The organism is Thalassospira sp. (assembly GCF_002709775.1).
Classification (GTDB): Bacteria; Pseudomonadota; Alphaproteobacteria; order Rhodospirillales; family Thalassospiraceae; genus Thalassospira.
The window spans coordinates 1-57,671 of sequence record NZ_PAQR01000003.1 but is presented as its reverse complement, the minus strand read 5'-3'; the positions used below and the strand labels follow the sequence as shown (position 1 = coordinate 57,671).

Genomic DNA, 57,671 nt, shown 5'->3' with positions numbered 1-57,671 from the left:
TTGACCTGGCCCTTGAACCAGCCAAACGGCTGTGCTGGCATCGGGAAGCCAAGAAGACCAACAACGTCAAGGCCCATCACGTCCTGGGTCAGTTCGCGATAGAACTCTTCACCACCGCCGGCATAGAACCAGCTCAGCATGGTGGTTGCAGAACCACCAAAGACCGGACCGGTACCAAACAGCGATGCAGCCTTGTTCTTGCCGTACCAGTAAACCGGCACGGAATGGGCAATATCGATCAGACCATCATTGATAGCATCCAGAACCTGGAATGCCGCAACAACCGCACCTGCCGGCAGAAGGTCGATCTTCAGACGACCACCGGACATCGCTTCAACGCGATCAACATACTGCTGGGCAAAGGTCATCCAGATGTCGGACGACGACCAGGAAGTCTGCATTTTCAGCACCATCGGTGCCGGTTGAGCATGAACTGCCGGTGCCGCAAAAACGCCTGCTGCCGCCGCACCGCCAGCAACCACGCCAGTCGCCCCTTTGGTCAGGAACGAACGACGGGATACTTCCTTGGACTTCACGTCTTCAGATTTGGTTTTCATTTCCATTTTTCCTCCCAGATATACCGTCGCTTGCCGCCAACCATTGGCGGGAAACAAGCGGTAACTGTCAGCCTTCAAAAGCCCCTGATCTTGATATCCAAGACCATTTTTGATGCGCTTGCCCCGTTCCGGGACCCTAAAAAAACGGCACGCATTTTGTTATTGTTAAAGACTTGAACGAACTGAATTCCGGCGGTTTTCCCGCCTTTTATGCCACCCGGTCGCCCGGTTCTTTTCCCTGAAAATAAGCATCAAGATTATCAAGTGCGCGAAAGCCCATCGCATCGCGCGTTTCTTCGGTCGCAGAGCCTATATGTGGTAACAGAAAGACGTTATTCAACGCGCTAATGCGTTGATTTCCACCGGGTTCATTGCAAAACACATCAAGCCCGGCTGCAAACAGCTTGCCGCTTTCAAGGGCTGCCACCAGCGCATCCTCATCCACCAGATTACCGCGCGCCGTATTCACAAGGATCGCCCGATCGGGCAGCATCGCGATGGTCTTGCTATTGATGATCCCCTTGGTTTCCGGGGTCGACGGACAATGCAACGACAACACGTCTGAATGCGCAAACAGGTCTTCAATGGTGTCGTGGAAAACAGCACCCTTGGCCAGATGATCCGGCAAGGGTTTGCGGTTGTGGTAATGGATTTCCATGCCAAAACCGCGCGCGCGTTCTGCGGCAACCTGACCAACCCTGCCCATGCCCAGCACACCAAACCGTTTGCCACTTACCTGCCGACCAACCATGAAGGCCGGTGACCAGAAATCCCACTTGCCGGCACGCACCATCGCATCACCCTCGGCCCCGCGACGTGCAGCACCCAGCATGCACAGCATGGCGATCTCGGCCGTGGCATCGGACAGCACATCGGGCGTGTTGGTCACGACAATCCCGGCATCCTTTGCGGCAGCCAGATCGACGTGATCGACACCAACCGAATGGTTGGCAATAATCTTGAGACTTTTGGGCAGTTTCGCAATGACATCGGCCGAGAAATGCTCGGAATGGCACGGCAGGACAGCATCGACCTGCTGGCATTTCTCGATCAGTTCCTCGCGCGTGAAAACGCGGTCCTCGGCGTTGGTCAGAACCTGATAGTCCCGCGCGGCGCGTGCCTGAACGGCATCACGCAATCGTCGCGTTATCAGAAGCTTTGGCTTCTCGGGCATGCGGACGCTCCCGGTGAATTCCCTGAAAGTAGTGTTATTTTTTATGATCCTAGGAAACACCTATACGGAAAATCCATCAATAGGCGATCAACCAAGCCGCAAGTCTTTTTCACTTCGTGGAAAACCATAGGATGAAATGTGATCTCTATCACCCGCGCTCCCGGATGGATGAATATCAGGTGTTTTCACCGTAACCATGTGAAAACGCCGTCAAAAATCAGGTCGCCCGATCAAACCATCTTCCCCAAATCCGGGTTCTGTGCGCAAATATCGAACGTTCGGTCTGCATCAGGGGGATGTCCATGCAGAAAACTGTCCAAAACGCCTGTTTCCGCCTGTTTCACAAGACTTCTTTCCTGATTGTGCTACTTGCGCTGGCCGGATGTCAGACGACTGATCTCGCTGGTATCGGCTCTGACCTGTTTTCCGGATCAAGCAGTTCCCAGACGTCGACACAAAAAAGCACAAGCACAGCTACACAGACCTCGCAGCCGAAACTTGCCAAATCCAAAGTCCCGTGGGGCGTGCTTTCATTCACGGTCGATCCGAACGGGCCGACTCCCGATTACTGGAACATCTATGTGACCGGGTCGACGGACAGTCCGAACTTCAAACCCTATAGCGGCACGATGCTGATGCCAGGTCACCGTCATGTTGCCCAGTTGTGGCCGGGCACCTATCAGGTCCGGATCGAGCATGGTGGCGCAATCTTGTTTGAAGGCCCGGTTACCGTCGACGCAGGTTCGCTGGCCTTGCTGGATGCAAAATACGGTTACTTCAAAAACACCGTCGAACAGGCCAGCCAGACCCTTTTTGTCGAGATGCTGCCGCCAGCCAACAAAACCGTTCGAATCGATATGCTCTATGCCCCGATCGTTATTCAGCGCGGAAATGGCTGGCAGCTTGAATATCGCGGTCAGCAGTCTCGTGGTGAAATTCGCACAGATGGTAAGGGCATCGTCGGCATTCGCAAAAATGGCGAGGAAATCGTCAAGATTACCAAGGCTGAAATCACCCCGACCGAGATATCAGGCACCTTCATTCTAAACGATGGCGGCGAAACCCCTGGCGCGATTGACCGCGAAACCATGGATTTCAAACCCGAAGACATCACCAGATGGATTACCGGCAAAACCTTTGAAGGCACCTATGAGGCGGGTGTGCCACTGTCGGGAACACTGAAATTTGCAGACGGCACGCAATGGGAAGGCTGGATGAAGGGAGGCGATCCGGATCGCAGCGGCCGCCTGACCGAAAAGGATGGCAGCTGGCTTGAAGTTGAAAACTACAATGAACTGTCTGACCTGACCGGCATGATCCCGTGCGGCACGGCACCCAACGACGCCAAAGAATGCGCCTATTTCCATGGCAAGGAAATCGCATCCAAGGCCGAGCTTGAGGGTCTGCTTGCCGAGGAAAAACGCCTCGCCGAAATCGAACGCCAGCGTCTTGAGAAAAAACGCCTTGAAGAACTGGCAGCCGCCCAGGCACTTGCCGAGGCACGCGAACTTGCCGCTGCCCAGCAAGCCGCAAACGACGCCGCAGCAGCCGCGCAAAAGCGTGACGACTGCACCACCGCAACCGGCACCTTTACGGCTGACAACGGTTTGACGTCCTACAACATGAATGGATCAGGCAGCGGCAGTGGTCATTTCCGCCAGCGCACCTATGGCAGCGAATATCAGTTCGACATTGATTTTCGTTTCACGACCTCGGCCAATCGCATCAGCTTTGACTACGGCGAAGGTGTCTATTCCGATGCCGGGTCGGGTGCTGTCCTGCAGCGCACAGCCATCCCGAATGGCAGTGCTAATTGCAGTTTCAATGGCCGGGTCCTGACCATCGACGGCAAGGAATTCGTCAAACGCTGATCGCAAAAGTGCCGCCCCATCAAGGAGCGGCTCTTTTCGATTAATACCGTTCGAGACGTATCAGGATTTCACCGATGTGAGGGATCCTCACATTTTAACCCAAACCGCGCCATCCTGACCGGATCGCACGACGGCCTCGACGAATTTCATACCATCAAGCCCCTCTTTTACGCCGGGCACAAGGCAGCTGGCCGGGTCGATTTTTGCCCCGCTTATGTGCGCCGTCAATTGATCAGCGAAGTCTGTATACAGGCTGGCGAAGCCTTCAAGATAGCCTTCCGGGTGACCAGACGGGACACGGATATTGCGCTGGCCATTGGCACCATTGCCCGGTCCGCCGCGCGTGATCAGTTCCGGGCGTGCGTCGAGCTTGCGGAACAACAGCTGGTTGGGATGTTCCTGTCCCCATTCGATGCTGCCCTTATCGCCATAAATCCGCAGACGAAGCCCGTTTTCATGACCAACCGCGACCTGGCTGGCCCACAGCATCCCGCGCGCACCATTGGCATAGCGCAGCAGGATCTGGACATTGTCATCAAGCTTGCGGCCCGGAACGATGGCATCGACATCGGCACAAAGCTCGCTGATCTCAAGCCCCGACACAAAGTTGGCGAGGTTATGCGCGTGGGTGCCGATATCGCCCAGTGCGCCGCCCATGCCGGCCTTTGCCGGATCAGCGCGCCAGGTGGCCTGTTTGTTATCGGTATCCTCGACCCGGGTGGCCATCCAGCCTTGGGCATATTCCACCTGAACAAGGCGAATATTGCCAAGCTCGCCGTCGGCCACCATCTGGCGTGCTTCGCGCACCATGGGATAGGCCGTGTAGTTATGCGTCAACGCAAACAGAAGGCCCGCCTCGGCAATTTTGGCTTCGATCTGTTCGGCCTCTTGCACGGTCAGGCACAGAGGCTTGTCGCAAATTACGTGAATGCCGGCATCAAGCATCGCCATCACCGCGGGGAAATGCAGGTGATTGGGGGTGACAATCGCACAGACATCAATGCCGTCTTCGCGCGCAGCTTCCTGCCTGGCCATGTCTTCGAAACTGTCATAGCTGCGGTCCGGCGCGATGAACAGCTCGGCGGCTGATGCGGCGGCAACATCGGGCTTTGAGGACAGCGCGCCAGCCACCAGTTCATATCGGTCATCAAGCCGGGCGGCAATCCGGTGCACAGCGCCGATAAAGGCCCCCTGCCCACCGCCAACCATACCCAGACGAAGGCGGCGGCCGAGGGATGTTTGCGTATTCATGTCTGTCTCCAAAGTCCTGATCTGGTCTGACGGCGCGCTAGGCACGCTGCTTAATAATATGCGACCTAGTCGATACCAAGAATGCGGCGATTTGCCGACAGGTCCGTGCCGCCATCGGCAAAATCGTCAAATGCCTTTTCCGTCACGCGAATGATGTGGTTTCTAATGAATTCCGCACCTTCGCGTGCGCCGTCTTCGGGATGCTTCAGCGCGCATTCCCATTCCAGCACGGCCCAGCCATCAAAATCAATCGCCGCCAGCTTCGAGAAAATCGCACCAAAATCGACCTGCCCGTCGCCAAGCGACCTGAACCGACCGGCGCGATCCATCCAGCTTTGATAACCGGAATAGACGCCCTGACGACCGGTCGGATTAAATTCCGCATCCTTGACGTGGAACATGCGGATACGATCGGCATAGATATCGATGAAATCAAGGTAATCAAGCTGCTGGAGAACAAAGTGGCTCGGATCATAAAGGATGTTGGCGCGTGCGTGATTGTTTACGCGCTCCAGAAACATCTCGAAGGTCGCGCCGTCAAACAGGTCTTCGCCCGGATGAATTTCAAAGCAGACATCAACGCCAACGTCTTCGGCCGCGTTCAGGATCGGGGTCCAGCGTTTGGCAAGTTCATCAAACGCCGTTTCAATCAGCCCGGCCGGGCGTTGCGGCCACGGATAGACATAGGGCCAGGCCAGCGCACCAGAAAACGTGCCATGGACATCAATGCCCAGATTGCGCGATGCCTTGATCCCTGCCTTGACCTGGCTAACCGCCCATTCCTGGCGTGCCTTGGGGTTACCGCGCACCTCGGGGGCGGCAAAGCCATCAAACATTTCGTCATATGCCGGATGGACGGCAACCAGTTGCCCCTGCAGATGGGTCGAAAGTTCGGTCACCTCAATGCCATGGGCTGCAAGGGTGCCTTTGACCTCGTCACAGTAATCCTTGCTGTCAGCAGCCTTTTGCAAATCAAACAGGCGTTCGTCCCAAGTGGGGATCTGAACCCCTTTATAGCCCAGTGATGCCGCCCATTTTCCGATGGAATCAAGGCTGTTGAACGGTTCTTCGTCACCTGCAAACTGGGCAAGGAAAAGTGCCGGTCCCTTAAGCGTTTTCATCACGGGCCTCTTTGAGTTTGTTCTTGTGGGTATTGGTATGCGTATAGGTGGCAGTCTGGCACCGGGCGGTAATCCACCCGGTGCCATCATCGGTCTGTCGGATCAGAACGGGCTGTCCGGGAAATAGAAGTTCTCGGCATTTTCCGGGGTGACCTTGGTCGCGCCCAGAATGTAACGGCCTTCGACCGGTGCGTTTGAGGTGAACTTCATCGCGGTGATGTCCATCGCGGTTGCGATCATTGCCGGCGGATACAGCACGTCAATCGGGGTCAGTTCATCACCATCCATCACGCGTTTGATGATGTCCTTCATGCCGCCGCCGCCAACGATGAACATTTCATCGGTGCGTTCGGCCTGCTTGACGGCCTCGATCACGCCAAGGGCGATGTCGTCATCCTGTGCCCAGACCGCATTGATTTCCGGGAAGCGCGACAGGAAGTCCTGCATCACTTCATAGCCGTCATCACGGTTCCAGTTGGCATGTTTCATATCGAGGATCTCGATATCCGACCCTTCAAGGGTTTCAACAAACGCGTCCACGCGTTCGGTATCAACCGTGGTCGGAATGCCACGCAGGACAACGATCTTGCCCGCGTCATTCAGACGTTCACGCATGTATTCACCGGCAACACGGCCCAGTTCCGGGTTGTTACCCGCAACATAGACATCCTCAATGCCCGGGATCGAAAGACCACGATCAACGACGGTAACGAACTTGCCAGCTTCCTTGACCTGCTGGACCGGAACGGTCAGCGGATCAGATTCAAACGGCAGAACCACCAGCGCATCGATGTTCTGAACCGACAACAAATCTTCAAGGTCGTTGGCCTGTTCGGATGCGCCATTCGCAGTCACGACGATGACATCAATATTGGAATAGGTGGCCTCAAGGCGTTTTTCGGCCTGTTCGGCATGCCAGTTCAGACCACCGGCCCAGCCATGGGTCGCGGCCGGGATCGAAACCCCAATTTTGATCTTTTCCTGCGCAATCGCACCGCTGGCAGCAACGCCAAGCCCGAAGGCACAGGCGATCCCCAGAAACTTTGTAAACGTTTTCATTCAACGCTCCTCCTGATCAAAAAATGATGCATTTTCCACATTCTTCCGGTCGTTGATCGCCGGTTATTTGCTTTTTTTGCGTTGCCAGTCCCCGCGTTGCAGGAACACGGCAACGATGATGATCAGCCCCTGAACAGCCCCGTTCAGATAGTTACTGATCGCATCCGTCAAATTCAGAATATTGCCAATGGTGGTCAGCATGATCGCACCGACGACCGTGCCCCAGATCCGGCCATAGCCGCCCTTTAGCATGGTGCCACCAATGATCACTGCGGCAATGGCTTCAAGTTCCCACAGCACGCCGGTCGAACTTGATGCCGAACCAAGACGCGGCACATAGATGATGGTGGCAAGCGACACACACAGCCCCTGGATCACATAGGTCAGGGTCTTGATGCGGTCGACATTGATTGCGGAATATTGCGCAACCTGCTCGTTCGAACCGATGGCAAAGCATTTGCGGCCAAACGGCGTCATGTTCAAAAGGATGTAGCCGGCAACTGCCACGCCAAAGAACACAATCACCGGCATCGGAATGCCAAGGATATCGCCGTAATAGACCGGGCGATAAAAGCCGCGCACATCGAAATCAAGCGACAGCGTCCCGCCATCGGCCATATAGGTCACAAGCGACCGGTAAATCCCCATCGTGCCAAGGGTCACGATAAAGGCTTCGATCTTGCCCTTTGTGCTGACCAGACCGTTGATTGCGCCTGCCCCGACACCCAAAACGATGCTGAGCAAGATCCCCAGCAATACTGTCTCGATCCCGGCCCCCAATGTGGCAACCAGTCCGTTCATCACGACAATCATCGCGCCTGAAATGAACGCCGCCATCGAGCCGACCGAAAGATCAATCCCGCCTGCGGTAATCACAAAGGTCGCCCCGACCGCGATGATCCCGATAAAGGCCGCGCGGGTGAAGATGTTTGAAAGGTTGCCACCACTCAAAAAGGCTTCGTTGATCGCCGTCCCCAGAATGAACAGGCCAACCAACGCCAGAAACGGCCCAAGCGCCTTGAAGTCGATGCTAAAACCGCCAGATGATGCGGTTTTGGTGCGCTCTGCGCTACTCATGAACAGACACTCCCTGCTTGCCTGAAATTCCTGTCGCGTGCCGCATGATTTCATGTTCATTGCGGTCGTTTCCTTCGAGGATGCCGGTAATGTGGCCGGCTGCCATCACCGCGATACGGTCTGACAGGCCAAGCATTTCGGGCATTTCCGACGACAGGAGGATGACGGATTTTCCGCGATTGGTAAGATCGCCGATGAAATGGTAAATCTGGCTTTTGGTGCCGATATCAATGCCACGTGTCGGCTCGTCGATGATCACAATATCCGGGTCGGTTTCCATGACCTTGGCCAGCAAAAGCTTCTGCTGGTTACCGCCGGAAAAATCCCCGACCTTGGTCTTGGGATCGGCTGCGCGGATATCAAATGCCTCGATGGCCTTTTCAAGGGCGGCTTCCTCGGCCTTGCGGTCAATCAGAATACGGCCAAACTTTTCAAGCGCGAGCAAAGTCAGGTTGGGCCTCATATCCATATTGAGCAACAACCCGCTGCCCTTGCGATCCTTGGTCAGATAGGCAATGCCGCACTTCTTCGCATCCTGCAGACTTCGGATACTGACCGGCGCGCCATTGCGCGCGATCTCGCCACTTTCACGATCACGCAATCCGATGATGGCTTCCATCAATGCAGTGCGCCCGGCACCAACAATGCCGGCAAAGCCCAGAACTTCTCCACGCCGAAGGTCAAAACTGGCATCGCGCACAGCACCCGTAACCGAAAGTCCGCGCACCGACAGCACAACATCAGCATGATCAGGCACCGCACGTTCGGGGAACATCTGGCGGATATCGCGGCCCACCATCAAACGCGCCATGTCATCCTTTTCAAGATCGGCGACGGGTTGGGTGACGATGTGCCGGCCATCGCGCAGGACGGTCACACGGTCGGCCAGCGTTTTGATCTCATCAAGCTTGTGGGAAATATAAAGGATCGCGACACCCTGTTCGCGCAGACGTCTGATCTGATCAAACAGGATATCAACCTCGCGCCCGGTCAGGACTGCGGTCGGTTCATCAAGGATCAGGATATCGGCCTTTTTGGAAAGCGCCTTGGCGATTTCGACCATCTGACGATCAGAAACCGGAAGATCGCGAATGCGCGTGCGCGGATCAATGTCACATTGCAACTGATCCATCAGCCTGGCTGTTTCAGCCCGCATTGCCGCTTTATCGAGGAACCAGCCACGTTTGATCTCACGACCCAGAAAGATGTTTTCTTCAACGGTCAGCTGTTCGGCAAGGTTAAGCTCCTGATGGATCAGGATGACCCCGTGCTTTTCGCCCGCTTCGCTATCGGCAAAAGAGACTGATGCATTATCAAGGACTAATTCGCCGCCGGTCGGCTGATGATAGCCCGACAGGATTTTCACCAGTGTCGATTTACCGGCACCGTTTTCACCCAAAAGGGCATGGACCTCGCCCGCGTGCAGATCGATGGACACATCAAAAAGCACCTGTGCCGGTCCGAATGACTTGCTGATTTGCCGACCGGACAGACGTACGGGTCTGTCGGGACCGGGATTAACGGCATGAACGGCCGCATCCGTCATTGATAGTTCCTCCCTGGCGCCGCATTTTTTGCGATCAACTCATTCGTTGAGTCCTCTGTAAACGTTTTCATTTACAATGTAAACCTTTACATTTTCATTCAAGTGACCAAAATCACCCCTAACGAGCACATAATGAATGCCGCTGGACAGGTTGGGACCAGCGAAGTAGGAAGAAGCATGAGTGAAAAAATCGCGACGATTGAAGATGTTGCCCGCCATGCAGGGGTGTCTATCGCCACTGTCAGCCGGGCACTGCACAAACCTGACGTGGTGTCGGAAAACACCCGTGAGAAAGTGCAATCTGCGATCGCTGCGACCGGCTATACCGCCAATGTCATGGCACGGAACCTGCGCCTGAACCGTTCGGGCATGATCCTTTTGCTCGTCCCTGACATCGGAAACCCTTTCTTTTCGGCGATTCTGTCGGGCATTGAAAAAGGTGCCAGCCAGGCGGGCTATAACGTTCTGATCGGTGATACGCAAAATGATCCCGAGCGCGAGGCAACCTATGCTGCCTACCTGCGCAGCAATCAGGCCGACGCCATGATCCTGCTGAATGGCCGCCTGCCCGTTGCCCTTGCCAATGCGCCGGCCAATGCTACCCCGCCGGTGGTAATTGCCTGCGAACGTATACCGGGCTGCGCACTCCCGACTGTGATCATTGATAATGACGAGGCGGCCTTTGTCGCAACAAGGCACCTGACCGATCTTGGCCACCACCGGATTGCCCATGTTGCCGGTCCAGCCAAAAACATCCTGACCATTGATCGCATTGCCGGATATCGCCGCGCGCTAGAAACCGCCGGGATCACAGTTGATCCCGATCTGATTTACACAGGCGACTTTTCAATTGATTCCGGCATTACCGCCGGGCGGGCCTTGCTAGCCGATCCGAAAACCCGACCGACGGCTGTTTTCTGCTCAAGTGACGGCATGGCGATTGGCGTGATTGTCGCGGCCAAGGAACAGGGCCTTCGCATTCCCGAAGACCTGTCTGTCGTCGGCTTTGACGATATTCCACATGCCGCGGCCTATGACCCGCCAATAACCACCGTACGCCAGCCGCGCCGTCGTCTGGGTGAACAGGCGATTGCGCTTTTGCTGGAACGCCTGGGTTCCAAGCTGCCGCTTGCAGCAGATGATAGCGGCCCAAGCATCATTCCGACGGAACTGATTATCCGCCAAAGCAGCGGCCCCTGCCCCAAATAGGGGCAAGGCTTCCACCCACCCCGTCAGGCACTGGAAACGCCTTGCCACTCGCCAATGACGGCCCGGGCATTGCCCTCGTGATCGTCGTTTGATCGGGCCTGTTCGGATGCAAAGATTTCAAACCGGATACCGTTGGGATCACGCACGAAAAGCCGCCGGGATTTGCCATCATCCTCGTTATGGTAAACGACCTTGTGCTGGAACAGATGGTTTTGCCAGGCGATCACATCGCGCGGGGCGGCACAGCGCAAGCCAATATGAAACACATCATCGGGCATTTCCGGATCATCCGGGTACGGCCCGGTATCGGCCGGCCAGTCAAAGAATGACAGGCGCGTGCCATCGGGTAGCGCATAGGTAATCAACAAATAATCGCTTTTCCAGGACGGCCTGTAACCACTTTCCGCGTGAACCAGTGTTGCCCCCACCACCTTGGAATAAAAGTGGTCGGTAGCTTCAAGGTCGCGGGTCGGAAAAGCAAGATGATCGACACTTACAGGTGCAGGTGACATGGGGCTCCTCCGTCAGGTTTGATCCTTAACATCCTATCGCCGGATCCATATCTGCACTGATTGGCACCTTCGCAACCGGGCCCCAAAAAGCGCACGATCCGGGTCTCGTTTTCGGGCAGGGCATCAACGTGTTGCACGCTGCCCGTGATAAACAGATGGGTAAATCGCGCGGGAAAATCAATGCGATTGCCCCTTGATCAAAGCGTCATGAAACCACAACATGCAGAGATATCGAAAATCGCCTAATAAAGGCGACATTGCAGTATTGACCGTCCCCACCCGCACTGCTATTGGGACGCGGCAAACATGCAAGATCACGCGCACGCCACACATGATGGCCTGCGCCATTGGCAACAACCCGAAGGATGGAGGCATCTGATGAATGAATACAGTTTATCTGTCTCCGTCTACTGGATGACGCACCGCCAGGCTGACCACTAGAAGCCGCTTGCCTTCCACCTTGATGGTGATTTTGCCCAAACCCGGAACGAAAGACGCCTGATCGCGCATTCCGAGTTCATCCGCATTCCCCTGACATAGTTGTAGAGAGCCGCCCATGCCCGCAACGCCCTATTACCTGATCGACAAGTCCAAGCTGCTGCGCAACATGGAAAAGATCGCATATGTGCGCCAACATTCTGGTGCAAAAGCACTTTTGGCGCTGAAATGCTTTGCGACCTGGTCGGTGTTTGACTTCATGTCGGACTATATGGATGGCACGACGTCATCCTCGCTCCATGAGGTCAAGCTGGGCCGTCAGAAATTCGGCAAGGAAACGCATGCCTATAGTGTCGCCTATTCCGATGACGAGATTTCCGAGGTCATTGAGAATGCCGACAAGATCATCTTCAACTCGATCAGCCAGCTGACCCGCTTTGCCGATCAGGCATCAGGCATTGTGCGCGGTTTGCGCCTGAACCCGCAGGTCTCAACTTCAAGCTTTGATCTTGCTGATCCGGCCCGCCCGTTCTCGCGTCTCGGTGAATGGGACGTCACCAAGGTCGAAGCAGTAATGGACCGTATTTCGGGCTTCATGATCCACAATAACTGCGAAAATGCCGACTTTGATCTGTTTGATCAGATGCTGGGCAATATCGAGGAAAAATTTGGATCGCTGCTATCGCGTGTGGAATGGGTCAGCCTCGGCGGCGGTATCCATTTCACCGGCGATGACTACCCGCTTGATAAGTTCTGTGCGCGGCTCAAGGCGTTTTCCGAGAAATTCGGCGTACAGGTTTATCTTGAGCCCGGCGAAGCATCGATCACGAAAAGCACCACCCTTGAGGTCACCGTGCTCGATACCCTGTTTAACGGCAAGAACCTTGCCATCGTTGATAGCTCGATCGAAGCACACATGCTTGATCTTCTGATCTATCGCGAAAATGCCAAGGTGCTGCCGAACAAGGGCGATCATCACTATATGATCTGTGGCAAGTCCTGCCTTGCGGGTGATGTCTTTGGCGAATTCGATTTCGAAAACGAGATCAAGGTGGGCGACCGTATCTCCATCGACGATGCGGCCGGTTACACCATGGTCAAAAAGAACTGGTTTAACGGGGTCGGCATGCCGTCCATCGTAATCCGGGAACTCGACGGAACAGAGCGCGTTGTGCGTGAGTTCACCTTTGACGACTACGTTTCGAGCCTTTCGTAAGGATACGAAAAGGCACTTTTCATAGCGAACCGGAGCACGATGTGCTCCACCTCTCAAAACAGGGGAGTTTTTGGCCCGACATGAAAAAGAATGTTCTGATTATCGGCGCAGGTGGCGTCGCCCAGGTCGTTGCACATAAATGCGCACAACATAACGACGTGCTTGGCGATATTCATATCGCATCACGTACGGCATCGAAGTGCCAGGCAATCATCGACAGCATCCATGAAAAGAAAAACCTCAAGAACTCCGGCGTTCTTGAAGGCCATGCACTGGATGCCACCGATGTGGATGCAACTGCGGCCCTGATCGAAAAAACCGGCGTCGAGATCGTCATCAATGTCGGATCTGCCTTCATCAACATGCCGGTCATGTCGGCCTGCATCAAAACCGGTGTCGCCTATCTTGATACCGCCATCCATGAAGAGCAGGACAAAATCTGCGAGAACCCGCCATGGTATGCCAACTATGAATGGAAACGCCGTGCGGAATGCGAAGCCGCTGGCACGACCGCGATTCTGGGTGTCGGCTTTGACCCGGGTGTGGTGAACGCCTATGCCAAGCTGGCCGTCGAGGACTATTTCGACAAGATTGAGTCGATCGACATCATCGACATTAATGCCGGCAGCCACGGCAAATACTTCGCCACCAACTTTGACCCGGAAATCAACTTCCGCGAATTCACCGGCACGGTTTATTCCTGGCAGGACAGCAAGTGGCAGTCGAACAAAATGTTCGAGATCAAAAAGATCTGGGACATGCCGGTTGTCGGCGAAAGCCAGACCTTCATGACCGGCCATGACGAAGTGCATTCGCTTTCCCAGAACCTTGATGTTCCCAATGTCCGCTTCTGGATGGGCTTTGGCGATCACTACGTCAATGTCTTCACAGTTCTGAAAAACATCGGCCTTCTGTCTGAAAAACCGGTCACCACCGCCGAGGGTCTTGAAGTCGTGCCGCTCAAGGTTGTTAAGGCCTGCCTGCCCGATCCGAGCTCGCTCGCACCGGATTATACCGGCAAGACCTGCATCGGTGATCTGGTCAAGGGCACCAAGAACGGCAAGGAAACCGAAGTCCTGATCTATAACGTGGCGGACCATAAGGATGCCTACAATGAGGTCGGCAGCCAGGGCATTTCCTATACCGCGGGCGTGCCGCCAGTTGCGGCGGCCATGCTGATTGCGACCGGCGAATGGGATGTGAAGAAGATGGCAAACGTCGAAGACCTGCCAGCCAAACCGTTCCTGAACCTGCTGAACGGTATGGGCCTTCCGACCCGCATCAAGGACGCCGATGGCGACCGGGCACTCGACTTCTCCTAAGTCGGCTCGAAGCTCAGACACGCATTACAAAAAATGGCGGGCAATTTGCCCGCCATTTTCATTTCAGCGATCCCAAAACCGCCAGACTTTCATAACGCCGGATATGCGGGGCGTGAAACACCCTCTCAACCAAAGCGCTATATTCTTCCATATCGGCGACCTGGACACGCAAAATAAAATCATGCGCGCCCGTCACGTGATGGCATTGCAGAACTTCCGGCATCCCGGCGAATTCTTCGCGCATCAAAACATATCGGTCAGGACGGTCACGCTCGACCGTCAACAAGACCATGACCGTCATGCGCTTACCAAATACCTTCGGCGACACGACAGCGATGTCACGTTCGATCACACCCGTTTCACGCAGTCTTTGTACGCGTCTCAGGCATGCTGCAGGTGACAATCCTACCTTATCCGCCAACTCATTCCCCGTTTGGCGGCTGTTTACCTGCAATAATTCAAGCAGGCGTAAATCAAAATTATCCATTCTCAGGAAAGGCCCCAGTTCCCCGCTATAGTCCCTTATTGTTCCCGCAACAATGAACTATTTGCACGATAAGAGAAATTGAATTTCCCTCGATAATTGCGAAAATCACGCAAAAACTACGTAAAAACGCGTACAACCCGCAATTTAAAACCGCTAGTGTTTCATCAGGTCAGCGATACCCCCTGACCTATAGGGATGAAACGAAAAAACGGGCTAGCAAAATGCCAGCATTAATCACGAGCAAACTCTCCATTGCCAACGCCAATCACGCACCCTCTGCCGGCGCGATTATCTGGCGCTGGCTCGTCCAAGTGCGGAGAAACTGGGCAAAGCAACGTAAGATTCAGCGCGATGCACAGTTTCTGCACAATGCACCTCAGTCGATCCTCGATGACATCGGGATTGACCGCCAGGATATCGAACTCGTTTGTCGGGGAGGACGCCTAGGCTAATCCCTTACAAACGTTGATATCTCTCCTTTACGTACACCTGATATACCTTAAGGCCATTCAGCTAACCCCGCTGTCTGGCCTTCTTTTTTTGTTTCTCGTGGGCTGTGGGCGACTGCATACATCAGTAAAACCACGTATGCAAATTAAAAAACCACAGGTTATGTTCTGTTCAAATCGCCGCAACTCCACCCACCCGGAGTAACAAGCCAACGCACAGCGGAACAAACAGCAGGGTACGGTGCCGCATAAACAGATCGACAAACCTCATACAAAAAAAGGGCAGCCCATACGCTGCCCTTTTTCATTGGTCTGACTTATGGCCGAATAAGCTTTGCGGCCGGGTGTTCAAACGTTACCCGCCCGTCTTTCATGCCCCAGATCGGGCGGCTGATTTCGGATACCACCTGTGCCCGGCTGTGGGCTGGCAGGACGATGAAGCTTGCGGCTTCACCGACCGCGATCTTGTTTGATCGGCCAAGAAGTTTTGCCGGGGCGTCAGACACCATGGCAAAGCAGTTATCAAGCTCTGCCTCGGTCGCGAGCTGACTGACATTGGCATACAGGTTTGCCATGCGTGACAGTGAACAATCGCCATAGGGCGTAAACGGGTTCAGCACATTATTGGTCGCAATCGTGCAGCAGACACCGTGTGCGGCCAACTTGTGGGCAGGCGCCACACCACATGGTACGGAATGAACATGATCGCGCCCGGTCAGGAAAAGATCGGTTGCCGGTAGAACGGTCAAGCCGATCCCGGCATCACGCATGATGGAAATCGTGTCCTCAAGATCGGATTTCGGCAGGACCGACAGCTTGGTCACATGGCCGATCATCACCCGCCCCTGCCAACCAAAGGCGATGGACTGTTTGGCAACTTCATCAAGATGGCGCCAGCTGGCATCAAGGTCGAAATCCAGATGGAAATCCAGATCGACATCATAGTCGCGCGCCATTTCAAACAGACGCAGGATCTGCCCATTCGGATCGGTATCCATATAAGGACAACCGCCCAGCAAATCGGCACCGCTATCAAGCGCCTCGCGCAGGAGTTCCTCGGTTCCGGGATAGTTAAACAGCCCTTCCTGCGGGAACACGCAAATCTCGATATCCATCGCCCAGGCATAATCAGCCTTGAGCCGCTTGATGGCATTAAAGCCGGCCAAACCGATGCCCGGATCAATTTCGACATGGGTGCGCACCGCATTGGTGCCCTCGGTAATTGCTTTTTCAATGACGCGGGCACCACGGGCGTAGATGTCATCCTCGGTAAAGCCGCTTTTGGCATTGGCGACCGCACTGATCGCGCCCTGCAGCGTGCCGGTCTCATTCTTGGCGCGATCAAGGATGCAGGCCTTATCAAGATGGATGTGGCTTTCGACAAAACCGCAGCTGATCAGTTGGCCGTTCGCATCAAAGCTTGGTCCATCACCCGCAATTGACTGGGCAATTTCAACAATTTTTCCATCCGCCACGGCAAGATCGACAAGCGTATTCTCACCGGGTAGGCAGGCGTTCCTCACCAGATAATCAAGCATTCTCATGTGCTCCCTGTTCCGGGTTTTTGTCTTTTGGGGTTTTGTCACCCTGTTCGGCACCGCCGAGATAGGCCGCAATCAGGCGTTCATCCTGACGAAGGTCAGATGCCTTGCCTTCGGCAACTACCTGCCCCTGCTCAAGGACATAGGCGTAGTCGGCCACTGAAAGCGCCATGGTTGCCATCTGATCGACCAGAAGGATGGTGACACCTTCATCGCGCAATTCGCCCAGAATGGCATAAAGCTCCTCGACCATGGCAGGCGCCAGACCAAGGGACGGCTCATCAAGCAACAGCGCCTTGGGTTTCGCCACCAGACCACGGGCAATCGCCATCATTTGCTGCTCGCCACCTGACAGAAGACCGGCCGGGCTGTTGATGCGATCGCGCAAACGCGGGAAACGATTGAGGATGGCTTCAAGCTCTTCAGAACTGACCGGCTTGGGTTGCTTGTAAGCCCCCAGCTCGATGTTTTCGCGCACCGTCAGTTCCGGGAACACCTGACGGCCCTCAGGCACCAGAACCAAACCTTGTTCCACGATCTGATGCGGGGCAAGGTCGTGGATATACTCGTTATTCATAACGATCTTGCCTTCTACGGGGCGCAGTAACCCGGAAAGTGCCGTCAGGAAGGTCGATTTACCCGCACCGTTTGCACCCAGAAGTGCAACCATTTCGCCCTGACGGACTTTAAGGTCGATAGAATGCAGAACCGGGGCGGCACCATAGCCCGCAGTCAGACGCAGGGTTTCGATGACTGGTGAGTCCCCGGCCTCAAACGGGATCGGGCGCGGGCGGGCTTTCATTTCGCCATCACCAAGATAAGCAGCGATAACCTGCGGGTCGTTCTGCACAGCCTGCGGCGTATCAAAGATGATCGGAGTACCGGCATCAACCGCCAGGATCTGATCGGAAATACCCATGACCATTTCCATGTCATGTTCGACCAGCACCACCGTAATCCCGGCATCGGCCAGCTGGCGCAGCAATTTGGCCAGCGACACCTTATCGGCATGCATCAGGCCAGCAGCCGGTTCATCAAGCAACAGAACACCGGGCTTGGTCGCCAGCGACCGCGCAATTTCAACAAGCCTGCGGTCCACATGCGGCAGATCACCGGCACGGGCATCGATATCACCATGATAACCACAAAATGCCAGAAGTCCTGCGGCATGGTTGCGGTTTGCCTCCGAGGCAATTGCGCTGAACGGTTTGCCAAACCGGCCAACCGGAATACCGGCAATCACGTTATCGATCACCGACATGTTTTCAAACAGACGGGTCGCCTGATAGGTGCGTGCAATGCCATTACGCGCGGCAAAATCGGTCGGCTTGCCTGCGATGTCCTGATCGCCGATGCGCACCGTTCCTTCGGTCGGTTTGTAGAAACCGCTGATGATGTTCAAAAGGGTGGTTTTACCGGCCCCGTTCGGACCGATGATGGATGTGACATCACCCGGCTTGGCAGTAAAGGAAACGGAATTTACCGCCTTCACCCCGCCAAAGGCAATCGACAGGTTTTCAACCACCAGACCATCTGATTTGGCGTAATCCTTAAGCCCGGCTTCGATTTCGGCTGCCGGGATTGCCGTCACTCCGCGCTTGGCAAGCGGGATGAAGCGTTCAATCACGCCAACAATCCCGCGCGGCGCGATCAACAACACGACGATCAAAAGCGCACCAAAGATCAGCAGGCGATATTCGGCAAAGTCGGCGAGAAGTTCCGGCAACAGTACCGAAACCGATGCCCCCACCAGCGGGCCCAAAACCGTGCCGGCACCGCCCAGAATGACGGCAAACAGATACAGGATCGATTGGCTGAGCGGGAAGTTCGAAGGCGCGATAAACATCATCAGCGGCGCGAAAAGCGCACCGGCAAGACCGGCCATGGCGGCCGCAATCGCAAAGCCCGATGCCTTGACGGCAAAGGCGTTATAGCCAAGCGAGCTTGCGGCGATTTCCGCGTCCCGCATGCTGGTCATTGCCATGCCCCAGCCACTTGTCGCCAGTCGGCGGAAGGCAAACAGCGCAACACCGGCCAGAATAACGCACAGCATCACCAGATCACGTTCGCTAAACATATAGCCAAACAGTTCGGGCATCGGGAAGCCCATAAGGCCGTTTTGCCCACCGGTCAACGCCCGCCATTCAATCGCGCCATGTTCGACAATAAAGGCAAAGGCAATCGTCACCATGGCAAGGAACGGCCCCGCCATCCGCACAGCCGACAGTGCCAAAACACAGCCCGCCAATCCGGCAATCACGGTTGCCGCAATCAGCGCCATCCAGAAATTAAGCCCGGCCAGGGTCAGGATCGCACTGGCATAGGCGCCAATGGCAAAGAAGCCGACCTGGCCAAGCGAAACCAGTCCGGTCAGACCATACAAAACATTCAGCCCCACGCACAAAACCGTGGTGATGGCGACAAGGCCGATGACGAACTGGGTATAACCGCCCGCCATCGTCACCCCGATCAAACCGGCAATGATGGCCGCCAGGATCACACTATCAAGGGCGACGGGTTTATTGAGTTTGGGCATCGGATTTTTGAATTTCATATCGCGTTTCATCATCAGACCTTCTTGATCGCAGCACGGCCAAACAGGCCGCTTGGTTTGACGGTCAGAACCGCGATCACAAGCGCGAACACGACGATGAAGGTGTAGGATGATCCGAGATAGGTGGTCACACCGGCCTCGACCAGACCATAGATAAAGCCTGCCAACATGACGCTATAGGCCGATGTCATGCCGCCCAGAATGGCAACCGCAAAGGCCTTGAGCCCGAAAAGCGTACCCATATCGGAATGTACCGAAAACAGCGGCGCAATCAAAAGCCCGGCACAACCGGCGAGCATCGATGAAATGGCAAAGGATCCGGTCACCATCAATGTGGTGTTGATCCCCATCAGCTTGGCCGCCTGAAGGTTCTGCACAACAGCCAGAAGCGCACGTCCCTGCCGGGTATGACGGAACAGGGCATGAAGTGCGAGGGCCACACCAATTGCGGCAACCGGGATCAGGATTTGTTGCGGATAAACACCCGTGCCAAACACATTCCAGCTTTCGCCAACCAGGGCGGATGGCAGGGTGCGTGGCTCATTACCGAAGGTAAACAGGACCGCGTTATCAAGCAAAATGCCGCCCGCGACAGTCGCCATCAGCCAGGCTTCGGAATTGCGAATGGCAAAGGGGCGGACAAGGAAAAACTCGACAAGAATACCGGCAAGCCCGCAGCACAGAATGGCTAGCGGATAACCGACAATGACGGGAAAACCGTATCGTTCGCAGAACACAAAGCCCAGAACAGCGCCCAGCATCACCATCGATCCTTGGGCAAAGTTGACCTTTGAGGACACCGAATAGGTGATCTGAAAACCAAGCGCGATCAGCCCGTACATACTGCCCAAACCGATCCCGGTAATCAGAGCTGCGATAAATAACGTCATTGCCCGTTGCCTGCTTATGCCGTGCACGTAAGTGCATCATTAAAATGGATAAATCCCCGAATGGCGCGCATTGGGAACACGCCATTCGGGTTGGATAGATCGCTTATTTGATCGGAATGATCTGACCTTCGACGAAATGCGCGAAGGTGTAATCTTCCGGACCAAGCGCATCCTGATCGTCCGGGGTGAACGGCGTGTCATAGGTTTTGATCATGCCTTCAACACCGCTGATCTCGTACATCGCTTCGCGGATGGCCGGACCTTCGGTCGAACCGGCTTTTTCAATCGCCGCTGCAATCAGAAGGGTCGCGTCATAGGCGTTGGCAATGCCCGTTGCCGGGGTCACGTCGGCAAGGGTTTCAATCTCCGGGAATTTCTCCTGAAGTTTGACAAACATCGGGTTTGCCGGATCGGTGAACAGATAGGTCTGGATGAAGTGGACTTTTTCACCCGACTTGCCCGCCAGTTCGGTGAAGCGGCCACCGGCCGGCCCCCAGTGTGATGAAATCGGAACATCCCAGCCCATACGATCAAGAGACTTGATCACCTGTGCGGTCGGGGCAACGTTGGCAACGACAAACAGGGAGTCCGCACCGTTTTCCTTAAGACGGGTCAGCTGCGGGACAACATCAACGTCGTTGGATTCAAACTTCTCAATCCCGGCATGTTCCATGCCACGCTTTTCAAGCGCCTTGAGCAAGCCCTTCTCGTTGGACTCCCCCCACGGGTTGTTAATCAGGATCATGCCCGGCTTCTTGGCACCGTAATTGGCAATCAGATATTCGGTAATGGCTTCATCGACATATTCATCAACGGCGGAAACGCGGAAGACATAGTTTTCCTCGGCACCGTTTTTAGTGATCCCGGTACCAGCAGCCCACGGACCGATGAACGGAATTTTCTGCTGGTTGGCATAAGGCACGATGGCAAACGAGACCGGCGTATCAAGACCACCGATAAGTGCGGCAACGCCTTCGCGCTGAGTCAGTTCACGGGCAGCAACCAGACCCTTGCCCGGGTTGCTTTCATCATCACGCGAAACGAGTTCAAGCGGCTTGCCAAGAACGCCGCCCTCGGCATTGATCTTGTCAATCGCAAGCGTGATACCACGGGTAATCGCTTCACCCGATTTGGCCGACTGACCGCTCAGCGCGGCAACAAGGCCAAGCTTCACGGTATCATCTGCACGGGCATCATGGGCAGGCAAGGCGGCCGCAAACATCAGCGCCGCAGCAGCCCCGAGAAGGGCAGCACGGCGTGTTATTTTCGGGAAAGGCGAGGAAATAGGCATGTGAGACTCCCTGATTATGTGACTGCGTCGTCCGGCGTCGCATATTCGTGATGCGCACCAAATAGTCACCGCACTGCAGCAAGGGACGTGCCAAGAATCAGAAACATTAAAAATCAGATAGTTAGAATATTTCCTGTTATCTTTAAAACCGCAATTGCCTCATGTATACGCAGATTGCATGCAATTTTTGCATAAAATTAATGCATGCAAATTTTATGCACACCGTTTATGCTGTAGACAGATCAATTCCTGCGAACAGAGGATTTCCAAATGACCGACCAGACCACGGAAAATGTGCTCGACACCTTGCCGCCCGAGGCCCAAACCGTGCGTGATTTTCTTGATGCATCCATGAAGCCCGACCCGGAACTGGCGGCAACCTTCATGTCCAATGATGTCGTCATCACCTTTACCGATGGTCAGAAATACGACCATCCGTCGGGCACCACGGCATTCAATGCCGCACGCTATAAATGGGTGAAAAAGAAGTTCGGTCAGTTTGATGTCGCCCACACCAAAGGTCAGACCGTTGTTTACAGCACCGGCTGGCTGTACGGCGAATGGCCGGACGGCACCCCGTTTGAAGGCAACCGTTACATCGACCGTTTCGTGATTGAAAACGGCAAGATCGTCAAAATGGATGTCTGGAACGAAAGTGCGGAACGCATTCTGATCCGCAAGGGCATCAAGGCCTGATTTCCGCAGGAACCCGAACCATGCAGTCAGGACGACACGCCCGGCATCAGTTTATGACGCGCACCGTCCTTGATCTGCGTGCGCGCCAATCTGCGCGTGATGGCGAGCCCGGCTCAGGCGCCGCCGTCACGCACCTTTTTGGCATAGGGTTCAAGCGCATCAAGATACAGAAGCGGCCCGCCTTCTTCTGTTCGGAACAAGGCCCGGTCGGCAACCGCCGTCAGGTGATGACGCATCAGTTTGCGCGCGGTGCCCTCGTCCCCCTTGGCCAGGGCATCGATAATCTGGCGATGCTCCTGAATGCCGCAATCGGTCGAATGCGGGCGGGCATAAAGCGACAGAGTCAGACCACAGCGATAACCGATTTCCTCGACATAACGCAGCAAAACCGGGCTTCCGGCAAGGCGTGCAAGAAGGATATGGAATTCAGTGGCAAGCCGGATCGAAATCGGCTCGGACGCATGTTCGGCTTCGACTTCTTTGGCAAGGTGGGCTTCAAGCTCGCCAAGAATTTCCGGGCTCATATTCTTGACCACCCGGCTAATGACAAGGTCTTCGATCTGGGTGCGCAGCTCAAACAAATCGCGGGCCTCTTCAAGGCTGGGCCTTGCGACCATCGCGCCCTTGTTTCGACGCAACTCGACCAGCCCTTCAGCGGCAAGCCTTTCAAGCGACTGGCGAATAAGGGTTCGGCTGACACCAAACCGCTCGCCCAGGGAATCCTCAGGCAGCTTCATGCCGGGCATCAGAACACGTTCGAGAATTGCCGAACGCAATGCCGAACTGATCATGTCTGTGCGATGCTTTGCCTTGTCCGCTGCTTTCATCCCTGCCCGCCGAGTTTCTTGTTTGGATCTGTTTATCTCTTGCGCTTGTATAAAGGATTGCATGCAATTTCGCCACAACCGATGCACGCAAAGCCCGAAACCATTTGAAATCAACCATCCTGGCTGAAAGACCCATGCCTATGATCGAAGACCAGACTGCCTCAAAATACCGCGCCATGGTCACAAGCCCAAGCACCGCTGCCAGCGAAGCCGGGGCCAAAGTCCTGCGCGATGGCGGCACCGCAATCGAGGCCGTGGTTGCCACAGCCTCTGTTCTGGCGGTGACCTATCCGCATTTCTGCGGCATTGGCGGCGATGCGGTCTGGATGGTTTCCGATAACAGCGGCAAGGTGCAATCTTTCCTCGGTATCGGTCAGGCAGCAGAAAACGGTGCGGAGACCTTTACCGCCAACAAACCGATCCCGCTTCGCGGTCCGGGCTCGACCCTGACCACCGCCTGCACGGTGGATTCCTGGCAACATGCGCTCGATCACTCGGCAAAACACTGGGGTGGGCGCAAAAGCCTGGCAGACCTGATCACGCCCGCGATTGATCTGGCCAAGCACGGCTTTTCCATCAGCCCGTCGCAGTGCTTCTGGCTTGATTTCCGCAAGGAAGAAATCGCCAACTGGCCGGGCTTCATGGAGATTTTCACCCCGAATGCGCGCATGCCCCATGCCGGTGAAATCTTCCGCCAGCCGCAACTGGCCAGCAGCCTGAAACGTATTGCCGAATTTGGCGCACGTGACTTTTACGAAGGTGACCTTGCCGACCAGATTGTCAAAGGCCTGTCTGCCGTCGGCTCCCCGATCACCAAGGCGGATCTGGCGAAAACCCGTACCCGAACGGTCGATGCGGTGTCGCTTGACTATGGGGATGTCACCTTGTTCGCCCCGCCTGCCCCGACGCAGGGTCTGGCAACCCTGATGACCATGGGTGTCTTGCGCGAACTGGGTGCAAAGAACTGGGCCGAAGGCACAGCCGAACATTATCATCTGGTGGTCGAGGCCATCAAACGCGCGTTTTTGAAACGCGACCAGATTGCCGATCCTGACTTCACCAGCACTGATTTCACAGCCCTTCTCGATCAAGCCGCCTTGGCAGCCGATGCCAAAGACATCTCAACTACCAAGGCGCTTGATTGGCCCCATCCCTTCCGCCATGGCGACACGGTCTTTCTTGCCGCCAAGGATGCTAATGGCAATTGCGCCAGTGTCCTGCAAAGCACCTATTTCGATTGGGGCAGCGGGGTTGTCGCGGGCGATACCGGCATTGTCTGGCAAAATCGCGGGGCCGCATTTAGCACCGATCCCAACCATCCGAATGCCTTCGCACCGGGCAAGCTGCCGTTCTATACGCTCAATCCCGGCCTGGCACTCAAGGACGGCAAGCCGCATTTGCTGTACGGAACGCAAGGCGCTGATGGGCAACCACAAACCCTTGCCATGTTGCTCACCCGCATGCTTGATTTTGGCCTGTCACCGCTGGACGCCCTTACCAAACCCCGCTTCCTGCTGGGCAAGACGTTTTCCGATACCAATGACAGCCTGAAGCTTGAAGTTGATGCCGGTGATGATGTGTTTGATGAACTGGCCGCACGCGGTCATGTCCTGCGCGCGATTGAGCCGCAAAGCGCGCTGGCCGGTCAGGCCGGGATCATTCGCATTGATCAGGATGGTTTTGTCGACGGGGCGCATGATCCGCGCAGCGATGGTATGGCAATCGGCGTCTGAGCCGTTGCCCATACAACGGAAAAGGCCGCGCCCCATAGGCACGGCCTTACCTGTTCCGAAGCTCCCCTTACAATTAAGCTCCGGAAACTCCCCCCATGCAAAAGATGCTAGATGGATCTAGATCGCAAGATACTGGTCACGCAGTTCGGCATCATCGAGAACAGCCTGCGCGGTCCCGTCAAAAACGATCTCGCCGCTATCCATGATGATCGCACGGTCGGCCAGTTTCAGGGCTGCAATCGCATTCTGCTCGACAATAATCGTCGTAATGCCGAGCTTCTTGACGTTTTGCAGGGTCTTTTCAATTTCCTGAACAATGACCGGTGCGAGGCCTTCATACGGTTCATCAAGCAGCAGGATCTTGATGTCACGGGCAAGTGCGCGCCCGATGGCCAACATCTGTTGCTCACCGCCTGAAAGCGTGATCGCTTCCTGTTGCGCCCTTTCACCAAGGCGCGGGAACAGTTCATAAATGCGCTGGATAGACCAGCCATGCGGCTCGGCGATCTGAGCCAGTTCAAGGTTCTGCTCAACCGTCATGCCCGGAATAATGCGACGATCTTCGGGCACAAGCTGCAGGCCCAGACGAGCTGCCTGCCATGCCTTCATTTCGTGCAAGGGCTGGTGATCAAGCCAGATCTCGCCATGTTTGAGTTCCGGGTCGCCCATACGCGCGAGGGTGCGCAGCGTGGATGTCTTGCCCGCCCCGTTACGTCCGAGAAGGGCAAGAATTTCGCCCTCGCGGATGTCAAAGGACAGCCCTTGAACGATGTAGCTTTCGCCGTAATAGGCGTGGATGTCATAGACCGAGAAAAAGGCCGGATCGCCACCCTGTTTACGGACGGGTTCCTGTTTTGGCAACGGGCTCATTCTGCTTCCCCTCCGAGATAGGCTTCCTTGACGCGTGGATCATTGCGGACTTCTTCCGGGGTGCCTTCGCAAATGATGGCCCCCTGAGCGAGAACACTGATGCGGTCTGCCAGGCTGAACACAACATGCATGTCATGTTCGATAATCACCTTGGTCATGCCGCGCTCCTTGATCCGCTTGAGAAGGTCAATCGTGCGGTTGGTGTCATGGCGCGCCATGCCCGCCGTCGGCTCATCAAGAAGGAACAGTTTCGGATGCTGACCAAGGCACATGGCAAGCTCCAGACGGCGCTTGTCACCACGCGACATGGAACCGGCCAGATGATCCTTGTGGTCAATCAGCCCGACATCCTCAAGAAGATGCTCGGCATGCTCGCGGACCTCATTTTCCGAGAACAGGCTTTTGATAAAGTTCATCTTGAAGATGCCTTCACGCTTGGCAAAGGCCGGGACCATCACGTTTTGCAGAAGCGACAGTTCCGGGAAGATTTCCGGCGTCTGGAAAACGCGCGCAACACCAAGCTGGTTGATCTCGTGCGGCTCCTTGCCGGTCAGAACCTGATCGCCAAGAAGAACACGCCCCCGGCTCGGTGCCAGACGACCGACAATCACGTTGAGCAATGTCGACTTGCCTGCACCGTTCGGCCCGATGATCGCGTGCACGGTGCCTTCCTTGACCCGAAGGTTGATATCGGAAAGCGCCTGCAGACCGCCAAAGTTCTTGTCGACGTCGGTGACGTCAAGAATGTATTCGGACATGGATCAGACCTCCCCCGCCGATGTTTGTTCTTTTTCTTTGTTCTCATGGCTGTCGGATTTGCCACGGTTGGTGACCAGGCGCGACAGGCGACTGATACCTTCCATGATGCCACCCGGCAGGAAGATCACGATCAGCATGAAGACAAGGCCAAGGGTCAGATGCCAGCCTTCGCCGACAAACAGGCCGACCAGTGATGCCACCGGATGTGCCAGCCAGTCCGGCAGGAAGGAAAAGGCATTCAAAAGAACCGTATCGTTGAAGGCCGAGAAGATGTTCTCGAAATACTTGATGATACCGGCCCCCAGAAGCGGACCAATCAGTGTACCGACACCACCAAGGATCGTGATCAGAACGACCTCGCCCGATGCCGTCCACTGCATGCGCTCTGCCCCTGCCAGCGGATCGGTCACCGCCAGAAGAGAACCGGCAAGACCGGCATACATGCCAGAGATGACAAAGGCGGTCATCAGATACGGACGGGTGCTGAACCCGGTATAGCCCATGCGGTTCTGGTTCGACTTGATCGCGCGCAGCTTAAGCCCGAACGGCGAGCGGAAGATACGCAAGTAAATGAAGAACGAAATCAGCATCAAGGCCGCACATATATAGAAGCCCGAATAGCCGATGCCTTCGATCCCGAACAGGTTCGGTGTCGGAAGCGAGCCATCAGCAACGATGCCCGACATACGATCCAGCACGCGCGGATCAGCCTGTTCAAGCTGCAGACCGGTTTCACCATTGGTGATCGGGGTCAGCACGGAATAGGCCAGATTATAGGACATCTGTGCGAAGGCCAGTGTCAGGATCGAGAAGTAAATCCCCGAACGACGCAAGGACACGAAACCGATCGCCAGTGCAAATAGCCCCGAAAGGACCGTACCAAAGATCAATGCCGGAATGACATTCATCGAAAGCAGTTTGAACGACCAGACTGCGGTGTAGGACCCGACACCCAGAAAGGCTGCGTGACCAAAGGACAGATAGCCGGTCAGACCAAAAAGAATGTTATAGCCGATGGCAAAGATGCCAAAGATCATGAACTTCTGCATCAGGTCGGGATAAGCCGCCCCGAAGGGCTGCAGCCACAGCGGCATGGTGAGGACCACTGCCGACAGGATGGCCATGAAGATCATATCTTTCTTGGGCGAGACGATTTTTGTATTTGACATTTTTTAGCTCTCCATCACGCCCCGGCGTCCCATCAGACCACGCGGACGGGTCAGCAGAATGACGACGGCAACAAGGTAGATGATGATCTGGTCAATCCCGGGGAAGATGTCTTTCACCTCGGTCATGGACGAGAAGGACTGCAGGATCCCCAGCAGGAAGCCAGCGGCCACCGCACCGGGCAAAGAGCCCATACCACCCACAACAACCACAACGAATGACAGCACCAGGAAGTCCATGCCCAGATGGTAATCCGGGGGTAGAACCGGCGTGTACATCACGCCTGCCAGACCCGCGACCACGGCCGCGATGCCAAACACAATCGTAAAGCGACGTTCAATATTGATGCCCAGAAGTTCGACCGTTTCACGGTCGGCCATCCCGGCGCGCACCACCATCCCGTAGGTGGTGAAATGCAGGAACGAGAACACAAGACCAATGGTCATAAGCGAGAACGCCAGATAAATCAGACGCCACCACGGATAGACCACGGCTTCACCAAGGCCAAACAGCGCACCAACGGCTGCAGAACCCGACACAATATCAGGTGCCCCTTGCGGGATCGGGTTTGCGCCAAAGGCGGCCTTGACCACCTCCTGAAGAACAATGGCCAGACCAAAGGTCACAAGAATCTGCTCGGCGTGAGGACGCTTGTAGAAATGTCGGATGAGGAAACGTTCCATGACAATGCCGATAAGCAACATCACCGGTATTGCCAGGATGATCGATAACGGTACCGACCAGTCAATGATCGCCGTACCGGTATCGCCAAACCACAGTTCGAGGTAAGGCGTTTCCTTGTAGGCATCAAAGAAGGTGACCGACTCATCCTTGACCTTGACCGAAAGGGTCAAAAGTTTTTCGAGGGTTACCGCGCAGAATGCGCCCATCATGAAGATGGCGCCATGCGCGAAGTTCACCACGCCAAGCGTGCCGAACACCAGGGTCAGGCCAAGCGCAATCAGTGCATAGGCACCGCCCTTGTCCAGACCATTCAGGATTTGAAGAAATATAGCGTCCATCAGTTATCCGCCGCGTATTCGTAAGGGGACTTAGTCAAAAGTCGTACAGGCCGAGGCCAGAGGGCAAACGGGCCGACCATTGGGAGATGGCCGGCCCTGCTTGCGGGAGTATCAGACCTGATACGGACCCAGTTCCCCGCCGAACATATCGGCCGGATATTCGACCTGAGCACGCGGAACGTTTTTAACGACTTCAAGAAGGTCGAAGTTGGACTGCGGGTTTTCTTTACCACGCACAACCAGAACGTCTTTGAAGCACTGGTGGTCTTCTGCACGGTACAGGGTCGGGCCGTTGCCCGCGCCATCGAACTCGAACCCTTCGAGCTGTTTGATGACTTCCCAAGGTGCGAAAGTACCGGCCATTTCGCAGGCGTTTGCATAAAGCAGCGTCTGGACGTAGCAGGTATGTGCAGCCTGGGACGGCGGGAAGCCGTATTCCTGACCGAACGATTTTACGAAGGCCTGCGAGCCGGCGTCGGTCAGCGACCAGTGCCAGTTGGTGGTACCAAGGATACCTTTTGCAGCTTCGCCAGCACCCTGTGCCATCAGGCGGGAATACAGCGGAACAACGATTTCGAAGTTCTTGCCATTCACCTGCTTGTCACGCAGACCGAATTGAACGGCCTGGGTCAGGGAGTTGACCATGTCCTTACCATAGTGGTTCAGGATCAGGACATCTGCGCCAGAGTTCAGAACCGGGGTGATGTACTGCGAGAAGTCACCCGCACCAACCGGGGTACGAACGGTGTTCACAGTTTCCCAACCGATATTCTCGGTCGCGGCCTTAATCGATTCTTCCTGGGTCCAGCCCCAGGTGTAATCGGCCGTCAGGTGGTAAGCGCGGCGCTCGTTGCCATACTCATCGAGCAGAACCGGCGCGATCGCCTGACCGGACATGTAAGCGTTAAAGAAGTGGCGGAAGCCATAACGCTTTTTGTCTTTACCGGTGGTGTCGTTCGAGTGGGTCAGACCCGCCATGAAGATGACGCCCATTTCCTGGCAAAGACCCTGCACGGCGATTGCCACACCAGAGGACGAACCACCGGTAACCATCGCCACATTGTCTTTTTCAATCATACGCTTGGCAGAAGCACGCGCGGCATCGGACTTGGTCTGGGTATCACCGGTCACGAACTCGACCTTCTTGCCGAGGATGCCGTTACCCTTGAGCTCAAGCGGCTTCATGGTATTGAGCATACCACCGTCGCCTTCACCGTTGATGTGCTTGACTGCAAGCTGATAGGCACGCAATTCGTCAGCACCCTCATCGGCATACGGGCCGGTCTGCGGCACGTTGAAACCGAGTTTGACGCTGGCAGCACTACCCGGATCGCCACGGAAGGTCTGGGCATGCGCGTTCTTGATGAAATGCATCGGGAAAGTGCCGCCAATGAGGGCTGCACCCGTAGTTGCCGCGGATCCCTTCAGGATCGTACGACGAGATACATTTCCGATAAGCTTAGTCTCCGACATGGTTTTCCTCCCCAATGTCTTGGGATCTGTTTCAGAGAAATCTGAGGCCTGTTTTCTGGTTCGTTTTTTTGTCGACCTGTCAAAACAATGAGGAGCAATTGAAAATGAATCAACACCTAGTTGATATAAAACAACTTTTTTGTAAATATATAGATGAGCAATGTGAAAATTAGTAAATCTTGTCAACAGGTAAGACTTTAGTATGGCGCGTCAGGCCCCCATCGGACACCGTATTCGCGGTCGCAGAAAAGACATCGGAATGACCCAGAATGCCCTGGCGAAGGCTGCGGGCATCTCGGCCTCATACCTAAATCTGATCGAACATAACCGCCGCTCGATCGGGGGCGGATTGCTGATGCGGATCGCCGAGGCGCTTGAAATTCACCCGCACTCATTATCAGGCTCCGAGGAAAGCCGGTTGCTGTCCGATCTGGCCGAGGCTGCCTCGGACCCGGTCTTTCGCACCACCCCGGTTGAAAGCCGCGAATTCCCGGCCATGATCGCCGCAGCCCCCGGTATGATCACGGCCTTTCTGTCGCTTTATCGCGCCTATCGCAGTGGCCTTGATGATATCGACGCCCTGTCAGAGCGGCTGAGCCACGATCCCTTCCTGACCGAGGCCAGCCATTCAATCCTGACGCGCATTACATCCATTCGCACGGTGGCCGAGATTTTCGATGACTATGATGATCTGTCACCCGATCAACGCGCACGCTTTAACGCAACACTGGTGCGGGAATCCCAGCGCCTGGCAGAATCGGCGACCGAGATTTTCAACTTCCTTGAGCGTGGCGAGGCCGGTCGTCCGGCCGCCAGCCCGGCGGAGGAAGTCGATGATCTGCTCTATGACAACGCCAACCATTTCCCAACACTCGAAGACCACGCCAACAAGATGCGCCCGATCATTGATCCGGATGGCGGACTTTATCTGACCGATCTGATCAATTACCTCGAAGACACGCACAAGACCCGGATCGAACGACTGCCGTCCGAGGACTTCCTGACAAGCGGTTATCAATGGGATGCCAAGCACAACAGCCTGCGCATCTCACGTGCCCTGCCAATCACCTCGGCCCGCTTTCAGGCGGCGCGCACCATCTGCCGGCTTGAGGCGGCAGACCCGATCAACGAAATCCTTGATCGCGCCCAGATCGGCAGCAAAGCCGGGCGCGTTCGTGCGTCCGAGGCGCTGATATCCTATGCCGCGGCCGCCTTGCTGTTCCCCTATGACCTGTTTTTGGATGATGCGCGCAGCATGCGCCATGACATCGAACTTCTGCAGCAACGTTACGCCGCGAGTTGGGAGCAAATCTGCCACCGCCTGACGACACTCCGCCGTCCGGGTGCAGAAGGCATTCCGTTCCATCTGGTGCGCACCGACATTGCTGGTAACATTTCCAAACGGTTCTCGGCATCGGGCCTGCAATTGCCACGTTATGGCGGCGCCTGCCCGCGCTGGGTGGTGCATGAAGCCTATACCGCGCCAGAACGCGTAATCCCGCAATTTGTCCGCCTGCCCGATAACAGCGAATATCTGTTTGTTGCCCGTGCCTTGCGATCAGGTGCCGGGGGTTATGGCGTACCGCGTTCGGTCCATTCGGTGATGATCGGCTGTGACACGGCCTTTTCAAGTGATGTGGTCTATGGCGACCGATTGTCGCTTGATCGCCCGGAATCCGCCGTTCCCGTCGGAATTTCATGCCGTCAGTGCCCGCGTGATGATTGCGCCCAGCGCGCCTATGAAATGGCCGATGGCACACCGAAAACAGCTTCGAAATAAGCCGCAATTGGCCCGCAAAGGCGATCACAAGCGTTGCCTTATGTATACCACCCCAAAGTAGCATTATCATTCAGGTCATAAGCCGTTAGGATTGGGAATATAACAATCCGAAAAATCGGGAGAACGTCCTTGAATGAGAGACCAAAGGTCTTGATTGCCGAAGACGAGGAAACCATTGTCGAATCACTCAGCTTTCTGATGGAAAAGGAAGGCTATGACGTCAGCGTTGCCACCGATGGCCGCACGGCGATTTCCATGATCGCCCGCGACATCCCGGATATGGTGTTGCTCGATGTCATGATGCCCGTCTGTGACGGGTTTGAAGTCGTGCGCGCAACGCGTAACGATCCCAACACCCGACAAATTCCCATCATGATGCTGACCGCCAAAACCCGCGAAGTCGACCGCCGCAAGGGGCTTGAGCTTGGCGTGGATGACTTTGTCACCAAGCCGTTTTCAACCCGCGACGTCGTTTCCCGGGTCAAGGCCCTGCTTGAACGCGCGGCAAACTGAAACGCGGTTTCGCGTTCTTCTCCAACCGGCAGGAGGCCCCCATCACACCGCCACGCAGACTTACCGAACGCGCCCTTGCGCTGATGCTGGTGGCCTTGATCATCTGGTTGCCGCCGATTGTCGGGATGTTTTCACTTGATGGCACCATCCTTGGCCTGCCGATCCTGTTTGTCTATTTCTTTGCCGGTTGGGGCATCCTGATTGCGCTGTGCGCCATCCTGACAAGTGCACTTCGCCACGCAGCCCAGACCGAGAGGAAATAGCCCATGCTATCCTCGGAACTGGTCATCCTTGTCTCGCTGATTTATGTCGGCCTGCTTTATGCGATTGCATGGTGGGGCGACAAGCGCGCACGCGATGGCCATTCCTGGGTCCGCAATCCGACGGTCTATACCCTGTCCATCGCGGTCTATTGTACATCCTGGACCTTTTATGGAGCGGTCGGGACAGCGGCGCGCAACGGGCTTGAATACCTTACGATCTATCTGGGCCCGACCGTGATCTTTTTGGGCTGGTGGTTTTTACTGCGCAAGATGCTGCGCATTTCCAAGGCCCATCGCATTACCTCGATCGCTGACTTTATCTCGTCACGTTATGGCAAAAGCACCCAGCTTTCGGTGCTCGTCACACTGATTGCAGTGATTGGCACCACGCCTTATATCGCGCTTCAGCTCAAGGCCATTGCGACCAGTTACACCGTGCTGACGGTCTGGGATCACGGTATGATTGAACCGGTCCGTGAAACCGTCAGCATTTTTTCCGATAGCGGCTTTTGGGCCGCGGTTGGCCTGACGCTGTTTGGCATTTTGTTCGGCACGCGCTTCATTGATGCCGATGAACATCACGAAGGCATGGTGGCTGCCATCGCCTTTGAAAGCCTGGTCAAACTTTTCGCGCTTTTGGCAGTCGGTTTCTTTGTCTGCTTTGTCATGTATGAAGGGCTCGGGGATCTGTTTACCCAGTCTGCTGCAAGTGCAGATACGGCAAAACTGCTGGTCCTGCCTGAAGATGGCAGTTCGCGCTGGCTGACACTGATGATGCTCTCCATGGCAGCCATCCTGTGCCTGCCCCGCCAGTTCCAGGTCATCATTGTTGAAAATGTCGATGAACGTCACCTCGCCACCGCAAGCTGGGCCTTTCCACTTTATCTTCTGGCAATGAACCTGTTTGTCCTGCCGATTGCGTTGGCCGGCCTTGGCGCGCTTCCGGTCTGGTCGGACCCGGACTTCTTTGTGATTTCCGTTCCACTGTTTGAAAACCAGTCAATGCTGGCCCTTCTGGCGTATGTTGGGGGTCTTTCGGCCAGTACCAGCATGGTGATTGTTGCGACCATTGCACTGTCGACCATGGTGTGCAACGACCTGATCGTGCCAGCGTTGCTGCGCATTCGCCCGCTGCGCCTGACCGAACGTGATGATCTGACCGGGCTTCTGATCTTTATCCGGCGTGCATCCATCGTTGTCGTGGTGTTTATGGGCTTTGCCTATTACCGCTCCGCCGGGGCCAGTGATGCCCTGGCTGAAATCGGCCTGATTTCCTTTGCCGCCATCGCCCAATTCATCCCGATCATGATTGGCGGGCTTTACTGGAAGGGCGGCACGCGTACCGGTGCACAGGTGGCACTTACCATCGGTTTTGCCGTCTGGGGCTATACGCTTCTGCTGCCATCGCTTGCCGATAGTGGCTGGATGGACCCATCCCTTATTCTGAACGGCGCCTTTGGCCATCCATGGCTGCGCCCCGAAAGCCTGTTTGGCCTGACCGATTTCGCCCCCCTGACCCACGCGCTGATCTGGTCGATTTCACTCAATACCGCGGCCTATGTCGTGATCAGTCTGTTTACCGAGCCAAGTGCATTGGAACGCATTCAGGCCACCCTGTTTGTCGATGCCTTTTCGCGCAAGGGTCAGGATACCGTCATCTGGCGCTCCTCGGCATCGGCCAATGATCTTTATGAACTGGTCGAACGGTTTTTGGGCCGTGACCGCGCCTATCAATCCTTCCGTCAGTTTGATCAAAGTATCGATCCCACCTGGCGGGGCAAGGGCGAAGCCAATGCCGACATGATCGCCTTTACCGAACGGCTTCTGGCTGGCTCCATCGGCGCAGCCTCGGCACGTGTGATGGTGTCATCTGTTGCCAAGGGCGAAATGGTCAGCCTTGATGAAGTGCTTGAGATCCTTGAAGAAACATCGCACGTCATCGAATATTCCCAGCGCCTTGAACAGAAATCCCATGAGCTTGAACAGGCCGCCGCCGAACTGCGTGCCGCCAACGAACGGCTTAAGGAACTGGACCGGCTCAAGGATGAATTCCTGACAATGGTCAGCCATGAGTTCAGAACCCCGCTGACCTCGATCCGGTCCTTCTCGGAAATTCTGGTTGATTCCCCGAACCTTGATCCGAAACAGACCGACCGGTTCCTTGAAATCATCGTCCGCGAAAGCGAACGTCTGACGCGCTTGATTGATGACCATCTGGATCTTGCCCGCCTTGAAGCCGGTCATTCCGACTGGCGCGCGGTCGAGGTCGATCCGCGCACCGTCCTTGATGAAAGCATCGAGGCTGTCAAAGGCGTATTCGATGCCAAGGGTGTCGTTCTGACCAAGGAATATTCGCGCAATTCCGTGCTTTTGCATGTCGACCGGGACCGCCTGACACAGGTCTTTATCAACCTTCTGTCAAATGCTGCCAAATTCTCTGATCCCGATCATCCCGAGGTATCTGTACGCGGTGAGGCTATGGATGGCGGCTATCTGGTGTCGATCACCGATAACGGCAAGGGTGTGGCTGCCAACGAGCTTGAGATCATCTTTGACAAATTCTCGCGCGGCGGAAAATACGCCGATGACAAACCAAAGCCGTCTGGTTCGGGCCTTGGCCTCGCAATCGCCAAGCACGTAGTCGAGCATTGTCAGGGCAAGATTTGGGCCGAAAGCCCGGCGGGACAGGGTGCGACCTTCCGCGTCTTTATCCCCGGCGAGATGATGGAGGCGATTGATCCTGCCAAGCCCGATAGCTTCGCCAAGTAATTTGGCTTTCCGAATCAAAAAGGGCGCGCAAAGCAAACCTTGCGCGCCCTTCTTCATTGCGATGATCGCAATGCTTACTTCATCACTTACTTCATCGTCGGCATGACGAATTCAGCACCCTTGCGAATGCCGGTCGGCCAGCGCGAGGTGATGGTTTTAAGCTTGGTATAGAAGCGAACGCCTTCCGGACCATGCATGTGATGGTCACCAAACAGCGATGCTTTCCAGCCGCCAAACGAATGGAAGGCCATCGGAACCGGGATCGGTACGTTGATGCCGACCATGCCGGTCTGGGTGCGGGCCGCAAATTCACGCGCGGTGTCGCCATCACGGGTGAAGATCGCGGTGCCGTTGCCATATTCATGGTCATCAACAAGGTTGGCAGCGGTTTCGAAATCATCGGTACGAACAACCGACAGAACCGGGCCAAAGATCTCTTCCTTATAAATGCTCATATCCGGGGTGACGTCGTCAAACAGCGTGCCACCAACGAAGTAACCGTCTTCATAGCCCTGCAGCTTAATGTCACGGCCATCAACCACAAGCTTGGCACCTTCTTCGACACCCTTGTTGATATAACCAACAACCTTGTCGCGATGTGCAGCAGTGACCAGTGGGCCCATTTCGGCTGCCGGATCGGTGCCCGGTGCAACGCGCAGCTCATTGATGCGCGGGACCAGTTTCTCGATCAGGGTATCTGCCGTTTCCTTGCCAACCGGCACAGCAACCGAAATCGCCATGCAACGTTCGCCAGCCGAACCGTAAGCAGCGCCCATTAGGGCATCAACCGCCTGATCCATATCGGCGTCCGGCATGATGATCATGTGGTTTTTCGCACCACCAAGTGCCTGGCAACGTTTGCCTTGGGCTGTTGCAGTTTCATAGATGTATTTGGCAATCGGGGTCGACCCGACAAAGCTGATCGCCGATACGTCCGGATCAAACAGCAGCGCATCAACCGCTTCCTTGTCACCCTGAACAACGTTGAACACACCATCGGGAAGACCGGCTTCGGTCAGCCATTCTGCCAACAGAAGCGACGCAGACGGATCACGTTCCGACGGCTTCAGGATAAAGCAGTTGCCGCATGCAAGGGCGACCGGGAACATCCACATCGGCACCATGGCCGGGAAGTTGAACGGCGTAATACCGGCAACGATGCCAAGCGGCTGACGTACCGAGTGGCTATCAACCTTGGTCCCGACATTCTCGGTGAACTCACCCTTGAGCAACTGCGGCGCGCCGGTTGCGAATTCAACAACCTCAATCCCGCGGGTCACTTCACCCAGCGCATCGGACAGAACCTTACCATGCTCGGCGGTAATCGCAGCAGCCAGTTCTTCGGAACGCTCTTCGAGGATGCCCAGGAATTTGTTGAGGATACGCGCACGGCGCAGCGGCGTGGTTGCGGCCCATTCGGCTGCAACAGCCGATGCCGATTCAACAGCGGCACGGACTTCGGCCTTGGATGCCAGATCCACAGTCGCGCTCTCGGCACCCGTTGCCGGATTGAAGACCGGTGCGGAACGGCCGGACGTGCCAGCAACGCGTTTGCCGTTGATATAATGGGTAAGTTGGGTTGCCATTGGGTTTCTCCCGATAAACCTGATGATCAGTGGGACGATCTTAATATTAAGTGGGGGTTTGACCCCTCATAACCTGATCCCATTATGACTATGCACAGGGATGCACATCAATTATCATTTCCGCAAATTCGATGTGCAAAAATTAAAGTCATCGCAGGACCACACCGTCATGGATTGGGATCGCTTCCGCATCTTCCTCGCTGTTGCCAGACATGGTCAGATTTTGGCGGCAGCCCGCCAGCTTGGCCTCAACCACGCAACAGTGGGCCGCCAATTGACCGCCCTTGAAAAGGAACTTGGCACCAAACTGATCGAACGGCGCACCACCGGATCGGACCTGACCCCGGCGGGACAGGAACTCATGCAGGCGGCAGAGGCCGCTGAATCCGCCTTCCTGCGCGCCGGCACCGCCGTTTCAAACCAGTCGGAGCTTATCAGCGGCACCGTCCGCGTCGGCGTCCCTGATGGATTGGGCAACTATTTCCTTGCAAGTGAGTTGGCTCACTTTGCATCCAATCACCCGGACCTTGTTATTCAGCTCGTCCCCCTGCCGCGCACATTTTCGCTTTCCCAACGCGAAGCCGATATCGCCATCACGCTTGATCGCCCCAAACAGGGCCGGCTTGTGATCCGCAAACTCACCGATTACACGCTTAGCGTCTATGCCACCAAATCCTACATCGAACGCTTCGGCGCTGTCGAAACCGAGGCCGATCTGACAGACCGCCTGTTTGTCACCCATATCGAAGATCTGATTTACAGCCGCGCGCTTGATTACGCCGCCCGCCTTGGCAAACTGATGAAACGCCGCTTTGAATGCGGCAGTGTGGTCGCCCAGATGGAGGCGGTGCGCAACGGTTATGGCATCGGCATCCTGCACGACTACGCCACCGAAGGCATCCCCGACCTCGTCCGCCTGCTCCCCGAAATCCGCTTCACCAGAAACTACTGGATGCTCCAGCACCCCGACACCAAGGACACGCGGAGTGTCGCGGCAATTGCTGAACACATTACCCAGGTCGTGCGGAGCGCACGCAGCCGATTTATCGTCTCTTAAGTCTCAGCGCCTCGTGTCGGGCTCACACTTGCGCAAAGAAAGAAGCCTTGGAACCGGTATGCAGGTTAGTGGCCTTAATCGGACCGCAACGGCGCCCTGCTCTGTTCATTTCCCGCCTCAATCGCTTTCGCCATCAGACGCAGCAGTTCTGACTGCTCTGCACCATCCAGACCGGTCAGCATGCTTTTCTGGGCTTGCAGGACGGCGGGGCTGACTTTAGCGAAGGTGTCGCGGCCCTTGTCGGTCAGGTGGAGTTCGCGCGCACGGCGGTCGCGGGTACTGACGACGCGTTCGATATAGCCTTTTTGCACCAGACGATCGACGACACCGGTGATGGTCGCGCGGTCGTAAGCGATCAGGCCGGCCAGAGTCGCCTGATCCACACCATCGATCTCGGCGATTTTGGCCATGGCAGCATATTGCACCGGGGTCAGGTCGATCCCGGTCTTGGCGACCTCGGCGTGGAAGATTGCCACGGCAATCTGTTGAAAACGCCGGATAAGATGGCCTGGCATCTGATCCACTTCACTCACGCGCACCTCCTGATCGGGCCGTCAGCTTGACAGTCCGATTTATAGTAAGCATACTTATCATTAGCACACAAATTATATAACAATCCGTAGTGCCTGTTATTTCGCAACTTCGGAGATTTGTCCAATTCGGAGGAACAATCATGCAATTCCATCTCGACGGTTTTCGCGCTGGTGACCCGACCATCGAACCGGCCAACACAGCCACTGACGCATTGCAGGGAGATACCCTGCCAAGCGAGGTGGATGTCCTGATTGTCGGTAACGGCCCGGCGGGCCTTACCCTTGCCGCTCAGTTGGCAGCCTTCCCCAACATCACAACCCGCATCGTTGACCAGAAAGATGGCCCGATGGAACTGGGTCAGGCCGATGGTATCGCGTGTCGCACGATCGAGATGTTCAATGCCTTTGGCTTTGCCGAGCGGGTATTGAAAGAAGCTTATTGGGTCAATGAGGTTTCCTTCTGGAAGCCCGATCCGGCAGATCGTGGCAAGATTGCCCGAACTGATACCATTCAGGACACCGAAGACGGCCTGTCGGAATTCCCGCATGTAATCCTGAACCAGGCGCGCGTGCATGATTTCTATCTTGATGTGATGCGCAATGCCCCAAACCGGTTGGAGCCGGATTATTCCCGCCAGGTGATTGATGTCGCGATTGATCCGAAGGCGGGCACCAAAAGCAGCCCCAGCCACCCGGTAACTGTGACCCTGGAGCGCACTGATCCAGACCACGCCGGGCAGCGCGAAACTGTCAAGGCGCGCTATGTTGTTGGCTGTGACGGGGCGCGCAGTGCTGTGCGCAAATCATTGGGCCGCGAGCTGCGCGGGGATTCCGCCCATCAGGCATGGGGCGTGATGGATGTTCTGTGCGTCACCGACTTCCCCGACATCCGCAAAAAGGCGACCATTCATTCCGCCAATGAGGGCAACGTCCTGATCATCCCGCGCGAAGGTGGCTATCTTGTACGTTTGTATGTCGAGCTCGACAAACTGGCCGAGGGCGAACGCGTTGCCAGCCGCAACATCACATCAGACCATCTGATTGCTGCCGCCCAGCGCATCCTGCATCCCTATACGCTTGATGTAAAGGAAATCGCCTGGTGGTCGGTTTATGAGATCGGTCAGCGCCTGTGTGACAAGTTCGACAACCTCAATGGCGAGACTTCGGCGACGCGTATTCCGAATGTGTTTATTGCTGGTGACGCCTGCCACACCCATAGCCCGAAGGCAGGGCAAGGCATGAATGTTTCGATGCAGGATACCTTTAATCTTGGCTGGAAACTGGCCGGGGTTCTTGAAGGCCGGATCAAGCCGGAAATCCTGCACAGCTACTCCGAGGAACGCCAAGCGATCGCCAAGGAGCTGATAGATTTTGATGGCAAATTTGCCAAGATGTTCAGTGCCCGTCCGAACGAGGATGGTACAGCCGACAGTAACGGTGTTGATCCCAAGGAATTCCAGAAATACTTCATCCAACAGGGCCGCTTTACCGCCGGCACCGCCACCCGCTACACACCATCCGTCCTGACCGGGCCGGACATCCATCAGGATCTGGCAAAGGGTTTTGTCATTGGCATGCGCTTCCATTCGGCACCGGTCGTGCGTCTGTCGGATGCCAAACCGGCACAGCTTGGCCATTGCGCCAAGGTCGATGGGCGCTGGCGGCTTTACGCCTTTGCCTGCAAGGATGATCGCGGGCAGCCGGGATCAGACATTCATGCGCTGTCTGATTTCCTGCAAACCGCCCCGATTTCGCCAATGGTGAAGTTCAACCGCGAGGGCGATGACCAGGACAGCGTTCTGGATGTCCGCGCCATCTTCCAGCAGCCGCATCGCAGCCTTGCGATCGAGGCCATGCCGAAACTTCTGCTGCCGCGTAAAGGCAAATATGGCCTGGTTGATTATGAAAAGATCTATTGCCCGGATCTGAAATCAGGGGACGACATCTTTGACATGCGCGGCATTGATCGTGATCACGGCTGCATGGTTCTGGTCCGCCCGGATCAGTATATTTCCCATGTCTTGCCGCTTGATGCCTTTGGGGCGCTCAGTGCGTTCTTAAGCAACATCCTGATTGCCCGGAACGGGGCGTAACCAGAAACAATTTCCGACCGAGCAAACAAAATAAAAGCCCGTTCAGTTTTGAACGGGCTTTTTAATCACAAATAAGTGACCAGTCGTCACTTATTTCGCCAATCAATTTCGAAATTGGTCTTCGGCGACAGGGTCCGAAGCTTGTCTTCGAAATAGGTCTGCATTTCAGCAAGGCTGTCTTCGTCGGCTGCTGACATCGCAACCGTCAGAAACAGCGAGGTCGCGCTCAGCTCGCATGCGCCTTTTTCAAACGCCAGCAGGCCGGCATCGGGCTTACGCAGGGTTGCTTTAACGTCTTCGCTGCGAGCCTGCAGCATAAGACCTTTAAGGTAGCAGGGCGCGCTGCGCAGATAGATGTCCGCGAATGCGAAGCTATCGGCGTCGCTCTGCTGTTTGGACGTATGGGCAGCAGGGGAGGTCTGATCACCCGAAACATCCAATGATTTGACCGCATCGGGCCAAGCGTCGTTCACTTTGACCGCCAGGTTAGACATGTGCATCACCAATCCTTTAAGGGCGCAATATGCGCACGGTATCCCCATACCCCTTGGACACGCATTTCACATTGCTTATAGCGCTGAACAATAATGAATATCGGTCATCTATTGCACGCCACAGGACAACGTCAATGCACTTTGTCCTGACAAAAATGTTAGAAATCGGGCAAGCCGCAAGTCTTCCGGCTGAGATTTTCCTATATTCTCAGCAGAACATCCGCAGAATTACGCAAATTTTGGCAGAAAACCTCTCACTTACAAAGACATGTGTCCGAGATCACATTGGCGTGAAATGACCATGTCTGCCGCTTCCCGCTATGTGCATGGCTGGGTTGCTTAGCCCTGAATGACGCTTTGGCGCTGCGCCCCAAGCCCGTCGATTCCCAATTCCATCACGTCACCAGGCTTGAGAAACACCTGCGGGTTCTGCCCCATGCCAACCCCCGGGGGCGTTCCGGTCGAGATGATATCACCGGGTTGCAGGCTCATGAAACGCGACAGATAACTGATTACGAATGCGACACCATAGGCCATGGTTTTGGTACTGCCGTCCTGATAGCGCTTGCCATTGACATCAAGCCACATGGCAAGGTTTTGCGGATCAGGAACCTCGTCACGGGTCACCAGCCACGGGCCAATCGGGCCAAAGGTATCGGCACTTTTGCCCTTTACCCACTGACCGGAATGCTCAAGCTGAAAGGCCCGCTCGGAAATATCATTGGCCAGGCAATAGCCCGCGACATAATCAAGCGCATCGGCCTCATCGACATATTTGGCCTGCTTGCCAATCACCACACCAAGTTCGACTTCCCAGTCGGTCTTGGTCGAGCCACGCGGGATTTCGATATTGTCATTCGGCCCACACACGGCCGAGGTCGCCTTGAAAAACACGATCGGTTCGGGCGGCAGTTCCATCCCGGCCTCTGCCGCATGGTCGGAATAGTTCAAGCCAATGCAGATGAACTTCCCCGGACGCCCGACACAGGGCCCGATGCGCGGATCACCCGACACCACCGGCAGGCTTTCGGGATCAATTGCGGCAATGCGTGCAAATGTTTCGTCGGAAATCGTCGTCGGATCAATATCTCCAATCACGCCCGACAGATCACGGATGACACCACCCGCATCACAAAGCCCGGGTTTTTCCGCCCCCTTGGGGCCATAACGCAAAAGCTTCATGATCTGATTTCTCCTGATGGCGTGGCGTAATCACTTGCGGCCTTGCGACTGTGCAAATCCCGCAAAAAGAACGACTTATTCCTCATACCATAGTGATGTCACATCCGGCTTACAAAGTGCAAGCCAATTGGAAAATCATGCAGGCTTGTAACCATCATGATTGTTCTGGCCCCGCAATTCGATATCATCACCACAAAGCCCACCACGCCCCAAAGGATATTATAAAGACATGATGCAGACCATTACCGCCAGTGACGGCCACGTTCTTGATTGCTGGTTTGAAGCGCCGGTTGGCAAACGTTTGGGCAGGATCGTGATCCTTCAGGAAATTTTTGGTGTCACCGATCAGCTCAAGGATGTTGCAAAGAAATATGCCGCCCTTGGCTATGAAGTCGCCATCCCGGCCCTGTTTGATCGGATCGAACGCGGATCGGTCGTGGCGTTTGATGATTTTGAACGTGCCCGCAGCCTGATGATGGCATCCGATCTTTCCAACAATCTCAAGGATATTGGTGCCACCATTCAGGCCTTGGCTGCAAATGGTGGCAAGGTCGCGGTGATCGGTTTTTGCTGGGGTGGCGGGCTAGCGCTTCGCTCGGCGCAAAGCCTTGACGTTGCGGCAGGTGTTTCTTTTTACGGCACGCGCATTGACCAATATCTTGATAAACCGCTTTCTGCTCCCTTCCTTGGGCATTTTGGCCTGTCCGATGATCACGTCCCGGTCGAAATGATCGAGGAAGCCAAGGCTGCCCTGCCCGGCATGGAAGTTCATATGTACGAAGCCGGCCACGCCTTTGCCAACGAAGCCCGCCCTTCCTACGTCGCATCGGCCGCCGAAGTGGCCCATGGCCGCACCGTTGAATTCCTTGCCCAACATCTGGCGAGTTAACTCATCCCTGCCCCGGCCTTCACCCTTCAGGACATCAAGCCACCATGCGCATTGCCATCCTCGACGACTATCAGAACCTTGCGCTGCAATCCGCCGACTGGTCGAAGGTCCAGGAATTTGGCGAGATCACAGTGTTCAACGACACCATCGCGGATCGCGAGGCGCTGATTGAGCGACTCAGCCCGTTTGAGGTCCTGTGTGTGATGCGCGAACGCACCCCGCTTCCCGGTGAACTTCTGCGTTCCCTTCCCAACCTGCGCCTGATCGTCACGACCGGCAAACGCAATGACGCCATTGACGTCGCAACCGCAGGCGAACTGGGCATTACGGTCTGCGGCACAGAATCCCCGTCCACCGCAACGCCCGAACTGACCTTTACCCTGATGCTGGCGCTTGCGCGCAACATCGTTGCCGAAAACGCTTCTATGCGGGCGGGCGGTTGGCAAATCGGGATCGGACAGGACCTCGCCGGATCGACTTTGGGCATCATCGGCCTTGGACGTTTGGGCGCAAAAGTCGCCAAAATGGCGCAGGCCTTTGACATGAATGTCTGCGCCTGGAGCGCCAATCTGACACCAGAACGCTGCAAAGAACCCGGCGTAACCTTCATGGCCAGCAAGAAAGACCTCCTGTGCACCTCAGACTTCATCACCATCCATCAACGCCTGTCGGATCGCACCCGAGGACTGATCAGTGAACCGGACTTCAAGGTGATGAAGCCCACGTCCTATCTGATTAACACATCTCGCGGCCCGATCATCGACGACACCGCCCTGATCAGCGCGCTCAATACCGGCGAAATCGCTGGTGCTGCAATCGATGTGTATGACGAAGAACCCCTTCCCGCCGACCACCCCTTACGCCATTGCAAAAACCTGCTGCTCAGCCCGCATCTCGGCTATGTCACCCGCAACACCTGGAAGGTGTTTTATGGACAGACTGTTGAAGCCATTCAGGCCTGGCAAAATGGCAAACCCATCCGGGTGATCGCGCCAACCTGACTGCGCCAAATCCAGTAACGAAAGCATAGGGAAACCGCCGTATTTTTCCCCGAAATCCGCCGACTTATCCTATGCAAATAAGAACCATTACTATACAAATAGTCCTGTCGGTTATTGATGGAATGCGCGCGCATGCTCAAAGAATTCTTTTCCTACTACCTTCCGCACAAACGGTTGTTCCTGCTTGATTTCGGGTGCGCTGTTTTGTCGGGTCTGTTGTCTTTGGGCTTCCCGGTCGCCGTGGCCGGATTTGTCGATACCCTGCTGCCCAAACAGGATTGGATTCTGATCCTGCTGGCCGCCCTTGGTCTGTTGATTGTCTATCTGATCAATACCGGCCTGATGGCGGTTGTCACCTATTGGGGGCATGTTCTGGGCATCACGATTGAAACCGAAATGCGCCGCCGTGCATTCGATCACCTGCAAAAGCTGTCCTTCCGCTTTTACGACAATCAGAAAACCGGTCATCTCGTCGCCCGCGTAACCAAGGATCTCGAAGAAATCGGCGAAGTCGCCCATCACGGGCCAGAGGACCTTTTTGTCGCCATCATGACTTTTGTCGGCGCGCTGATCCTGATGTTTACCGTCCACACTCCGCTGGCCCTGATTGCGATGACGATCGCACCGCTGGTGATGTGGCTGGTTGTGCGGTTTGGTGGCGATATGACGCGCAACTGGCAAAACCAGTTCGGACGCGTGCGTGCCTTCAACGCCCGGATCGAGGAAAATGTCGGCGGCGTGCGTGTGGTGCGTGCCTTTGCCAACGAAGACCACGAACGCGCCCTGTTTCAGCGCGATAACGAGCAATATCGCAGTGTCAAATTGCAGGCCTATGCCATCATGGCTATCAGCCTTGCGATCAACTATCTCGGCATGCGCATCGTTCAGGTCGTCATCCTGATCGCCGGCACCTTGCGCGATAACATCGCCTATGGCCGCCTTGACGCCAGCGAGGATGAAATCCTTGCAGCCGCCAAAAGTGCCCGCCTCGATGATCTGATCGCAAGCCTGCCAGCAGGCCTTGATACGGTGATTGGCGAACGTGGTGTAAAACTGTCGGGCGGGCAAAAGCAACGGGTTGCCATCGCACGTATTTTCCTGAAAAACCCGCCGATCCTGATTTTGGACGAAGCCACATCAGCGCTCGACACCGAAACCGAACAGGCCATTCAGCAATCGCTCGATGACCTCGCCAAGGGCCGCACCACGCTTGTGATTGCACACCGCCTGGCCACCATCCGCAATGCCGATCGCATCGTCGTCATCACCCAGGATGGCATTGCCGAACAAGGCAGTCATGATGCCCTGCTGGCCCGCGATGGCGCCTATCGCCGCCTGCATGAAGCACAGGCACTCAGAACCGGCTGATCGCCAGTGCCAGTGCAATCTTCAGGCAGGCTCAACATCCCGCAGCGGGCGGATAACATGCACAATCGGTCGTCCGTCTTCATCGGACGTAACGCGGGTTTCAACCCGATAAACCCGTGCCAGATTGGCAGGGGTCAAAACCTCTGACGGCGTTCCCGATGCAATGATCTTGCCCCGATGCAAAAGCACAATCCGGTCGCAATAGCGTGCTGCCAGATCAAGGTCATGCAAGGCGGCAATCACAACCCCGCCCCGCTCTGCCAGACGTTCGCGTACGAGATCAAGCACCACCATCCGCCAGTGCAGATCAAGGGCAGATGTCGGCTCATCAAGCAACAACACATCGGGATCGCGCATCAGTGCCAGCGCCAAACCAACCAACTGGCGCTTACCCCCCGACAGGGTATGAAGCGGTGACAGCGCAACTTCGGCCAATCCCAACCGCTTGAAGATATCCTCGATCTGGTCACCAAGTTCCTTATCGGAAAAATCAAGATCAAGCGCACGCGCCGTACTCCACATCAACTCAGTCGGCAGAAGGGCCGATGGATTGGGCGGCGTTTGCGGCATGGCGGCCAGCCGGTGATGCCAACCGTCATGGCCCATATCCGCGCGCGTTTCCCCATCAATTGCAATCTGGCCCTCGGTTGGCTTTTCACCAGACAGGCAGCGCATCAATGTCGACTTGCCCGATGCATTGGGACCCAGAAGCCCCAGAACCTGATTATCGCTGAGATCGGGCAGATCAACCCGATCAAGCACATGACTGCGTCCGTAAAATGCCGAGATATCTTTTGCCGTAAACAGTGTCATGCCATGCGCCTCCGCCCCGAAAGCAATCCAAGAAAGACCGGCACACCAACAACAGCGGTCAAAATACCAACCGGAATGATCACACCTGGAATCAACGCCTTAGACAGGAACGACGCGCAGGACAGGATCAACGCCCCGCACAGGGCCGATCCGGGCACCAGCATCCGGTGATCTTCACCCAGCATCAGTCGCGCAATATGCGGCCCGACCAATCCGATAAAGCCGATCGCCCCGACAAAACACACCGCAAAGGCAGCAAGAAGCGACACTCGTAAAATCACCCAAAGCCGCAATCGGGCAACATTAATCCCCATGCTGCGTGCATGTGCTTCCCCACCACGCAAAAGCGTCATCACCCAGACATGACGCAGCGAAAACGGCAACACGCACAGAAAACAGGCACTGACCATCGCAACCTCTGGCCAGCCCGCACGGGTCAGGTTGCCAATCGTCCAGAAGACAATCTGCTGTACGGCCTCGGCACTGGCGATATATTGCAGGCCCGCCGTCAGGGCATTGCACAAAAACACAAGTGCAATACCAAACAGCACCACAGTTTCACGTGCCCCGTTGCTCCATCGCACAATCGCCAGAATCAGCACCCCCGATCCCAACGCAAACAGCAACGCCATCACCGGCAACACGGCTGCCTCGGCAAAAAACGGCACAACCGGCACCACGACAATCGCCAGACTGGCCCCCAGAACTGCGGCCGATGACACGCCAAGTGTAAACGGACTGGCCAGTGGGTTATCAAGGATGGTCTGGGTTTCAATCCCGGCAAGACCAAGCGCCGCGCCAACCGCCAATGCGATCAGGGCATCCGGCAGGCGCACATCCCACAAAATGATGCGATGGCGCAGATCAAGCTGGTCCGGGTCGATCAGCCCCGAAATAATATCGGAAAACGCAAGCCCGGCCGGCCCGGCCCAAAGATCAAGCCCCAGCATCACCACAACCCCGACCGCCAACAGCGACACCATCCCAAGACGCCGCTTGTGAATGCTGCCAAACCGTTGATACAGCGTCACCCCGATCTCTGTCATTGGACAGCCCCGACAGTCGCGCTAAAGGTCCCGTTCAATTCAAACGGCAACCAGCGCTCATAAATCTCGGCCAGCGTGTCCATCGGATCAATGTCGTTGAAAAGGTCTGGATGGGTCCATTTGGCAAATGCCTCAAGCGCGACAATGTTAAATGGCGAGTTGTAGAAATTATGCCAGATACTGTGCGCACGCCCCGTGCGCACCGCATCCAGCGCGGCAAATTCCGGCGCGGACAAATAACGCGTCAAACTTTGCGACGCTGTTTCGGGCGTCATGCCTGCACCAAGCGCGACTGGGTCGGCACCATCGCTAAATTCCGCGAAGGTGCCTGACGCCGTCCCGATCCAGACATCTGGATTTTCCATGAGAAGGAATTCGGCAGTGTGCTGTGCCGTCGGTCCGGGCGCCACCGCATCAGCGATATTGGTGCCCCCGGCAACTTCGACAAACGGCCCCAGCATGCCATCCGCCATGCCCCAGCAACATTCAAACCGGCCGGGGTGCGGTTGCAGGAAAACAGTTGGTCGCTCTTTGGTCTGGCTGACGCGCGTCACAACGCGATCAAATCGTTCTTGATAAAACGCCGCATATTCCTCTGCCCGCTTCTCCGCACCGAGAAGCCGCCCTAACATCCGTATCGATGGCAAGGTGTTATGAAGCGGGTCGGACCGGAAATCGATAAAGACGATCTTCGTGCCTGCCGCAGTCAGTTGATCAATCAGTTCGGCATTCTTTGCCCCCGGCCCATGATCATTCAGCCCGAAAATCGCCAATTCGGGTGCGAGATCAATGATCTTTTCGACTGACACACTGTCCTTGTTGCGCCCGCCAAACAGGGGAATATCACTTGCCTCGGGAAAGCGTTCAAACAGCTGCGTCTCGATATCAGGATGGGTCCAGCTAAGTGGCGTCATGGTACCGACAACACCGCCGACCGGATCATCTGGCCGCAACAACGCCAGCAAGGGAAGATAGCGCGCTTCACTAACCACCATACGCTTGACCGGCAATTCAACCGTTACATTGCGCCCGGCAATGTCAGTCACGGTAACCGTACTTGCGCTGGCGACCGGCATTGTCAGAAACAGTGCAAACAAGATCAGAAAAGATGTCGGAAAGGCTTTCATCATGGACCCCAAAATCACGAAATCCGGGGCAGCGATTGCTGCCCCGGCGAAACGTCATTGAACTGCGAGCAACTCAGAAAGTTGCTTTGGCCTGCAGCAAGAACGAACGACCCGGCTCATAGAGTGGCTCCACCGTAGTGAAGTCCTGACCGTAGGTTGCGCGACTTGCATAGTTCTCATCGAACAGATTGTTCACTTCAGCGCGCAAGGTCAGGAATTCCGCCCCGGATGGCTGATATTCCGCGTAAAGGCCGACCACCTCATATGCCTCAAGCGCCAATCCTCCGGCATCCTGCGTATCGGTATTCTTAAGCGCGGCCTCGCCGGTACCGCCCACACGCACATTCAACTCCTCGAACGTATGTCCAACTTCGAGCGCGAAAATACGGCCAAGCGGCGCACCGAGATATTGCGTGGCATAGGAACTTGCCGCACTGCCATTCACGGTGATTTCAGTATCGGTGTAGTTCAGGCGCGCAAAGCCCGCACCCCAGTTATAACCAAGACCAAAGCCATATCCGCGTGTTTCAAAATCGCTATAAAGTGACGGACCACCGTTATAGGTCGGGTTGCGAACGTTATCGAAGACACCCCGGAACAGATCACCGCTAAAGGTGAAGCCCTCGTAATGCGCCTCAAAGCCGGTCGTGTAGTTCTCTGCACGCACGGCTTTGACACCATTGCTGTAATCCCACGACGTGTTGTGCAAGAAGCTCTCGGCCAGTGAAATCCCGCCCCAGACATTGGAGTAGCCTGCCTTCAGTGTCAGGAAATCAGTTGCGTCAAACGCCACCGAAGCATTACCGCTGACACCATCAAGGTCGATCTCTGTTCCGTCGATGCCCTCAAACGCCTGGCGGTCGCCGCGCAGACCAAATGAAACGCGCAACGGATCAAGCGGCTGCAAACGCGCCTGACCATAAGCCCCGACATTGGTCGCAACCTCGTCGGTCGAATATGTCGGCGCATGGTATTTCGAACGGTCATGATAGAAATCGACACCGGCGGTGATTTTATCAACATCTGTGATGTTGAAGTCGTTCTCGACCTTGCCGGAATAACTGGCTGACAGGCCTTCGCTGTTGTCGGGGCTTGGAACACTCAGATCCGACTCAGAATAGGCCATCACAACCTTCGGATCCCAGATGCCATCCGCCGTCGGAGTGTTATAGTTAAACACGAACTTCCGCCGTGCCAGATCATAAACACGCTCTGCCGGGTCATTCCGGTTGGTCAGGTTGCTCATATTGGCACGATACGGACGGCGCGCACGATCACGGACCTGTTCGGCAGAAACTTCAAAACGATGGTAATCGTTGGCTTCATAGGCGCCTTTCACCAGACCCGAACGCAGGTCCGAACCGGTGCCCGGCATTTGCTCGCCATCGCCGGATTCAAAGTCATCACCCTTAGCCCATTTAAAGTATCCCAGAAGCTCGGCTTCGCCAGCACGACCATAACTTGAAAGGTCGTTGGTAAAACGGCCACCATTGGTATCAAAGCTGGCAACGGCAAATCCACCCAGTGAACGATCCGGCGCCAGAAGATCACCCACATCGACGGTCTCGTAAACGATGGAACCGCCAAGTGCTGCCGGCCCGGCATCCGCAGGGGCAACACCCGGATCAACACGGGCCGCTTTCAGCAAGGCCGGATCGATCAGGTTAGTGCCGTTATGGTGGAAAACCTTGTTGTTCTGGCGCGCACCATCAATGGAAACAGCCAGATTGGTTTCTTCGACACCATTGACATAGACCTTTTGGCTGAGCGGCACCGACCCGCCAACGGAAACACCAGACTCACCGGCGAAAACCTGATCAACATCCTGCGGGTTGCGACGTTCCAAATCCTGACGGGTGATATAAACCGAATTTGCCCGATCAGCTGCACCGGCGTGATCATCGGCAAAGGCATTGGCCTCGACCATCACCGGCGCAAGGACATTGTCATCTGCCGACCCCTGCGTGGTGCCCGTAATGGTGATTGCACCGTTTGCTGAGACCCGGAATGTCAAACCCGTCCCTACCAAAAGGCGCTGCAACGCGTCCCCGGTCTGGTACTCACCCGATACGCCGGATGTTTCAACACCACGGACCAGTTCGCCATCGGCGGAAACTTGCACGCCGGCCTGCTGGCCAAACAGTGCCAGCGCATCGGCGAGCATTTGCGGCGCGATGTCAAAGCTGTGCGTTTCACTTGCTTGCGCAAGTTCCCGGCTTGAATCCGTCGCCGACATATTTGTCGGCAGTTCTTCGCTTGCACCCGCTTGCGAACCGATCACCGGCAGCACCAGAACCGACAGTGCAGTCGTTACCACAAGGCGATGACGCCATTTCCCCGCGACGACCGACAACTGATCCCCCATCATTCCATCTTCTCCGCTTCATTAAGCCTGTTTGGATCGGGTAAATTGCAAATGATACTTAAATTCACCCCATAACCAAGCAACGAAGCGGCGCGTGCCGATTTTCAAATTAATTTCGATTTTCTTGGATTTTTTGTCGTAACGTTTTGAAAACGCCTCAAATTACTTTGGCGAAATCAACACCATCCATGGGGATACCTGCTGGATTTCCGCCCCTTGCGCGTCGGCCATTGCCTGAAGCGCTGCCAGCGGATCGGTCAGGTCATAGAAACCGGTCAAAGACGTTTCCGCCAACCGGTCATCGGTCACAACCACCCACCCACTATGGTAGCGATCGACAGTTTCCACCATGTCGGCAAAGGCCTGATCCTTGGCAATCAGCTGCCCATTGCGCCAGGAGGCAACCAGTGCTGGCGACATTTTGCGCGTAACGGTTTGCCCATCTGCCATGACATGCACCGCGTCCCCTGCACGCAAGTCACGCGGCGTTGCCACACCCGAACCATCAACGCGGACATGACCGTGCTCAACCGCAACATCAACACCGGCAGCATCGCTGCGCACGTTAAAGGCCGTGCCGAGAACCGTTGTTCGGGTTTCTTTTGCAGCAACAACAAACGGGCGATTTGAATCCGGTTTGACATCAAAAAACGCCTCCCCGTTCAGCAACGTGATGTGACGCCCCGCATCAAAATCGATGGCAACCGAACTTTCCGGCCCAAGATGCACAACCGACCCGTCAGGGAGATCAATCACCCGCATCTCGGCCGTGCCTGTAATGTAATCGGCTTCAAACCGATCCATCAGGCCGGGCAACACCACCAGCAAGGCCAGCGCCATAAAGGCTGCAACAGCACCGCTGGCAAATCCGGCCTTCCTCCAGGAATGGCCTCCACGTGACTTTGCCGACACTGTTCCGCCCGGTGTATTGGCGCGTGGCGCCTGCGCAAGTCGTCCAGCCGGGGAAATGCGATCCTGCTGCGGGGTATTTTCCCGCACACGATGCGCCCATTCCGCACCATGGACCGGCACGGTCATATCAAGCATTTGCCAGACCTGAAGGGTTTCTTCCCAATCCGCCCGGTTATCGGCAGACGACATCAGCCACGCGTCATGCGCTTGGCGAAGCGTTGCGTTATCGGGTTCATCGGCAAGGCGGGTAATCCATTCGCTTGCCGTGGCGGGGGCTGTCATATTGCTCATGGCCGTACATTTCTCCAAACGGCATCAGAACAGAATGCAGCAGTTTGGCGGTTTTTTCGGCTTGTCGTTCTGTTCTGGCACATTTGCGTATCTCTCCTACCGAATAAACGAACGGGCGTCGGTGGATTTTCAAATTTTCCACTGACTTTTTTCGCTTATCCCCCTTTCGCCAGAATTTGTTTGCAGTGCTCGATGGCGTCGGTCACCAGGCCGTGCGCGGTACCAACCGACACATCAAGACGCTTGGCGATCTCGGCATATTTGCATCCACCGAAACGATGCATCTCAAGTGCGATGCGCGATTTCTCGGGCAATTGGGACAAGGCCTTTTCAAGCAACCGGACCTGCCCGCGCGCGATCGCCTTTTCTTCGGGATCGGGCCCCTCGGCGGCAACCATATCCGCCGTGCCATTGGCATCGCCCTGTATAAAAGTGTTCTCGCGCCCGATCCGGCGCCTACCATCAATGGCCAGGTTGCGCACGATCCGGAAAATATAGCCAACCGGTTCATCAAGCTTGTCATCGAGCTTGACCTGCTGGGCGCGCTCAAGGCGGAAATAGGCATCCTGCACGACATCTTCAGCAAGCGCCGTGTCGCCGACAATTGCGCGCGCATAGCTCACGAGCTCTGCCCGATGAGCAATCAGCAAGGTCAACAGTTCCCTATCGCGCAAGGTCGCAACCATTCCCAAAACCTGTCCGCCTCACAATCAAAAGCGATTGCGAATTGTTTGCATTTACTTGGAATTGATCGAGCTGTCAAACTGCACGCGACATTGCGCGTATTTTCCCTAAAGAGTCAAATTCTCCACCAAGCATGCGGCGACCACCAACCGCGATCGCGCAAAAGATCACGGCTTGACACCAAAAAGTTGTGTAGATTTGCGTTGCCGTTTTGGCTGAATTCAGCGAAAACTTGGGAAACAACAAAAACCAATAACGCCAAAATCAGGGAACGCTCGTGACCGGATTTCATTGGTCCCGAAACCAACGACTGAGCCTTGTGGGCCGATATACATTGTTATCGGTCGGTGTTGTCGTGTGTGCGCTTCTCGCACTCAGTTTCTTTTATCAGCGCTTTTCCAATGAACTGATTGACCGTCTGACGGGCGAACGCCTGAGCGCGCAGGTTGCCGCCACATCAAACAAGCTTTCGGCCTTTCTGGATGCCCGCATCTATCAGCTCGTTACCCTGTCAAACCACCCGGCCCTGCCAGCCTTTATTGAAAGTCCCAATTCCCCGCAGGCGGAAGAGGCCCTGACCCTGCTTCGGGTCGAAGCGGACTCACCCGATCTGTATGGTGTGCTGTTTTTCGACTGGTACGACAATCTTGATCGACTGGTCGCCGGGCAAGCTGCATCTGGCCCGCCCTACTGGTCGAAAAGCGGGTGGGACATTTCCGGTCTACCGCGGGTCGAGCATGAGGGCATCGAATTCATCGGTCCCAAACTGCCTGAAAACGGTAATTCCGGCTGGATATTGATGCGGGCGCATATCCGCGACACTGGTCTGGGACAAAACACGTCTGTGGCCCTGCATGTTCGGCTGGCATCACTGACCGAACTTCTGGCCAGTGCCGGGGTGTCGGGCGTGATTGATCCGCTTTTGCGCGCCCCGGGCGGAAATGTTCTGGATGCCACCGGTCGCCCGACCGAAGTCAATGGCGAGCTGATCGAAGGCCCCAGTATCCTTCCGGGCTGGAACCTTGTCATGAGTGTCCGTCCGGGCACTATCCTGCAGCCGATTGATGAAACCCGTTTCTGGTTGGCAGTTACCGCCGCCGTTATCATTGTCGTCATTCTCGCGATCTTTTTTGCCCTGTCGCGCAGCCTGCGCCGACGGGTAGATACCCTTGTTCAGGGCGCCAACAGCATTGCGTCCGGTGATCTGTATTACCGCCTGCCCGAAGGCCGACGCCGCGATGAAATCAGTACAGTCGCCAAGGCCTTCAACACCATGGCATGGCAGCTTAAAGACCTGATTGACCGCACGGTGCGCGCCGAAAAGCTTGCCGTTCTGGGCCAGTTTGCCACTGGCGTTGCACACGAAGTTCGCAATCCGCTGGCCACCATGAAAACAACTGTTCAGGCCCTTGTGCGCAAGGAACCCGATGGGGAGCGCAAGACACTTTTGGATGATATGGGTCATCAGATTGATCGGCTGTCGCGCGTGGTCAATGATCTTCTGGCCTATGGCCGCCCGGGGGAAGCTTGCCCACAGGAAACTGAAATCCGCGATCTGTTTCGTCAGTCATCGCGCGTTCTGACCCCGGTCGCCGAAGAGGCGCAGGTTCGGTTTTACACCACTGGAGATTCGCGCCTGACGATCTTTGTCGATCCGGATCAGGTCCTGCAAATCCTGCTGAATATCGGGATCAACGCCATTCAGGCCTGCCAGCCCGGCGGCACCGTCAGCCTGCGCGCAGAACGCCATAATGGTCAGGTCGCAATCCGCGTCACCGATGATGGTGCCGGCATCCCCAAAGAGCATTTGCTTGACGTCGTGCAGCCATTTTTTACCATGAAAAGCAAAGGAACCGGACTTGGCCTGACAATCAGCCAACAACTGGTCGAGTCAAATAACGGTACCATCAATATTGAAAGTGCCCCGCAAGAGGGCACAACAATCACATTGAAGTTCCCAGCAACGAAATCGGGAACTTCAAAGGAGGAAACATCGAAAAATGCCCCGCAAGATCAGGATTCTGATCGTCGATGATGAGGAATCATTCGTCCGATCACTAAGCTTTGCGCTTCGCACCGAAGGCATGGACGTTACCGGCATCCATTCCGGCGAAGATGCATTTTTGCAGGTCCGTAAAAACAAGTTCGATATCATCCTGCTTGATCTGCGCCTGCCTGGTGCGGATGGCATGGAGGTGCTTGATAGCATCCGCAAGCTTGATATCGACGTGCCCGTGATCATGATTTCGGCCCATGGTGACACGCGTGCGGCCGTCAAGGCCGTCAAACTCGGTGCCGCCGATTACCTTAGCAAGCCGTTCGAACTTGATGAGCTGATCCACACGATCAACACCACCCTTGATCAGAACCGTACCGCCCTTGAGCTTGATTACCACCGCAAGCGCAACCTGCCGACCAATGGTCTGATTGGTGAATGCGCGCCGATGCGTGAATTGCGCACAACGATTGACCGCGTCGCACAAAGCAGTGCCAGCCGCATCCTGCTGCAAGGGGAATCCGGCACCGGCAAGGCGCTGGTCGCGCGCGCGATTCACGGCGAAAGCCCGCGCGCCTCAAACGCCTTTATCGAGGTCAACTGTGCTGCCCTGCCCGAACAGCTGATTGAAAGCGAGCTGTTTGGAGCTGAAAAGGGTTCCTACACCGGTGCGCATCAGAAACGCACCGGCCTTGTCCGTCTGGCCGATGGCGGCAGTCTATTCCTTGACGAGATCGGCGAGCTGCCACTGGCCCTGCAGGCGAAGTTTCTGCACTTCCTTGAAAACGGTGATTACCGCCCGGTCGGGAGCGAGCATTCCGCATCGGCCGATGTGCGTGTGATTGCCGCAACCAACCGCGATCTTTCCGAGGAAGTCCGTCTGGGCAATTTCCGCGAAGACCTGTTTTATCGCCTCAACGTCATCACGATTGATATTCCGGCACTGCGCCACCGGGGTGAGGATATCATCAAACTGGTCGATCATTTCGCCGACCATCAGGCCAAGGCCGAAGGTTGCCATCCGATCCAGTTCGATGATGCGGCCCTTGATCTGCTGCGCCATCATCGCTGGCGCGGCAATGTGCGCGAGCTTAAGAACCTGATTGAACGGCTGACCATTCTTTATCCGTCCAAACAGATTTCGCCGGATCTGCTTCCGGCCGAGTTTCATATCACGGATGATGTATCCGACGATCTGCATGGCGGGGTCCCTGATGGCAGCCCGCAATTGCAGGATCGCATGGAAAGCACCGAGCGCCATCTGGTGCAGGATGCCCTTGACCAGGCCGATGGCCACAAAGGCCGCGCAGCCGAAATCCTTGGCATTTCCCGCCATGCCCTGAAACGCCGCCTGCAAAGGCTGGGCCTGCAATAACTTACCCTGACACAACACATTTCTTCGGCACCCTTGAGCGGAAACCGCTCAAGGGTGTTTTGCTATTTGAGCGCTAAGCGCTCAACCCTGCGCTCAAAACCGCTCCAGGTTTTTTGGCTAAAACGGTCAATCGCGCGGCTTTCCTGACTTTGCGCCGAAATTTCGCAACTGGCACAGCCTTTGCGGAATAGCGAGACAAAGGTACAAACGCGGATGGAACAACCATTCGCAGGGAGGAAAGTCATGGAGATGCTCAAACACCCGGTTTCCGGGTGCATCACCATTATTGTAGCCACGTTCGCACTGTTTGCGGCCAATACCGCACAGGCAGAACGTTTTGAGCTGGGCGCATCTGCACAGAACGCAGATGCTGTCATCGGCTGTTTGTACCCGATGACCGGACGATCGGCCACCTATGGCCGCGACAGTATTTCCGGCATCAAGATCGCCCTTCAGGACCTCGAAGCCGAAGCCAGATCAGGCCTGGATGTGCCCAATCTTCGCGTCATCGCCGATGATCCGCGGTCAAAGGCATCCTACGCGGTCCGTCTGGCACAGGATTTCATCACCAATGACAATGCCAAATTCTTCTGCGGCATCGTGTCATCGGGTGTCGCCCACGCGGTAAGCGATCTGGCCCGAACCGAAAAGATCATCATGGTCGGCACCGATCATGCGTCTTCACGGCTCAGCATCGAGGCAGGTCACGATTATTATTTCCGCGTCACCAATGACAGCTGGACGTCCATGGCCGCCGGCGCACGCTATTTGCGTGATCTGCAAAAGGAAACCGGCTGGAAGCGCCTGGCCTTTGTCGGACCGGATTACGATTACGGCCATGTTTCCTGGACGGACCTGCAACTCGCCCTTGATGAGCTGGGTGTCGAATATGAAACCGTCGGCGATCTATGGCCCAAACTCTATGAGCCGGATTACTCGGTCTATATCAACGCCCTGCAATCGGCCAAGGCGGATGTGGTTGTCACAGCGCTTTGGGGCGGGGATTTCATCGCCTTTATCAAACAGGCGGCATCAACACGCTTCTTTGAAACCACCCGTCTGGCCAATTTCGATACCGGTGCCAATTACGATGTGATGATGGCGCTTGGTGATCAACCCTATCCGGGTTTGATCCTTTCGGCACGTCATCACAACAACTGGCCTGAAACCGGGCGTAACAAGCGGTTTGTCAAACAGTTCCATGACATGACCGGGCGCTATCCGACCTATGCGGCCGAAGGCGCCTATACCGGGATCATCGCCATTGCACGCGCCATTGAAAAGGCCGGCGGCGTGAATGATGACCGCGCGCTGATTACCGCCCTCGAAGGATTGCAACTGGCCCTGCCCGAAGATCCGCCGGGCTTTGCATCCTACATCGATCCCGAAACTCACCAGATTGTCCAGGCGCAAGCCGTGGGC

At 55.8% G+C, this 57,671-nt stretch carries 48 protein-coding genes (1 of these 48 running past the window's edge); 19 read left to right on the top strand and 29 right to left on the bottom strand.

What is annotated here, in order from left to right; all coding sequences use genetic code 11:
- Positions 1–557, bottom strand: partial view of a TRAP transporter substrate-binding protein gene (locus CMO10_RS01360; protein WP_297018542.1) — the 5' portion only. It extends 601 nt beyond the left edge of the window; only the first 557 of its 1,158 coding nucleotides appear in the window; the start codon lies at positions 555–557; its stop codon lies beyond the left edge, outside the window.
- A 208-nt stretch (positions 558–765) separates the two neighbouring features.
- A complete protein-coding gene (locus CMO10_RS01355) occupies positions 766–1,731 on the bottom strand; it encodes a 2-hydroxyacid dehydrogenase (RefSeq protein ID WP_297018541.1) in 966 nt (321 codons plus the stop codon).
- 302 nt (positions 1,732–2,033) lie between these two features.
- On the opposite strand from CMO10_RS01355, the gene CMO10_RS01350 reads away from it, so the two are divergent.
- Entirely contained in the window at positions 2,034–3,602 is a 1,569-nt protein-coding gene (locus CMO10_RS01350; RefSeq protein WP_297018540.1) for a hypothetical protein, read from the top strand.
- A gap of 87 nt (positions 3,603–3,689) precedes the next feature.
- On the opposite strand, the gene CMO10_RS01345 is transcribed toward CMO10_RS01350, so the two are convergent.
- The 5 genes from CMO10_RS01345 to CMO10_RS01325 form a co-directional block, all read right to left on the bottom strand.
- Positions 3,690–4,853 (bottom strand): Gfo/Idh/MocA family protein, encoded by a 1,164-nt coding sequence (locus CMO10_RS01345; protein WP_297018539.1) that lies wholly within the window; start codon positions 4,851–4,853, stop codon positions 3,690–3,692.
- Positions 4,854–4,918: 65 nt separating this feature from the next.
- Positions 4,919–5,974, bottom strand: a complete 1,056-nt coding sequence (locus tag CMO10_RS01340; RefSeq protein WP_297018538.1) for a sugar phosphate isomerase/epimerase family protein — start codon at positions 5,972–5,974, stop codon at positions 4,919–4,921.
- Positions 5,975–6,076: 102 nt separating this feature from the next.
- The gene (locus CMO10_RS01335; RefSeq protein WP_297018537.1) at positions 6,077–7,033 is read right to left on the bottom strand and encodes an ABC transporter substrate-binding protein; all 957 of its coding nucleotides are present in this window, start codon (positions 7,031–7,033) and stop codon (positions 6,077–6,079) included.
- A gap of 63 nt (positions 7,034–7,096) precedes the next feature.
- Complete coding sequence (locus CMO10_RS01330; protein ID WP_297018536.1) at positions 7,097–8,110, bottom strand: ABC transporter permease; 1,014 nt, start codon at positions 8,108–8,110, stop codon at positions 7,097–7,099.
- Positions 8,103–9,656 carry a sugar ABC transporter ATP-binding protein gene (locus tag CMO10_RS01325; protein WP_297018535.1) on the bottom strand — a complete coding sequence of 518 codons (1,554 nt, stop codon included), beginning with the start codon at positions 9,654–9,656 and terminating at the stop codon, positions 8,103–8,105. Before CMO10_RS01325 ends, CMO10_RS01330 begins: the two co-directional genes overlap by 8 nt.
- 177 nt (positions 9,657–9,833) lie before the next feature.
- On the opposite strand from CMO10_RS01325, the gene CMO10_RS01320 reads away from it, so the two are divergent.
- Entirely contained in the window at positions 9,834–10,865 is a 1,032-nt protein-coding gene (locus tag CMO10_RS01320) for a LacI family DNA-binding transcriptional regulator (protein WP_297018534.1), read from the top strand.
- A 23-nt stretch (positions 10,866–10,888) separates the two neighbouring features.
- On the opposite strand, the gene CMO10_RS01315 is transcribed toward CMO10_RS01320, so the two are convergent.
- A complete protein-coding gene (locus CMO10_RS01315) occupies positions 10,889–11,377 on the bottom strand; it encodes a VOC family protein (protein WP_297018533.1) in 489 nt (162 codons plus the stop codon).
- A gap of 556 nt (positions 11,378–11,933) precedes the next feature.
- On the opposite strand from CMO10_RS01315, the gene nspC reads away from it, so the two are divergent.
- Both nspC and CMO10_RS01305 read left to right on the top strand, forming a co-directional pair.
- Positions 11,934–13,031 carry a carboxynorspermidine decarboxylase gene (gene nspC / locus CMO10_RS01310; RefSeq protein ID WP_044827062.1) on the top strand — a complete coding sequence of 366 codons (1,098 nt, stop codon included), beginning with the start codon at positions 11,934–11,936 and terminating at the stop codon, positions 13,029–13,031.
- Positions 13,032–13,111: 80 nt separating this feature from the next.
- Positions 13,112–14,353, top strand: a complete 1,242-nt coding sequence (locus CMO10_RS01305; RefSeq protein ID WP_297018532.1) for a saccharopine dehydrogenase family protein — start codon at positions 13,112–13,114, stop codon at positions 14,351–14,353.
- A 58-nt stretch (positions 14,354–14,411) separates the two neighbouring features.
- Here the strand turns inward: CMO10_RS01305 and CMO10_RS01300 are convergent, their stop codons facing one another.
- Positions 14,412–14,840 (bottom strand): Lrp/AsnC family transcriptional regulator, encoded by a 429-nt coding sequence (locus CMO10_RS01300; RefSeq protein ID WP_297018531.1) that lies wholly within the window; start codon positions 14,838–14,840, stop codon positions 14,412–14,414.
- A gap of 221 nt (positions 14,841–15,061) precedes the next feature.
- Here CMO10_RS01300 and CMO10_RS01295 point away from each other — a divergent pair, with 221 nt between their 5' ends.
- Positions 15,062–15,292 (top strand): hypothetical protein, encoded by a 231-nt coding sequence (locus CMO10_RS01295; protein ID WP_297018530.1) that lies wholly within the window; start codon positions 15,062–15,064, stop codon positions 15,290–15,292.
- Positions 15,293–15,606: 314 nt separating this feature from the next.
- On the opposite strand, the gene CMO10_RS01290 is transcribed toward CMO10_RS01295, so the two are convergent.
- From CMO10_RS01290 to CMO10_RS01275, 4 genes are all read right to left on the bottom strand, one after another.
- On the bottom strand, positions 15,607–16,827 hold the full coding sequence (locus CMO10_RS01290; protein WP_297018529.1) for an amidohydrolase family protein: 1,221 nt from the start codon (positions 16,825–16,827) through the stop codon (positions 15,607–15,609).
- A complete protein-coding gene (locus tag CMO10_RS01285) occupies positions 16,820–19,399 on the bottom strand; it encodes a branched-chain amino acid ABC transporter ATP-binding protein/permease (RefSeq protein WP_297018528.1) in 2,580 nt (859 codons plus the stop codon). The genes CMO10_RS01290 and CMO10_RS01285 overlap by 8 nt, the downstream gene beginning before the upstream one ends.
- A complete protein-coding gene (locus CMO10_RS01280; protein ID WP_044827078.1) occupies positions 19,399–20,274 on the bottom strand; it encodes a branched-chain amino acid ABC transporter permease in 876 nt (291 codons plus the stop codon). The genes CMO10_RS01285 and CMO10_RS01280 overlap by 1 nt, the downstream gene beginning before the upstream one ends.
- Before the next feature lie 103 nt (positions 20,275–20,377).
- A complete protein-coding gene (locus tag CMO10_RS01275; protein WP_297018527.1) occupies positions 20,378–21,565 on the bottom strand; it encodes an ABC transporter substrate-binding protein in 1,188 nt (395 codons plus the stop codon).
- Positions 21,566–21,835: 270 nt separating this feature from the next.
- On the opposite strand from CMO10_RS01275, the gene CMO10_RS01270 reads away from it, so the two are divergent.
- On the top strand, positions 21,836–22,261 hold the full coding sequence (locus tag CMO10_RS01270) for a nuclear transport factor 2 family protein (protein ID WP_297018526.1): 426 nt from the start codon (positions 21,836–21,838) through the stop codon (positions 22,259–22,261).
- Between the two features lie 113 nt (positions 22,262–22,374).
- On the opposite strand, the gene CMO10_RS01265 is transcribed toward CMO10_RS01270, so the two are convergent.
- Positions 22,375–23,088, bottom strand: coding sequence for a GntR family transcriptional regulator (locus tag CMO10_RS01265; RefSeq protein ID WP_297018525.1), 714 nt, complete (start codon positions 23,086–23,088; stop codon positions 22,375–22,377).
- Between the two features lie 134 nt (positions 23,089–23,222).
- Here CMO10_RS01265 and CMO10_RS01260 point away from each other — a divergent pair, with 134 nt between their 5' ends.
- Entirely contained in the window at positions 23,223–24,821 is a 1,599-nt protein-coding gene (locus tag CMO10_RS01260; protein ID WP_297018524.1) for a gamma-glutamyltransferase family protein, read from the top strand.
- A 117-nt stretch (positions 24,822–24,938) separates the two neighbouring features.
- On the opposite strand, the gene CMO10_RS01255 is transcribed toward CMO10_RS01260, so the two are convergent.
- From CMO10_RS01255 to CMO10_RS01235, 5 genes are all read right to left on the bottom strand, one after another.
- Complete coding sequence (locus CMO10_RS01255) at positions 24,939–25,691, bottom strand: ABC transporter ATP-binding protein (protein WP_297018523.1); 753 nt, start codon at positions 25,689–25,691, stop codon at positions 24,939–24,941.
- The gene (locus CMO10_RS01250; RefSeq protein ID WP_044827082.1) at positions 25,688–26,449 is read right to left on the bottom strand and encodes an ABC transporter ATP-binding protein; all 762 of its coding nucleotides are present in this window, start codon (positions 26,447–26,449) and stop codon (positions 25,688–25,690) included. The genes CMO10_RS01255 and CMO10_RS01250 overlap by 4 nt, the downstream gene beginning before the upstream one ends.
- A 3-nt stretch (positions 26,450–26,452) precedes the next feature.
- Positions 26,453–27,619, bottom strand: a complete 1,167-nt coding sequence (locus CMO10_RS01245; protein WP_044827083.1) for a branched-chain amino acid ABC transporter permease — start codon at positions 27,617–27,619, stop codon at positions 26,453–26,455.
- A 3-nt stretch (positions 27,620–27,622) separates the two neighbouring features.
- Positions 27,623–28,639: a branched-chain amino acid ABC transporter permease gene (locus tag CMO10_RS01240; protein WP_044827084.1), complete on the bottom strand. Its 1,017-nt coding sequence runs from the start codon at positions 28,637–28,639 to the stop codon at positions 27,623–27,625.
- A gap of 111 nt (positions 28,640–28,750) precedes the next feature.
- Positions 28,751–30,112, bottom strand: coding sequence for an ABC transporter substrate-binding protein (locus tag CMO10_RS01235; protein ID WP_082049473.1), 1,362 nt, complete (start codon positions 30,110–30,112; stop codon positions 28,751–28,753).
- A gap of 202 nt (positions 30,113–30,314) precedes the next feature.
- On the opposite strand from CMO10_RS01235, the gene CMO10_RS01230 reads away from it, so the two are divergent.
- The 4 genes from CMO10_RS01230 to CMO10_RS01215 all read left to right on the top strand — a co-directional run bounded on the left by CMO10_RS01230 (position 30,315) and on the right by CMO10_RS01215 (position 35,437).
- The gene (locus CMO10_RS01230; protein ID WP_297018522.1) at positions 30,315–31,892 is read left to right on the top strand and encodes a helix-turn-helix domain-containing protein; all 1,578 of its coding nucleotides are present in this window, start codon (positions 30,315–30,317) and stop codon (positions 31,890–31,892) included.
- 129 nt (positions 31,893–32,021) lie between these two features.
- Entirely contained in the window at positions 32,022–32,405 is a 384-nt protein-coding gene (locus tag CMO10_RS01225; protein WP_044827086.1) for a response regulator, read from the top strand.
- A gap of 83 nt (positions 32,406–32,488) precedes the next feature.
- A complete protein-coding gene (locus CMO10_RS01220; protein ID WP_044827087.1) occupies positions 32,489–32,668 on the top strand; it encodes a hypothetical protein in 180 nt (59 codons plus the stop codon).
- A 3-nt stretch (positions 32,669–32,671) separates the two neighbouring features.
- Entirely contained in the window at positions 32,672–35,437 is a 2,766-nt protein-coding gene (locus CMO10_RS01215) for a sensor histidine kinase (protein ID WP_297018521.1), read from the top strand.
- Between the two features lie 86 nt (positions 35,438–35,523).
- Here CMO10_RS01215 and CMO10_RS01210 read toward each other — a convergent pair whose 3' ends face one another.
- Positions 35,524–37,023, bottom strand: coding sequence for a CoA-acylating methylmalonate-semialdehyde dehydrogenase (locus CMO10_RS01210; RefSeq protein WP_044827089.1), 1,500 nt, complete (start codon positions 37,021–37,023; stop codon positions 35,524–35,526).
- Positions 37,024–37,192: 169 nt separating this feature from the next.
- On the opposite strand from CMO10_RS01210, the gene CMO10_RS01205 reads away from it, so the two are divergent.
- On the top strand, positions 37,193–38,080 hold the full coding sequence (locus CMO10_RS01205) for a LysR family transcriptional regulator (protein WP_297018520.1): 888 nt from the start codon (positions 37,193–37,195) through the stop codon (positions 38,078–38,080).
- Between the two features lie 74 nt (positions 38,081–38,154).
- Here CMO10_RS01205 and CMO10_RS01200 read toward each other — a convergent pair whose 3' ends face one another.
- Entirely contained in the window at positions 38,155–38,613 is a 459-nt protein-coding gene (locus CMO10_RS01200; protein WP_297018519.1) for a MarR family winged helix-turn-helix transcriptional regulator, read from the bottom strand.
- Between the two features lie 140 nt (positions 38,614–38,753).
- Between CMO10_RS01200 and CMO10_RS01195 the strand changes: the two genes are divergently transcribed.
- Positions 38,754–40,706 carry an FAD-binding monooxygenase gene (locus CMO10_RS01195; protein ID WP_297018518.1) on the top strand — a complete coding sequence of 651 codons (1,953 nt, stop codon included), beginning with the start codon at positions 38,754–38,756 and terminating at the stop codon, positions 40,704–40,706.
- Between the two features lie 86 nt (positions 40,707–40,792).
- Here the strand turns inward: CMO10_RS01195 and CMO10_RS01190 are convergent, their stop codons facing one another.
- Together CMO10_RS01190 and CMO10_RS01185 are read right to left on the bottom strand one after the other, a co-directional pair.
- Positions 40,793–41,206, bottom strand: a complete 414-nt coding sequence (locus tag CMO10_RS01190) for a DUF2218 domain-containing protein (RefSeq protein ID WP_297018517.1) — start codon at positions 41,204–41,206, stop codon at positions 40,793–40,795.
- 333 nt (positions 41,207–41,539) lie between these two features.
- Positions 41,540–42,382 (bottom strand): fumarylacetoacetate hydrolase family protein, encoded by an 843-nt coding sequence (locus CMO10_RS01185; protein ID WP_297018516.1) that lies wholly within the window; start codon positions 42,380–42,382, stop codon positions 41,540–41,542.
- A gap of 229 nt (positions 42,383–42,611) precedes the next feature.
- Here CMO10_RS01185 and CMO10_RS01180 point away from each other — a divergent pair, with 229 nt between their 5' ends.
- The 3 genes from CMO10_RS01180 to CMO10_RS01170 all read left to right on the top strand — a co-directional run bounded on the left by CMO10_RS01180 (position 42,612) and on the right by CMO10_RS01170 (position 45,640).
- Complete coding sequence (locus CMO10_RS01180) at positions 42,612–43,271, top strand: dienelactone hydrolase family protein (RefSeq protein WP_297018515.1); 660 nt, start codon at positions 42,612–42,614, stop codon at positions 43,269–43,271.
- A 44-nt stretch (positions 43,272–43,315) separates the two neighbouring features.
- Positions 43,316–44,272, top strand: a complete 957-nt coding sequence (locus tag CMO10_RS01175) for a D-2-hydroxyacid dehydrogenase family protein (RefSeq protein ID WP_297018514.1) — start codon at positions 43,316–43,318, stop codon at positions 44,270–44,272.
- 132 nt (positions 44,273–44,404) lie between these two features.
- Entirely contained in the window at positions 44,405–45,640 is a 1,236-nt protein-coding gene (locus CMO10_RS01170; protein ID WP_297018513.1) for an ABC transporter ATP-binding protein, read from the top strand.
- Between the two features lie 21 nt (positions 45,641–45,661).
- On the opposite strand, the gene CMO10_RS01165 is transcribed toward CMO10_RS01170, so the two are convergent.
- From CMO10_RS01165 to CMO10_RS01140, 6 genes are all read right to left on the bottom strand, one after another.
- Positions 45,662–46,453 (bottom strand): ABC transporter ATP-binding protein, encoded by a 792-nt coding sequence (locus CMO10_RS01165; RefSeq protein ID WP_297018512.1) that lies wholly within the window; start codon positions 46,451–46,453, stop codon positions 45,662–45,664.
- A complete protein-coding gene (locus CMO10_RS01160; protein ID WP_297018511.1) occupies positions 46,450–47,499 on the bottom strand; it encodes a FecCD family ABC transporter permease in 1,050 nt (349 codons plus the stop codon). Before CMO10_RS01160 ends, CMO10_RS01165 begins: the two co-directional genes overlap by 4 nt.
- Positions 47,496–48,629 carry an ABC transporter substrate-binding protein gene (locus CMO10_RS01155; protein WP_297018510.1) on the bottom strand — a complete coding sequence of 378 codons (1,134 nt, stop codon included), beginning with the start codon at positions 48,627–48,629 and terminating at the stop codon, positions 47,496–47,498. Before CMO10_RS01155 ends, CMO10_RS01160 begins: the two co-directional genes overlap by 4 nt.
- A gap of 70 nt (positions 48,630–48,699) precedes the next feature.
- Positions 48,700–50,994, bottom strand: coding sequence for a TonB-dependent receptor (locus tag CMO10_RS01150; protein WP_297018509.1), 2,295 nt, complete (start codon positions 50,992–50,994; stop codon positions 48,700–48,702).
- A 159-nt stretch (positions 50,995–51,153) separates the two neighbouring features.
- Entirely contained in the window at positions 51,154–52,194 is a 1,041-nt protein-coding gene (locus CMO10_RS01145) for a FecR family protein (RefSeq protein WP_297018508.1), read from the bottom strand.
- A 155-nt stretch (positions 52,195–52,349) separates the two neighbouring features.
- Positions 52,350–52,880 carry a sigma-70 family RNA polymerase sigma factor gene (locus CMO10_RS01140; protein ID WP_297018507.1) on the bottom strand — a complete coding sequence of 177 codons (531 nt, stop codon included), beginning with the start codon at positions 52,878–52,880 and terminating at the stop codon, positions 52,350–52,352.
- A 275-nt stretch (positions 52,881–53,155) separates the two neighbouring features.
- Between CMO10_RS01140 and CMO10_RS01135 the strand changes: the two genes are divergently transcribed.
- The 3 genes from CMO10_RS01135 to CMO10_RS01125 all read left to right on the top strand — a co-directional run.
- Positions 53,156–54,913 (top strand): sensor histidine kinase, encoded by a 1,758-nt coding sequence (locus tag CMO10_RS01135; RefSeq protein ID WP_297018506.1) that lies wholly within the window; start codon positions 53,156–53,158, stop codon positions 54,911–54,913.
- Positions 54,879–56,249, top strand: a complete 1,371-nt coding sequence (locus CMO10_RS01130; RefSeq protein WP_297018505.1) for a sigma-54-dependent transcriptional regulator — start codon at positions 54,879–54,881, stop codon at positions 56,247–56,249. Before CMO10_RS01135 ends, CMO10_RS01130 begins: the two co-directional genes overlap by 35 nt.
- Before the next feature lie 243 nt (positions 56,250–56,492).
- A partial coding sequence (locus CMO10_RS01125; protein WP_297018504.1) for an ABC transporter substrate-binding protein occupies positions 56,493–57,671 on the top strand: 1,179 nt, incomplete at its 3' end.

Coding starts and splice junctions, on each gene's coding strand:
- CMO10_RS01315 (WP_297018533.1), bottom strand. CDS start 11,377: ATGTCACCTGCACCTGTAAGTGTCGATCATCTTGCTTTTCCGACCCGC.
- CMO10_RS01340 (WP_297018538.1), bottom strand. CDS start 5,974: ATGAAAACGCTTAAGGGACCGGCACTTTTCCTTGCCCAGTTTGCAGGT.
- CMO10_RS01130 (WP_297018505.1), top strand. CDS start 54,879: ATGCCCCGCAAGATCAGGATTCTGATCGTCGATGATGAGGAATCATTC.
- CMO10_RS01235 (WP_082049473.1), bottom strand. CDS start 30,112: ATGTCGGAGACTAAGCTTATCGGAAATGTATCTCGTCGTACGATCCTG.
- CMO10_RS01245 (WP_044827083.1), bottom strand. CDS start 27,619: ATGTCAAATACAAAAATCGTCTCGCCCAAGAAAGATATGATCTTCATG.
- CMO10_RS01230 (WP_297018522.1), top strand. CDS start 30,315: ATGGCGCGTCAGGCCCCCATCGGACACCGTATTCGCGGTCGCAGAAAA.
- CMO10_RS01305 (WP_297018532.1), top strand. CDS start 13,112: ATGAAAAAGAATGTTCTGATTATCGGCGCAGGTGGCGTCGCCCAGGTC.
- CMO10_RS01280 (WP_044827078.1), bottom strand. CDS start 20,274: ATGACGTTATTTATCGCAGCTCTGATTACCGGGATCGGTTTGGGCAGT.
- CMO10_RS01155 (WP_297018510.1), bottom strand. CDS start 48,629: ATGATGAAAGCCTTTCCGACATCTTTTCTGATCTTGTTTGCACTGTTT.
- CMO10_RS01205 (WP_297018520.1), top strand. CDS start 37,193: ATGGATTGGGATCGCTTCCGCATCTTCCTCGCTGTTGCCAGACATGGT.
- CMO10_RS01350 (WP_297018540.1), top strand. CDS start 2,034: ATGCAGAAAACTGTCCAAAACGCCTGTTTCCGCCTGTTTCACAAGACT.
- CMO10_RS01190 (WP_297018517.1), bottom strand. CDS start 41,206: ATGCACATGTCTAACCTGGCGGTCAAAGTGAACGACGCTTGGCCCGAT.
- CMO10_RS01355 (WP_297018541.1), bottom strand. CDS start 1,731: ATGCCCGAGAAGCCAAAGCTTCTGATAACGCGACGATTGCGTGATGCC.
- CMO10_RS01210 (WP_044827089.1), bottom strand. CDS start 37,023: ATGGCAACCCAACTTACCCATTATATCAACGGCAAACGCGTTGCTGGC.
- CMO10_RS01265 (WP_297018525.1), bottom strand. CDS start 23,088: ATGAAAGCAGCGGACAAGGCAAAGCATCGCACAGACATGATCAGTTCG.
- CMO10_RS01180 (WP_297018515.1), top strand. CDS start 42,612: ATGATGCAGACCATTACCGCCAGTGACGGCCACGTTCTTGATTGCTGG.
- CMO10_RS01195 (WP_297018518.1), top strand. CDS start 38,754: ATGCAATTCCATCTCGACGGTTTTCGCGCTGGTGACCCGACCATCGAA.
- CMO10_RS01260 (WP_297018524.1), top strand. CDS start 23,223: ATGCCTATGATCGAAGACCAGACTGCCTCAAAATACCGCGCCATGGTC.
- CMO10_RS01185 (WP_297018516.1), bottom strand. CDS start 42,382: ATGAAGCTTTTGCGTTATGGCCCCAAGGGGGCGGAAAAACCCGGGCTT.
- CMO10_RS01140 (WP_297018507.1), bottom strand. CDS start 52,880: ATGGTTGCGACCTTGCGCGATAGGGAACTGTTGACCTTGCTGATTGCT.
- CMO10_RS01175 (WP_297018514.1), top strand. CDS start 43,316: ATGCGCATTGCCATCCTCGACGACTATCAGAACCTTGCGCTGCAATCC.
- CMO10_RS01170 (WP_297018513.1), top strand. CDS start 44,405: ATGCTCAAAGAATTCTTTTCCTACTACCTTCCGCACAAACGGTTGTTC.
- CMO10_RS01330 (WP_297018536.1), bottom strand. CDS start 8,110: ATGAGTAGCGCAGAGCGCACCAAAACCGCATCATCTGGCGGTTTTAGC.
- CMO10_RS01270 (WP_297018526.1), top strand. CDS start 21,836: ATGACCGACCAGACCACGGAAAATGTGCTCGACACCTTGCCGCCCGAG.
- CMO10_RS01165 (WP_297018512.1), bottom strand. CDS start 46,453: ATGACACTGTTTACGGCAAAAGATATCTCGGCATTTTACGGACGCAGT.
- CMO10_RS01215 (WP_297018521.1), top strand. CDS start 32,672: ATGCTATCCTCGGAACTGGTCATCCTTGTCTCGCTGATTTATGTCGGC.
- CMO10_RS01320 (WP_297018534.1), top strand. CDS start 9,834: ATGAGTGAAAAAATCGCGACGATTGAAGATGTTGCCCGCCATGCAGGG.
- CMO10_RS01150 (WP_297018509.1), bottom strand. CDS start 50,994: ATGATGGGGGATCAGTTGTCGGTCGTCGCGGGGAAATGGCGTCATCGC.
- CMO10_RS01290 (WP_297018529.1), bottom strand. CDS start 16,827: ATGCTTGATTATCTGGTGAGGAACGCCTGCCTACCCGGTGAGAATACG.
- CMO10_RS01325 (WP_297018535.1), bottom strand. CDS start 9,656: ATGACGGATGCGGCCGTTCATGCCGTTAATCCCGGTCCCGACAGACCC.
- CMO10_RS01160 (WP_297018511.1), bottom strand. CDS start 47,499: ATGACAGAGATCGGGGTGACGCTGTATCAACGGTTTGGCAGCATTCAC.
- CMO10_RS01300 (WP_297018531.1), bottom strand. CDS start 14,840: ATGGATAATTTTGATTTACGCCTGCTTGAATTATTGCAGGTAAACAGC.
- CMO10_RS01220 (WP_044827087.1), top strand. CDS start 32,489: ATGCTGGTGGCCTTGATCATCTGGTTGCCGCCGATTGTCGGGATGTTT.
- CMO10_RS01275 (WP_297018527.1), bottom strand. CDS start 21,565: ATGCCTATTTCCTCGCCTTTCCCGAAAATAACACGCCGTGCTGCCCTT.
- CMO10_RS01335 (WP_297018537.1), bottom strand. CDS start 7,033: ATGAAAACGTTTACAAAGTTTCTGGGGATCGCCTGTGCCTTCGGGCTT.
- CMO10_RS01295 (WP_297018530.1), top strand. CDS start 15,062: ATGCCAGCATTAATCACGAGCAAACTCTCCATTGCCAACGCCAATCAC.
- CMO10_RS01240 (WP_044827084.1), bottom strand. CDS start 28,639: ATGGACGCTATATTTCTTCAAATCCTGAATGGTCTGGACAAGGGCGGT.
- CMO10_RS01345 (WP_297018539.1), bottom strand. CDS start 4,853: ATGAATACGCAAACATCCCTCGGCCGCCGCCTTCGTCTGGGTATGGTT.
- CMO10_RS01255 (WP_297018523.1), bottom strand. CDS start 25,691: ATGAGCCCGTTGCCAAAACAGGAACCCGTCCGTAAACAGGGTGGCGAT.
- CMO10_RS01285 (WP_297018528.1), bottom strand. CDS start 19,399: ATGATGAAACGCGATATGAAATTCAAAAATCCGATGCCCAAACTCAAT.
- CMO10_RS01145 (WP_297018508.1), bottom strand. CDS start 52,194: ATGAGCAATATGACAGCCCCCGCCACGGCAAGCGAATGGATTACCCGC.
- nspC (WP_044827062.1), top strand. CDS start 11,934: ATGCCCGCAACGCCCTATTACCTGATCGACAAGTCCAAGCTGCTGCGC.
- CMO10_RS01250 (WP_044827082.1), bottom strand. CDS start 26,449: ATGTCCGAATACATTCTTGACGTCACCGACGTCGACAAGAACTTTGGC.